This window comes from Dyadobacter sp. (assembly GCF_017744695.1).
GTDB lineage: Bacteria > Bacteroidota > Bacteroidia > Cytophagales > Spirosomataceae > Dyadobacter.
Genome location: NZ_JAGIAS010000004.1, coordinates 1 through 57,671, shown reverse-complemented (window position 1 = coordinate 57,671; position 57,671 = coordinate 1). Strand labels below are relative to the sequence as shown.

Annotated in this window: 51 protein-coding genes and 1 tRNA gene (1 of these 52 running past the window's edge); 10 read left to right on the top strand and 42 right to left on the bottom strand. The window is 47.3% G+C overall.

Features of this window, described 5'->3' with window-relative positions; genetic code table 11:
• From J7619_RS16290 to J7619_RS16260, 7 genes are all read right to left on the bottom strand, one after another.
• A protein-coding gene (locus J7619_RS16290; protein WP_291200530.1) for a TonB-dependent receptor crosses the window boundary here: on the bottom strand, window positions 1–2,163 show its 5' portion. Its footprint begins 183 nt before the window's first position; only the first 2,163 of its 2,346 coding nucleotides appear in the window; the start codon lies at window positions 2,161–2,163; its stop codon lies beyond the left edge, outside the window.
• Window positions 2,164–2,207: 44 nt separating this feature from the next.
• Window positions 2,208–2,585 carry a hypothetical protein gene (locus J7619_RS16285; protein ID WP_291200527.1) on the bottom strand — a complete coding sequence of 126 codons (378 nt, stop codon included), beginning with the start codon at window positions 2,583–2,585 and terminating at the stop codon, window positions 2,208–2,210.
• A 72-nt stretch (window positions 2,586–2,657) separates the two neighbouring features.
• Window positions 2,658–3,791, bottom strand: a complete 1,134-nt coding sequence (locus J7619_RS16280; RefSeq protein WP_291200524.1) for a cytochrome-c peroxidase — start codon at window positions 3,789–3,791, stop codon at window positions 2,658–2,660.
• A 20-nt stretch (window positions 3,792–3,811) separates the two neighbouring features.
• Entirely contained in the window at window positions 3,812–4,642 is an 831-nt protein-coding gene (locus tag J7619_RS16275; RefSeq protein ID WP_291200521.1) for an MbnP family protein, read from the bottom strand.
• A 121-nt stretch (window positions 4,643–4,763) separates the two neighbouring features.
• On the bottom strand, window positions 4,764–5,246 hold the full coding sequence (locus J7619_RS16270) for a hypothetical protein (RefSeq protein WP_291200518.1): 483 nt from the start codon (window positions 5,244–5,246) through the stop codon (window positions 4,764–4,766).
• A gap of 10 nt (window positions 5,247–5,256) precedes the next feature.
• Entirely contained in the window at window positions 5,257–5,922 is a 666-nt protein-coding gene (locus J7619_RS16265) for a hypothetical protein (RefSeq protein ID WP_291200515.1), read from the bottom strand.
• Window positions 5,919–6,401 (bottom strand): hypothetical protein, encoded by a 483-nt coding sequence (locus J7619_RS16260; protein ID WP_291200512.1) that lies wholly within the window; start codon window positions 6,399–6,401, stop codon window positions 5,919–5,921. Before J7619_RS16260 ends, J7619_RS16265 begins: the two co-directional genes overlap by 4 nt.
• A gap of 130 nt (window positions 6,402–6,531) precedes the next feature.
• Between J7619_RS16260 and J7619_RS16255 the strand changes: the two genes are divergently transcribed.
• The 3 genes from J7619_RS16255 to J7619_RS16245 all read left to right on the top strand — a co-directional run bounded on the left by J7619_RS16255 (window position 6,532) and on the right by J7619_RS16245 (window position 8,382).
• Window positions 6,532–7,155 carry a Uma2 family endonuclease gene (locus J7619_RS16255; protein ID WP_291200509.1) on the top strand — a complete coding sequence of 208 codons (624 nt, stop codon included), beginning with the start codon at window positions 6,532–6,534 and terminating at the stop codon, window positions 7,153–7,155.
• 120 nt (window positions 7,156–7,275) lie between these two features.
• The gene (locus J7619_RS16250) at window positions 7,276–7,956 is read left to right on the top strand and encodes a MotA/TolQ/ExbB proton channel family protein (RefSeq protein WP_019944977.1); all 681 of its coding nucleotides are present in this window, start codon (window positions 7,276–7,278) and stop codon (window positions 7,954–7,956) included.
• A gap of 33 nt (window positions 7,957–7,989) precedes the next feature.
• Window positions 7,990–8,382 (top strand): biopolymer transporter ExbD, encoded by a 393-nt coding sequence (locus J7619_RS16245; protein WP_106595503.1) that lies wholly within the window; start codon window positions 7,990–7,992, stop codon window positions 8,380–8,382.
• Window positions 8,383–8,460: 78 nt separating this feature from the next.
• Here the strand turns inward: J7619_RS16245 and J7619_RS16240 are convergent, their stop codons facing one another.
• The 9 genes from J7619_RS16240 to J7619_RS16200 all read right to left on the bottom strand — a co-directional run bounded on the left by J7619_RS16240 (window position 8,461) and on the right by J7619_RS16200 (window position 19,828).
• Window positions 8,461–9,489, bottom strand: a complete 1,029-nt coding sequence (locus J7619_RS16240) for a Gfo/Idh/MocA family protein (protein WP_291200502.1) — start codon at window positions 9,487–9,489, stop codon at window positions 8,461–8,463.
• Window positions 9,490–9,526: 37 nt separating this feature from the next.
• Window positions 9,527–11,350 carry a TonB family protein gene (locus tag J7619_RS16235; protein WP_291200499.1) on the bottom strand — a complete coding sequence of 608 codons (1,824 nt, stop codon included), beginning with the start codon at window positions 11,348–11,350 and terminating at the stop codon, window positions 9,527–9,529.
• 20 nt (window positions 11,351–11,370) lie between these two features.
• Window positions 11,371–12,936, bottom strand: coding sequence for a M56 family metallopeptidase (locus J7619_RS16230; RefSeq protein WP_291200496.1), 1,566 nt, complete (start codon window positions 12,934–12,936; stop codon window positions 11,371–11,373).
• Between the two features lie 14 nt (window positions 12,937–12,950).
• Complete coding sequence (locus J7619_RS16225; protein ID WP_015812834.1) at window positions 12,951–13,325, bottom strand: BlaI/MecI/CopY family transcriptional regulator; 375 nt, start codon at window positions 13,323–13,325, stop codon at window positions 12,951–12,953.
• A 137-nt stretch (window positions 13,326–13,462) separates the two neighbouring features.
• Window positions 13,463–14,083, bottom strand: coding sequence for a Uma2 family endonuclease (locus tag J7619_RS16220; RefSeq protein WP_291200492.1), 621 nt, complete (start codon window positions 14,081–14,083; stop codon window positions 13,463–13,465).
• A gap of 155 nt (window positions 14,084–14,238) precedes the next feature.
• Window positions 14,239–15,678 carry a pyruvate kinase gene (gene pyk, locus J7619_RS16215; RefSeq protein WP_291200489.1) on the bottom strand — a complete coding sequence of 480 codons (1,440 nt, stop codon included), beginning with the start codon at window positions 15,676–15,678 and terminating at the stop codon, window positions 14,239–14,241.
• Window positions 15,679–15,705: 27 nt separating this feature from the next.
• Window positions 15,706–18,201: a primosomal protein N' gene (priA, locus tag J7619_RS16210; protein WP_291200486.1), complete on the bottom strand. Its 2,496-nt coding sequence runs from the start codon at window positions 18,199–18,201 to the stop codon at window positions 15,706–15,708.
• Between the two features lie 42 nt (window positions 18,202–18,243).
• Window positions 18,244–18,798: an aminotransferase class IV gene (locus J7619_RS16205; protein WP_291200483.1), complete on the bottom strand. Its 555-nt coding sequence runs from the start codon at window positions 18,796–18,798 to the stop codon at window positions 18,244–18,246.
• 25 nt (window positions 18,799–18,823) lie between these two features.
• On the bottom strand, window positions 18,824–19,828 hold the full coding sequence (locus J7619_RS16200) for an aminodeoxychorismate synthase component I (protein ID WP_291200480.1): 1,005 nt from the start codon (window positions 19,826–19,828) through the stop codon (window positions 18,824–18,826).
• Between the two features lie 125 nt (window positions 19,829–19,953).
• Here J7619_RS16200 and J7619_RS16195 point away from each other — a divergent pair, with 125 nt between their 5' ends.
• Complete coding sequence (locus J7619_RS16195) at window positions 19,954–20,961, top strand: YpdA family putative bacillithiol disulfide reductase (protein ID WP_291200475.1); 1,008 nt, start codon at window positions 19,954–19,956, stop codon at window positions 20,959–20,961.
• A gap of 47 nt (window positions 20,962–21,008) precedes the next feature.
• On the opposite strand, the gene J7619_RS16190 is transcribed toward J7619_RS16195, so the two are convergent.
• Window positions 21,009–22,082, bottom strand: coding sequence for a YCF48-related protein (locus tag J7619_RS16190; RefSeq protein ID WP_291200472.1), 1,074 nt, complete (start codon window positions 22,080–22,082; stop codon window positions 21,009–21,011).
• A gap of 133 nt (window positions 22,083–22,215) precedes the next feature.
• On the opposite strand from J7619_RS16190, the gene J7619_RS16185 reads away from it, so the two are divergent.
• Window positions 22,216–22,518: a YtxH domain-containing protein gene (locus J7619_RS16185; RefSeq protein WP_291200469.1), complete on the top strand. Its 303-nt coding sequence runs from the start codon at window positions 22,216–22,218 to the stop codon at window positions 22,516–22,518.
• A gap of 69 nt (window positions 22,519–22,587) precedes the next feature.
• On the opposite strand, the gene J7619_RS16180 is transcribed toward J7619_RS16185, so the two are convergent.
• The 13 genes from J7619_RS16180 to tgt form a co-directional block, all read right to left on the bottom strand.
• On the bottom strand, window positions 22,588–23,127 hold the full coding sequence (locus tag J7619_RS16180; RefSeq protein ID WP_291200466.1) for a DUF4136 domain-containing protein: 540 nt from the start codon (window positions 23,125–23,127) through the stop codon (window positions 22,588–22,590).
• 22 nt (window positions 23,128–23,149) lie between these two features.
• Entirely contained in the window at window positions 23,150–25,174 is a 2,025-nt protein-coding gene (gene dnaG / locus J7619_RS16175; protein ID WP_291200463.1) for a DNA primase, read from the bottom strand.
• Between the two features lie 13 nt (window positions 25,175–25,187).
• Window positions 25,188–25,937, bottom strand: a complete 750-nt coding sequence (locus tag J7619_RS16170) for a TerC family protein (RefSeq protein ID WP_291200460.1) — start codon at window positions 25,935–25,937, stop codon at window positions 25,188–25,190.
• A 329-nt stretch (window positions 25,938–26,266) separates the two neighbouring features.
• Window positions 26,267–27,235, bottom strand: a complete 969-nt coding sequence (locus tag J7619_RS16165; RefSeq protein WP_291200457.1) for a hypothetical protein — start codon at window positions 27,233–27,235, stop codon at window positions 26,267–26,269.
• Window positions 27,228–28,625, bottom strand: a complete 1,398-nt coding sequence (locus J7619_RS16160) for an O-antigen ligase (RefSeq protein ID WP_291200454.1) — start codon at window positions 28,623–28,625, stop codon at window positions 27,228–27,230. Before J7619_RS16160 ends, J7619_RS16165 begins: the two co-directional genes overlap by 8 nt.
• Entirely contained in the window at window positions 28,613–29,974 is a 1,362-nt protein-coding gene (locus J7619_RS16155) for a hypothetical protein (RefSeq protein WP_291200451.1), read from the bottom strand. Before J7619_RS16155 ends, J7619_RS16160 begins: the two co-directional genes overlap by 13 nt.
• Window positions 29,938–30,675 (bottom strand): cytidylyltransferase domain-containing protein, encoded by a 738-nt coding sequence (locus J7619_RS16150; RefSeq protein ID WP_291200448.1) that lies wholly within the window; start codon window positions 30,673–30,675, stop codon window positions 29,938–29,940. The genes J7619_RS16155 and J7619_RS16150 overlap by 37 nt, the downstream gene beginning before the upstream one ends.
• Window positions 30,675–31,820, bottom strand: coding sequence for a UDP-N-acetylglucosamine 2-epimerase (neuC, locus tag J7619_RS16145; protein ID WP_291200445.1), 1,146 nt, complete (start codon window positions 31,818–31,820; stop codon window positions 30,675–30,677). The genes J7619_RS16150 and neuC overlap by 1 nt, the downstream gene beginning before the upstream one ends.
• Window positions 31,813–32,826 carry an N-acetylneuraminate synthase family protein gene (locus tag J7619_RS16140; RefSeq protein WP_291200442.1) on the bottom strand — a complete coding sequence of 338 codons (1,014 nt, stop codon included), beginning with the start codon at window positions 32,824–32,826 and terminating at the stop codon, window positions 31,813–31,815. The genes neuC and J7619_RS16140 overlap by 8 nt, the downstream gene beginning before the upstream one ends.
• Before the next feature lie 29 nt (window positions 32,827–32,855).
• The gene (locus J7619_RS16135) at window positions 32,856–35,141 is read right to left on the bottom strand and encodes a GNVR domain-containing protein (protein WP_291200440.1); all 2,286 of its coding nucleotides are present in this window, start codon (window positions 35,139–35,141) and stop codon (window positions 32,856–32,858) included.
• Window positions 35,142–35,261: 120 nt separating this feature from the next.
• Complete coding sequence (gene glf / locus J7619_RS16130; RefSeq protein WP_291200437.1) at window positions 35,262–36,368, bottom strand: UDP-galactopyranose mutase; 1,107 nt, start codon at window positions 36,366–36,368, stop codon at window positions 35,262–35,264.
• A 109-nt stretch (window positions 36,369–36,477) separates the two neighbouring features.
• The gene (locus J7619_RS16125; RefSeq protein WP_291200434.1) at window positions 36,478–37,935 is read right to left on the bottom strand and encodes an OmpA family protein; all 1,458 of its coding nucleotides are present in this window, start codon (window positions 37,933–37,935) and stop codon (window positions 36,478–36,480) included.
• A 227-nt stretch (window positions 37,936–38,162) separates the two neighbouring features.
• Window positions 38,163–39,296: a tRNA guanosine(34) transglycosylase Tgt gene (gene tgt / locus J7619_RS16120; protein WP_291200430.1), complete on the bottom strand. Its 1,134-nt coding sequence runs from the start codon at window positions 39,294–39,296 to the stop codon at window positions 38,163–38,165.
• A gap of 60 nt (window positions 39,297–39,356) precedes the next feature.
• Between tgt and J7619_RS16115 the strand changes: the two genes are divergently transcribed.
• The 5 genes from J7619_RS16115 (at window position 39,357) to J7619_RS16095 (ending at window position 42,171) form a co-directional block, all read left to right on the top strand.
• Complete coding sequence (locus tag J7619_RS16115) at window positions 39,357–40,538, top strand: glycosyltransferase (RefSeq protein WP_291200428.1); 1,182 nt, start codon at window positions 39,357–39,359, stop codon at window positions 40,536–40,538.
• Entirely contained in the window at window positions 40,529–41,149 is a 621-nt protein-coding gene (gene rsmG / locus J7619_RS16110) for a 16S rRNA (guanine(527)-N(7))-methyltransferase RsmG (protein WP_291200424.1), read from the top strand. Before J7619_RS16115 ends, rsmG begins: the two co-directional genes overlap by 10 nt.
• 27 nt (window positions 41,150–41,176) lie before the next feature.
• On the top strand, window positions 41,177–41,458 hold the full coding sequence (locus J7619_RS16105) for a hypothetical protein (protein ID WP_223410766.1): 282 nt from the start codon (window positions 41,177–41,179) through the stop codon (window positions 41,456–41,458).
• Window positions 41,459–41,543: 85 nt separating this feature from the next.
• A tRNA-Asn gene (locus J7619_RS16100) sits at window positions 41,544–41,617 on the top strand.
• A gap of 92 nt (window positions 41,618–41,709) precedes the next feature.
• On the top strand, window positions 41,710–42,171 hold the full coding sequence (locus J7619_RS16095; protein ID WP_291200418.1) for a hypothetical protein: 462 nt from the start codon (window positions 41,710–41,712) through the stop codon (window positions 42,169–42,171).
• 482 nt (window positions 42,172–42,653) lie between these two features.
• On the opposite strand, the gene J7619_RS16090 is transcribed toward J7619_RS16095, so the two are convergent.
• The 12 genes from J7619_RS16090 to J7619_RS16035 all read right to left on the bottom strand — a co-directional run bounded on the left by J7619_RS16090 (window position 42,654) and on the right by J7619_RS16035 (window position 56,844).
• Entirely contained in the window at window positions 42,654–43,028 is a 375-nt protein-coding gene (locus tag J7619_RS16090; RefSeq protein WP_291200415.1) for a hypothetical protein, read from the bottom strand.
• 201 nt (window positions 43,029–43,229) lie between these two features.
• Window positions 43,230–43,520 (bottom strand): hypothetical protein, encoded by a 291-nt coding sequence (locus J7619_RS16085; RefSeq protein WP_291200412.1) that lies wholly within the window; start codon window positions 43,518–43,520, stop codon window positions 43,230–43,232.
• A gap of 230 nt (window positions 43,521–43,750) precedes the next feature.
• Entirely contained in the window at window positions 43,751–44,575 is an 825-nt protein-coding gene (locus J7619_RS16080; protein WP_291200409.1) for a hypothetical protein, read from the bottom strand.
• Window positions 44,576–44,608: 33 nt separating this feature from the next.
• Entirely contained in the window at window positions 44,609–45,166 is a 558-nt protein-coding gene (locus J7619_RS16075) for a hypothetical protein (protein ID WP_291200406.1), read from the bottom strand.
• Between the two features lie 38 nt (window positions 45,167–45,204).
• Complete coding sequence (locus J7619_RS16070) at window positions 45,205–45,984, bottom strand: hypothetical protein (RefSeq protein WP_291200403.1); 780 nt, start codon at window positions 45,982–45,984, stop codon at window positions 45,205–45,207.
• A 2-nt stretch (window positions 45,985–45,986) separates the two neighbouring features.
• Window positions 45,987–46,583, bottom strand: coding sequence for a DUF5034 domain-containing protein (locus J7619_RS16065; protein WP_291200400.1), 597 nt, complete (start codon window positions 46,581–46,583; stop codon window positions 45,987–45,989).
• Window positions 46,584–46,589: 6 nt separating this feature from the next.
• Window positions 46,590–47,018 carry a hypothetical protein gene (locus J7619_RS16060; RefSeq protein WP_291200397.1) on the bottom strand — a complete coding sequence of 143 codons (429 nt, stop codon included), beginning with the start codon at window positions 47,016–47,018 and terminating at the stop codon, window positions 46,590–46,592.
• Window positions 47,019–47,576: 558 nt separating this feature from the next.
• Complete coding sequence (locus J7619_RS16055; protein ID WP_291200394.1) at window positions 47,577–48,251, bottom strand: hypothetical protein; 675 nt, start codon at window positions 48,249–48,251, stop codon at window positions 47,577–47,579.
• A gap of 42 nt (window positions 48,252–48,293) precedes the next feature.
• Window positions 48,294–49,022, bottom strand: coding sequence for a hypothetical protein (locus J7619_RS16050; RefSeq protein WP_291200392.1), 729 nt, complete (start codon window positions 49,020–49,022; stop codon window positions 48,294–48,296).
• A gap of 97 nt (window positions 49,023–49,119) precedes the next feature.
• Window positions 49,120–49,770, bottom strand: a complete 651-nt coding sequence (locus J7619_RS16045; RefSeq protein WP_291200388.1) for a hypothetical protein — start codon at window positions 49,768–49,770, stop codon at window positions 49,120–49,122.
• A gap of 331 nt (window positions 49,771–50,101) precedes the next feature.
• A complete protein-coding gene (locus tag J7619_RS16040; RefSeq protein ID WP_291200385.1) occupies window positions 50,102–50,722 on the bottom strand; it encodes a hypothetical protein in 621 nt (206 codons plus the stop codon).
• A gap of 38 nt (window positions 50,723–50,760) precedes the next feature.
• Window positions 50,761–56,844 (bottom strand): FG-GAP-like repeat-containing protein, encoded by a 6,084-nt coding sequence (locus tag J7619_RS16035; protein WP_291200382.1) that lies wholly within the window; start codon window positions 56,842–56,844, stop codon window positions 50,761–50,763.
• Window positions 56,845–57,671: the final 827 nt, after the last annotated feature.

Sequence of the window (57,671 nt, the reverse complement as noted above, 5' to 3'; positions counted from 1 at the left end):
ATTCAGGATGTCATAACCTTCGTATCGGACGGAATTGATCTGGTTCTGATAGTAGGAGGCTACATGTTGCCATTCCACCGACGACCGGAAGTTCCTGAACCATTTGGGGTAGTAGCTGAACTCGGTATTCCATAGCCAGCGCGGCGAAGAAGGCATATCCTTGCCATTTACATTCTTGACAGCGTCGGATTCACGGTTGCTCAGAATGAATTCCTCGTAGCGGTGAATGGCCGTGGTACCGCCAAAACGGAAGAAAAATTCCTTCGTCGGCTTGTAAGTCACGCCAAATTCCGCGCCGCGATGCAAAGTCTTGCCAGCCGATTGGTAGTCGTAAGAATTGTCCGGAAGCCGTACATTCAGGAGCTCGTTACGGCCATTCATTTGGTAGAATGCCAGGTCGATGTAAATCTTGTTGTCAAGCACGGACGCCCAACCACCGATTTCCGCATTGTTAAACTCAGCCGGTTTCAGGTTGTAGTAAAACAGATCGCCGTTTTCCGCGGGTACGGTACGTTTGCGGAACACCGAAGTCAGCCCCGGGGGAGAAAAACCTCTCGAATAGTTGGCATAAATCCCTTTTCCTTTACCTAGATCATAAGTCGCACCTATTTTCGGGGTAACCTTGCTGTATGATTTGCTGCCCGAAGTATTGTCGAGGAAATTGGTGTAGGTAAAAGACATCCGGTCGTAGCGCAATCCTGCCGACACGCGAAGTTTGGGCAAGAGCTCGAAATCATATTGGGTATAAGCTGCTGTATTCTTGATATCCGCGTCATAATCCGCGTTTTTAATGTCCGGGCGTTCTTTTAGGATCGTATACTTCTCCACCGACTTCCCGTCGGGACGCAACTGAGCTGCCAGGTCGATTTGGTAAGACCAGTAATTGGATGGCGAGAAATCGAAAACAGTGCCTGTGATCAATTTGGAATTAAGAAAACTGAAACGCTGGCTATGCTGGGCGAGTATGCCAAGACTTTTGAAATCGCTCGAATTGATCTCGCCCTTTGCGGTCGTTTGCCCGGAGATCCAGCGAATGCCGTAGTTCGGGTTTTGACCGTGCTCATTTTTCCTCGCAAAGGCTGTTACGAACGTCTGTGAGCCATTTTTCCAATCTTTTTCGAAGGTAAGCCGACTACGAAGTGAGCTCACTTTGCGGTAGGTAAAATCGGTTGTACTCACATATTGGCGTGAGTAAAATGCAAGGCTATCCACGCTGCCGCTGGTTTGCGAATCGTATTTGCTATAAGCCAGGGTGTAAATCAGGCGCGTCGATGGCGTGAAATGATATTCCAGCCGCGCATTAACCGCGTTTTTGTCGTAGTCGGAGCTTTTCATCCAGGCGTCGCGCTGGTTGGCGACGAACCCACCCACGTAAACGCCGAATTTGCCCATCATGCCGCCCGCGCCGTACTGAATGCGTTTGTAGCCCCACTGGTCGGCCTGCACGCCGATCTTGGCGGTTGGCAATATGGTAGGCCGCTGCGTGATAAAGTTGATTGCGCCGCCGACCGCTTCCGGGCCATAAATAGAGGAAACGGGACCCTTCACGACTTCCACCGAGCTGATCGCAAACTGGTTGAATTCCAGAATGGAGTTGTGGTTGAAAACCCCCATCGGGCGGATAGGCACGCCGTCTTCCATATAAAGAAAATAGGCATTGGTGGTGAACGGCTGGCGGATCGCCATCGAATGTTGCTCGTTGCCGAGATTCACCATCATCACGCCCGGCACCTTGTTCACGATTTCGTACATGGCCGTCGGTTTAGCCTCGTCGATCATGCGTGGAGTCAGTTTGGAAATAGCGATGGGACTCTCGGTACGCAAGGTAGCCTCGCGGTTGCCTGTCACGACTACCGATTGCAGATTTTCCGTGGCTGCGTCCAGTCCGATCTTGATGCTTTTGCCGTCTTCGATCCGGATCTCCCTGGCAGAAAAACCGATGCTGGAAATGCGGAGTACCGGGTTGGAAATTGTGCTGCTGAATGCAAAATGGCCGTTATTATCGGTTGTAGTGCCGAGATTAGCCGAAACGATCTGCACGGTCGCACCGGGAATGGGCTCTTTGGTCTGGGTATCAAATACATTGCCTTCGATGCCCTGCGCGAAAGCGGCGTGCGCGCATACATACAGGAATAGCGCCTGTAAAAATATTTTCAGGTTCATTATAATGCTTTAAGAGATTAAAATTCAGTTAGGTATCATGAATTTTATCTCCTGGGCGGGCGCAGCAATGTGGCGATTGGGGCTGAGTAGAAAAGTAACTGGTGGAAGAAACGAACCGGTTCACGGAATTCCGTGGCCTCCGGTTCAAAACGATAAAAGTAGGGTTGTGGTGTAAATAGCTGGATAACAGGCGTATTGTGAACTTTTTCCGAAGTCTCCTTGTCTTGCTTGTCTTTCTGTTGTTTGAGCTTTTTGGCCAGGTAACATTTGCCATCGCAATGGAGCTCAGGTCGTTTCCGGTTTTCGCAAAGCACTTTGGCAATGTATTCCCGGTTCAGTTTAAAATACGCGATCGTTCCCCACGGGCTGAGCGTGGGTAGCATAATAGCTGCGAGCAATATGTAGGCAATAACGGAGCGCATATTTTTTACTTCGGCTATCGGCTTTCAAACCTTCTTTTGGACAAAAAAGCCGACGGCCGATAGCCGAAGTCTCTAAAATGATGTCCCTATACCGGGATCGGAAAATCGTTTGTCTTTGATAAAATCGTCGTCATTCAATGTTTTCAGAAATGCAATGATCGATTGCTTTTCTGCGCTTGTCAGGCTGATCCCGCGCTTCTGTCCGGCTACATTGAGCAATGGGTCCAATGTGGGTGAAACGTAAATACTGTCCTTGCTGCCTGGCTTGTCGTTCGCATAATGGTCGAGCACCTGTTCCAGCGTGGTGAAACGCCCGTCGTGCATGTAAGGCGCGGTCAGGCCCACGTTGCGCAGGCTCGGTACCTTGAATTTCAGACGGTCCTCGGCATTCAGCGTAATGTTGTACCTGCCCTGGTCGTTGATCCGGTTGGGTACCAGGCCGTTATTTCTGAACTTCTGGTCTGTAAAGAGCTCACCCGCGTGGCATGAAGCACATTTTTGTTTGAAAATGGATAAGCCATCCTTCTCCTGCGCCGTCAGCGCGGATGCGTCACCTCGCAGGAAATAGTCATAACGGGACGTCGCCGAAACCATCGTCATCATAAACTGCGAAAGCGCTTGCATCATCCGGTCGGCCGTAATGCTATCGCTACCGAAGGCCGCTTTGAACATTTTGGGATAGTCCACTTGCTTGGTGGCTCCTGCTACCGGCGTTTTTTTTAACTTTTCAATTACATTACCGACCCGTTCGTCCATTTCTACCTTGTTCTGAATGGGTACGGGTGGCACCATATCCATATCATGCACGCCGCCATCCCAAAAGAAAGAGGTGTTCCAGGCCATGTTCTGTACAGATGGCGCGTTTCGAGTGCCAATCTTATCATCTACACCGTGGCTGAGGTCGTGGCCATGGTGGGTAAATGCAGCCTGCTGCTGGTGACAGGTACCGCAGCCGATATTGTCGGTTCGCGAGAGAATACCATCGTAAAAGAGAAATTTCCCGAGTTCGACGCCCTCGACCGTTAACGGATTTTTGGATAAATCGTAGACCGGATCAGGGAAATAGGAAGGTTTTGTCCATTGCAATGGCGTAGGCGTATTGTCCGACGGCTTAGGCCCCGGGGTGTCCGTGCTGCTCTTTTTACAAGAAACAGCCCACGCCAGCAATGCCACCCCAAAAAGCAATATGCCCGTAACCTTCCTCATTTCGCTTGCAACTGTGCTATTTAGTTGATCTTAATTTCTTTTACATGAAACATACCGGCGTAGTTGTCGGCGACGTACTTCGAAGAGTCGGTAAACATCAGAGATGAGCTCTTTTTGATGCTTAACTGGGTAGTGCCGTTGAAAACTTTCTGGACATCCGCCTGAATGAGCACGTTGGACACGATGCTTGTGGTAACGATCGCCTTCTGGCTGGGAAAAGTGAGTTTGACGGTCCGGAGGTTGTTGATCGTTCTTGCCGTTCTGCCTCCAAAAAAGCCAATGTGGTAATAGTACTTGCCATTCGGGGTGGTGGATGAATCCGAAGAGCCTTCCAGTTTCAGGAAAATATAGCCGGGATTCCAGTTCCAGTACATTTCCTCTTCATTGGTTGGTCCCGCATAGATGTCCAGAATGCCCTTTCGCCCGGGAGAATCCGGCTCCATCACGCTACGCACGCTATCGACGCCCACCGTGAATTCGATGCCGGTATAATCACCCGTCAGTACATTCCGGATCGTTAGTTTTTGCGATTCCTTATTTGCCTCGCGGATCAGGAAGTAGCTCGAATCCTGCGGTACGGTGAACACGCCGCCATCCAGTCTGATGAGTTTGATATTCGAGATGTAGTAGTTGAGCTTGCTAACCGTAAAATCCTCGCCCACCGCATTCATATATCGTGTGCTATCGAGTTGCAAATCTTTATCACCCACGATATTATCGAATTGCAACTGGATAGTGCCGGTTTCAATTGGATCGGTATCGTCTTTTTCGTCCGGGAAAGAGCACGAAACCATCAGCAACCCCGAGGCCAGCGCCCACGCAGACAGCCATGAAAATGTTCTTTTCATCATGTAATTTTTGTAAAATGAAGTTTGCACACAGCCCATAGGCCGCGCTTTGAGCCGGCAAAATGGCGAACAGAACCTGTTCCAGCTAATGATAGAACTGTAAACGGGGTGATTTTATGCTAAATCAAACGAGTGGCGGATGAAAAATATCGTCCACCGCCATGCGGGGTGTGAAGCAAGCGGCAAGGGAGAAAATCGTCCGCGGCAGCAGTTCCACCAAAACCGGTTGTTGCGCGAAGGAAAAATCCGTACGCTGGTCCATCACCTGGTCGAGCAGGCGTGACATGTAAGTTTTTTCGGCCTGGCGCTTTTCCTGTTCATCCAATGCAGCAATGCGTTTGGCGAGGTAGCATTTTCCGTCACAGTGCATTTGCGGCCGGTTTCTGTTTTCGCAAAGGTTTGCGACGATGTATTCGCGGCGGATCTCAAAATCCAGGTACAACAAAGGAATCACCCACACTTTGACCAGCATAAGGCCAAGCAGGCTGAGGGATATCCATTGTTTTGCAGAATTTCTCACGATATCAGAAACGAACAAACCGGGGAAATGGTGTTTGCGGGCAAAGGTAATGATGAATGAGCAGAAACGGTTGAAATATTGAAACATCCTGCCCCCGCTAGCGGATTTTATAATGAATTTGTAACGATAAGCCCCCGGAGTAGAGAAATCGGTTATTGAACCCTGCTGGCGTGTAGCCAAATCCCGGGAAGTACTGAACATAGGTGTCAGCCTTTGTCCGTCGCCCCATGACATTCCGGAACGTTAAACGCAGGAGCCAGTTATTCGCCAGCTTGAAATCAAACCCGAAATAGGCTTCGACGCCTAATGCGACATTATTCGTTTCCTTGAACCTGCCTTCATAGTCGCCAAATGTAGGGCCCTTAAAGCGGAATTTGCCGTCATAGCCGGCAATGGCAATCACCGGCCCGTAGCCGCCATAGATGATTCTTCGTGTGCTGCGCAAACGCCTTACCTCATACGCTGCGCGTACATATGTGCCCCTGAACGCCTGCGAAGGGTCAGAATCGACGTACTGGTGCGTCGATCCGGTAGCAAAACCCGCTCCCAGGTACAATTTCCGACCAGGCTTCTTCAAGTCCAGAAGGTAATACGGCTCGATGATCGCGCTGTTTCGAATGTAGTAGCCTTTGGAAAAAATGACGGAAGGCAGACTGTTTATCACATCAAGGCCAATGTAGGATGCTCTTCGTGCAAGCGTATCCTGCGCCTGTGTAATGAAGGATACCCCTATGAGCATCATTAATGATAATATTCTGGTCATAGCTCGACGTTGATTACGATTCCTGCACCCGGATCGTGACCTAGCCAGGGTTGTTCGCCTGGGAGGACGTAGGTGCCGTAATGGATATTGGTCTTGCTGAAAGTCGAGTAATAATGGCTTCCGCTTGTCGGTTCAAGCGCGTCGTTGATGAATCCGCAACCGCCTTTGTAGCGAAAAAGCCGTTGATAGTAAATGGAAAGCGTATCGGTCTGTCCGGTAAAACGGAAAACATAGGTAGTGGTATCGGAAGTGAGTGAGAGAGGGAGTGAAATTTGGTAGTTGGAACCGTTTAATGCGTCTTTCAACTGCCGTGTAATAGCCTCCTGGCTCACAGCATGCAATGCATAAACAGAATCCAGTTTCAACGAATCGCCGCGGAACCGGATCGTTGCCGAAAGCTCCGCTTGCGGACCGCAATCCGCACAGCTTTGTACGATCATTCCGGTCAACATCAGGATAACTGGTAAAAGATTCTTCATAGATGGGCCGGGAAGGTTTTGGATAAACGCGTAGACACATTTTCTTCAAACATCGTTGCCACAGGGTAATCGCTGTTTTTTAGCGTATTGAATCTGAATCAATAAAGGTGTATTTGATAAAAAACACACTATGGCAGCAGCACAAGCATTAGCAATTTCACAACCGACCATGTACTCAGAAGAGGAATATCTCCGGCTTGAAAACGACGCATTCGAAAAGAGCGAGTATTTCGAGGGACAGATTATCGCCATGGCCGGGGCCACGCCGAACCATAACCGGGTGAAGGAAAATATAGTTGGAGAACTCTATCCGATTCTAAAAAAGAACAAATCTTGCAAAAGCTGTTCGAGCGATCAGCGAATCCATATACCATCGAATTCGCTCTATACTTATCCAGACATCATAATCGTCTGCAGGCCCCAAAAATATGCCGAGCATGATCGTAACACAATTGTCAACCCGTCGGTGATTGTTGAAATACTATCGCCCTCTACCATGGATTACGATCGCGGCTTGAGATTCAGATTGTGCCGCGATATCGAAAGTTTGCAGGAGTATGTCACGCTCGGTTCACTGAGTGTGCAAGCCGAGGTCTGGCGACGCAATGCCGATAATCAATGGATACTGGCCGACGACGCTTTCTCCCTTACCGAATCTATAACCATTCAAACGATAGGCGCCACGCTGCAAGTGGCCGACCTTTACGACGGTACCGAGAATGTAAGCAGCCTGTTACCCCCGCTCAAAGAGTAATTTTCCTATATTTGCCCTTTAAACAATAAGGGGCATTTTGCTCCGTTTAAGATCAAAATTGTTTTTGAATAGAATCGACCTCTGTTTCATTCGCTTAACCATTCACTTTTTATTTCTGATATGATGCTTCTGCAAGCACTTACTGACTCTACTGCGGCTGCACCCGTCGCTGAGCAGGGCCTTTCTGTAATCGATTTGCTCGCCAAAGGGGGGTGGGTAATGTTGCCACTGGGATTGTTGTTCCTGGCGACGCTGTTCCTCATTATTGAACGTTTCCTGGGTATCGGTGCCAATGGTAAGATCGAGCCGCAATTCGTCGATAATGTGAAGGATTTTATTCAGCAAGGAAACCTGAAATCGGCTGAGTCGCTTTGCAGAAACCAGCGTAATGCTGCCGGCCGTATCCTGGAAAGAGCGATCGGTCGCATCGGTTATCCGATCAAAGACATTGAAACAACCATTGAGAATGCCAGCCAGATCGAAATCCAGCGTATGGAAGGAAATCTGCCTTACCTGGGGGTAATCGCAGGTATCGCGCCGATGCTCGGGTTCGTGGGTACGATTTCCGGTATCATCCGCATTTTCTACGATATTTCGATTTCGAATGACTTCAATATCAGTACCATCGCGGGTGGTATGTATGAGAAAATGATCACTTCCGGTTCCGGTCTGATCATCGGTCTGATTGCCTACGCGGGTTATCACTTGCTGAACATGAAAATCGACCGCTTTGCATTGCGCCTGCAAATGGCCGCGTCCGACTTTCTGGACGTACTTTCAAAGCCTGTTGCAGCAAAATAGATATTCAAGGGACAACCCATAACATTTTCCAATATGAAAATACGTCGGAAGAGCCGGTTTGCGCCGGAAGTGTTCACGCACTCGCTCAACGATATCATGTTCTTTCTGCTGCTATTCTTTTTGATCATCTCGACGATGTCCAATCCGAATGTGATCAAACTGATGCTGCCGAAGGCATCGGCTACGCAGCAGATGTACAAAAAACAGATTACGCTGTCGGTAGATGAGCATAAGGCCTATTTTATCGATAAAGAGCCTGTTCCTTTTGATAATCTGGAAACGCAATTGCAAAGTATTTTTGCAGGTGTGGAAGAACGTACCGTAGTGCTGCGGGTAGATAAGAACCTCGCTGTACAGGACCTCGTGGATGTGCTCGAAATCGGTGCTAAGAACGATATCAAAATGGTAATGGCTACGGCTAAATAAATTTAGAGAGAAAGGAAGAGGGAGGAAGGACAATGGAAAGGGTTTGAAGGTTTTGATCTTCAAACCCTTTTTCTGTTTCTATTGGTTTGCAGCGCTTTGATAAATCAGTTCCACGATGGATTGTAGGATAGCCCCTTGCTCTCCGTTGCAGATATTGGCGGGTTTGCCGTCGCAAAGATCCAGGAATGCAGTGGTGTTCTGCAATTGAGCGTCGGTATCAGCCAAATGCGGGAAGCGGATGTCGGCCAACTCGCCCGCGATTTCGGTGTGCACCGACAGCGGGAATAATTTGGCTCCGCCTTTTGTGCCGAAAACTTCCAGGTTGATCGTTTCCTCCTGTTCCATATTCAGGGCAAACGACGTGGATAAGGCAATGCTGACATTGCCCGGAAATGACAGATGTGCAAAACAGGCATCCTCAACTTCAAATGTAGCGGGGTTCCAGGCGCCTTTCAGTCCCTTTCCACCGGTCTTGCCAATGAAATCGTAGGTGTTCGCTACAATACGGGTGGGATGCTGGTAGCCTGTGAGGCCCAGAGCCAAATCGAGGATATGCACGCCGAGGTCGATCAGCGCACCGCCTCCCTGAATCGTTTTATTGGTAAAATTCCCCCATCCCGGAATCCCGCGGCGACGCAGGTAGTTGGCTTTGATATGGTAAATGTCGCCCAGGTTGCCGAGCGCATGATAACTTTTCAGCGTCGTATATTCCGGGGCATGGCGACGCTGGAAGTTGTAAGCCAGGGTTAAGCCCCTCTTTTGGGCCAGATCTGCCATTTCGCGTGCTTCGCTGGCATGCATAGCCGGTGGCTTTTCGCAAAATACATGGCAGCCGTTTTCAAGTGCCTGCATGGTAAATGGGTAATGCAGGTTGTTGGCAGTACAGTTAATCACAATGTCAGGCTTGCCTTCGCTCCGATACATTTCGTCGGGACTATCGTAGGCAAATGGCACACCATGTTTGTCGGCTAGTGCCTGGGCTTTGTGAATATCGCGGCTGCATATCGATACGGCTTTGACGCGATCGGATAATTTGGCCAATGCCGGAAGATGGTTCTGGTCGGCAATATGCCCGCCGCCGATGATAGCGGCTTTGAGGATTGACATAGAAAGAACAGGTTGCGTTTATTCTTTCAAATATCCGTTATTTTTCTTTGAGATACTTCCAGGAAGGCGTCGCGTATGCCCGGGATGTTACGCCGTAATTGGAATATCTTGCCTTATCGGTATTATTGTCGGCATTTCGATCGAATTTAGTTCTAGTGAGAAGCGTCCACGCTCCGCCATTGGCGATATCCGGCACTTTCCCGGATGCCGACAGGTCCAGCGTCCCATTCAGAAACGAGCCGATTTCATCCATCGTCGGAACTGGCGAGAATCCCTTGGAATTGAAATCCAGAAAGCCTTGTCGCTTGTCCTGATCGCCTTTGTCCAGTTTGAAATTGACTTCCAAAGTGTATTCCATTTCAACCGGTTTGCCGTTCTGTACCGCGGGATTCCATTTGGGCATTTCGTTTACTACACGAATAGCTTCCTTATCAATGCCATAGCCAATGTTTTTCAGGCTTTTGGCATTACGGATATCCCCATTTTTATCCACAGTGAAAGAGACGAGCGCGATCGCTTCCACATTTATTTTTCGCGCGGTTTCAGGATATTGAAGGTTCTGCATTAAATATTGCATCAGTGCTTCGTTACCGCCCGGGAACTCGGGCCGTTGCTCGATCACTTTCATGTCGTTGTTTTCGGAAGAGCGCTGAGCGCCAGTTGGAGCCGCAGTTTCGGCGCTTACCGGCTTCCCGACAACGACGGGTCCTGTGATTTGATTAACGGCCTTTTTCATGACTAGTAATAGCTCCGTCTGTGTACTCGCAACGGTCAATTCCAATGTTTGATAGGCGACGTGTGTGATCACCAATTTGGCATTTACCGGCACATTGTCCAGGTCAAACCAGCCATTTCTGTCGGTGGTCGTACCGCGGGTCGTTCCTGCGATAACGACGATCGCGTCTGCAACAGGCTCCTTGTTTTCGTCGGCGACATTGCCTCTCACACGGATGTTCTGCCCGGAGGAGGCATTCTCCATTCGGCTTACCACCTCCAACGGCGAACGTGACGCCGAGATGGCAAGCGAGCATACCACTATCGGCAGGACCAGCGCGTAGCGGGTCAGTAACCACCGTGAACTGCGTTTTTTGTAAATCATTTTGATCCGACTTTTTAGCAATGATGAATTGAAAAAGTGATTCGCTATTGCGATGTCCGGGCTACGCAAGGCATATGCGACCAGAAATGAGGCGTAATCGTTCCGGTTTGGCGCTGGTTGATCGGCCAGGTATTCGTGGACGGTCTCCATGGAGCGCTTGTAAAGCCAAACGACAGGGTTGACCCAGAAGCATATTTTCAACAGTTCGATGAAAAGGATGTCCGCAGTATGCCATTGCCGGATATGCTCATATTCGTGCCGGATGACCTCGTCGGGGTTGTGGCGATAATCGTGAGGGCTCAGAAACAACCAGCGAAAGAATGAAAACGAGCTTCCACCCCGATTACGGGCGTTTTCGGGCAGCATTACCAATGTATAGTCACCCATATCCATCCTTTCGCTCTCGCCTGCCATTTTGCGGAGCTTGAAAAGACCCGAGGCAAATTGCCATGCCAGGGCAAGCGTGCCGGCCGCATACAGTCCGCAAATCCAGGGTATTATGTTAAAGCCTGTTTCCGGTGTTGGGTTGGCGATCACGGCCACGGAGATCGTAGCTTTTTGATAGACCGCCTCGGGCACGTAGATAGTCCTGACCGGCTCGGCAAAATGGATAGCAGGCAATGCAAATGCAATCAGCAACGTGCCCAGCAGGTAAAAGCGGTTCCAGTGAAAGAAGGTATGCTTTCGAAACAAAAGCCAATAGCAGACATAAAACATCAGCCAGTATGCATTGACTTTTGCCAGATAGAGGAGCGTTTCCATGCAGGGCGCGTTACAGCGTGTTATTTGTCTTTTGTAATAATGGAAACCACACCGTTCGCACCTTTTGAACCATAAATTTTAGTAGCAGTTTCTCCTTTCAGGACGCTTATGCTCTTGATGGTGTTAGGGGCTATGTCGTCTGGTTTGAAGTTTTCTTCCATGGTTTCACCATTCAGAATGTAGAGCGGTTGATCTGCCGGGTTGGAAGTACCACGAATTGTAATCCTGCTGTCCGGGTCGTCTCCGGCCGTGAGGTCAGTCCTGTCTTCGAAAGTCTGAGCGAGCAGTGGTGCTTTCTCGTTGGTTTTTTGCGAGACTGGCTTGAACCCGACAATTGTTGTTTCATTGTCAATATTAGTGTCTTCGCCTACTTCTGCCAGCTGAAAATTAATGGGAACCGTAAATTTCACGCTGACGGCCTTCCCATCTTGTTTGCCTGGTGTCCATTTGGGGAATTTAGATATCACACGTACCGCTTCTTCGTCGCAGCCGTAGCCGATTCCCTTCAGAACTTTTACGTCTTTGATATCTCCTTCTGATGTCACGACGAAATTGACGAAGACCTTACCTTGTACATCAGCTTTGGAAGCCTTTGTGGGATACTTGATATTCCGCCCCAGAAACTTGAACATCTCTGCATTTCCACCCGGATATTCCGGTTGTACTTCCACCGCCTCCAAAACAGGGCCGGCTTCCATACGGTCACCTGACTTCACTGCTTCATTTTCCTTTGAAACCTGACTCTCGCAGCCGGCGACGAGCAATGCGCTGGTTCCGATCAGTGTTGCGGCAACCACATAGGTGCCGAGCATCCATTTGGATGTGCGATTCTTATAGATCATCTGAATACGGTTTTTTAATTGAGATGGTTTGAAAAAGTGGTTGGTCAGCGACGCGACAGGCGCATTGAGCGCATATGCGACGAGGAATTGGGCATAAAATTCACGGTTCGGGGCTTGCGCATCGGCCAGGTACTCGTGAATTTCTTGCAGTGACCGCTTGTACAGCAGCAGCACCGGGTTGAACCAGAAAATGGTCCTCATAATTTCAATCAAAAGAATATCGAGACTGTGCCGCTGATGCGTATGCACCATTTCGTGACGCAAAATGGCGTCGAAATGATTTTCATAGTCATTGCGGTTGATGACGATCCATTTCAGGAATGAAAAAGAACCCACCTGATTGGAGTCGATCAGGATCACCGTGCAATCTTCCAGTTCAATCCGCTCGCCGGCACGCAGGTATTGCACCAGTTGGGTAATGTTCTTCGTCAGTTGCGTAGCGGCTACGGCCAGTCCGGCGGCGTAGATCACCGTCAGGATTTGCATCCAGGTCCACGCTTCCGGTTCTTCCCGGGCCTGGCTGATCACCGTAAATGCCGAAGCATTCACCTGGTAGATCACGGGTAATTCGGGGGCGGAGGCGGGGTAAATGATCTCGGGTAACGCGAAAGCGATAAGCAGGGAACCCAACAGGTAACAGCGGTTCCATTGGAAAAATGTATGCTTGCGTAGCATCAACCAGTAACAGAGGTACAGCAGCACCCAGTAAAGGCTCACCTTGCCGATGTATATGAAATTTTCCATGGCTAACAGATGGTTTACTGGTCGTTTTTATGTTGGTTAATCAACTTCATGATCTCGTCGAGGTCTTTGGTATTGAGATCATTGTCCTTCACAAAAAAGGAAACCAGATTCGGTAGCGAATTATCGAAGTAATTGACCATCAGTTGCTTCATTTCGTGGCGTTTATATTCTTCTTCCGAAATGAGCGGATAATATTCGTGTGTTTTGCCGTAGGCGTTGTAACCCACCACCTCTTTCTTTTCGAGGATACGGATGATGGTCGACACAGTGTTGTAGGCCGGTTTGGGCTCCGGCATTTCGGCGAGGATGTCTTTGACAAATGCCTTTTTCAGCTGCCAGAGAATTCTCATGACCTCTTCCTCAGCCCTCGTCAGGTTACGGATTTCCATAATGTTTCTTTCTTTAAAATGGGTTATAAGTAATGGGTAATTCAAATGTATTACTATTTTGTTAGTTTCAAAACTATTTTATTAGTTATTGTAAGAAAATAAAAACCGTCACTGGGACATGTGACGGTTAACAGGTGTTACTGGAAGAATTTCGGCTCATTTTCGTCAACGTACCTTCCGATGTTATAGGACGCCCCTCCGAATATTTCAATTTCGACATCCCATGGAATCGTGTGCTGAGTGTGATCGTTTGCGGCAATGACGACTTTCTTGGGCTTCGTTAAGATCCATATGACTTTATCTGTCCCGAAATCCAATATCTTCTGCGTCTTTAACGCCATATAATTCTTTACGTCAAGCGCCTTTTCGAACTCAATGTTTAAGTCGACCTCAATCCAGATTTTTGGCGGCACCCGCGCGTATTGGTTTGTGATAGGAACGCTGCTTCGCTCAAAAATTAGAATATCGCCAGCTAGTGTGGTTCGATCGTTGAGGTAAACACCAGGCTCATTGGTCGCAATAAAATACTTGCGCCTATCAATCCCTTCAAATAGGGCACCAAGAATACATTCGATAACGATTGACTGTAAAGGACTACACCCCATGATATCTTCGATCGTCTTATCACCAGAAAGCACATCGCGGAAACCTTTATAGTAGTAGGGTTTTCCATCAATGATCTCACAGACCAGCGAAACCGGAATGTTTTCCGAGGAGTTTTCTGGGTAGGCTGTACCTGGTGTAGGTGAAGCTATCATAGTCTTATTGGTTAGCTCATAATCGAATATACAAAAATTAATCGCTGATATTCAATGCAATGTACAGGGTGACATGCTCGATGTGCAACCGGCAGAAAAAACGAAGGGCGACGGAATGTGATTCCGCCGCCCTTTTGGTATGATGCACGTAATGTTTACTCCACCACGCTCAACTTCACTGTGTTCGTCTTGCGCTGTCTCGAAACCGGCATGCTCAATGTGTTGATGAACACGTCGCCTTTCTGCAATTCACCTTTTTCGACGAGGAATGTTTTGATGTCCTCGATCAGATCGTCAGTCGAAACGCCCTGGTCGCGGTCGTAATAGAATACCTTGGTACCCCAGTACAATGCCAGCTGGTTCATCAGCATTCTGTTCGATGTGAAAATCAACAGATTCGCTTTCGGACGGTGGTGTGAAAGACGGAAAGAAGTGTAGCCGGAGCGGGTAATGCCGATGATCGCCGCAGCTTGCGTATCGCGTGCGAGACGGCAGGCGCTCATGACCACGTTGTCATTCAGTTTATAGGCGCCAGGGGTGTCGTTAACAGCCGCATGGTGTTTGAAATAAATGGTCTTGCTGGAAGCTTCCACTTTCAGGATTGTGTTGGTCATGCTTTCCACGGCCAGGATCGGATATTTACCCGAAGCCGTTTCAGCCGAAAGCATCACTGCATCAGCACCGTCGAGTACCGAGTTAGCCACGTCGTTCAGCTCGGCGCGGGTTGCGCGTGGGCTTTCGATCATAGATTCCAGCATTTGCGTAGCCACGATAACGGGCTTGCCGGCACGGTTACATTTCTCAACGATCATTTTCTGGATCATCGGAACCTCTTCGGCAGGAAGCTCAACCCCGAGGTCGCCGCGCGCCACCATGATAGCGTCGGTAGCTTCGATGATCTCATCGATATTGAGAATAGCCTCAGGCTTCTCGATTTTCGCCACAACGCGGGCCAGTTTGCCTTTGTTGGCGATATATTCCTTCACTTTCTGGATTTCCTCAGCCGTGCGGACGAACGACAAAGCGATCCATTCCACATTGTTTTCCAGGCCGAAGTCCAGGTCTTCGTAGTCTTTCGGGGTTACCGAGGGCATCGAAACCTTAGTGTTGGGCAGGTTAACACCTTTTTTAGATTTCAGGTAGCCTCCGTAGATAACCTCTGTAATTACATCAGTTCCTTCGATGCCTGTTACCAGTACTTCCAGTTTGCCATCATCCATCAACACACGGTCACCGATCTTCACATCATTGTACATCCCGTCGTAGGGCGTGCTCACTTTCTCGGCAGTACCCAGTACTTCTGTGTTGGAAAGAATGAGTTTTTTGCCGGGTTCGATCAGAACACCGTCTTTTTCAGCCACCAGACCGATGCGGATTTTGGGACCTTGCAAGTCTTGCAGAATAGCGAGGTTGAGGCCGTGCTCTTCGTTGATCTCGCGGATGTTGGTAAGTCTTTGCAGGTGGTCGGCGTGGGTGCCGTGGGAGAAGTTGAGACGGAACACGTTCACTCCTGCTTTGGCCAATGCATATAATGTTTCTTTCGATTCCGAGGCAGGGCCTACGGTTGCAACAATTCTGGTTTTTTTGGAAGACATAAAGTTAATGTGCAGTAAATGATGTTTTTATAAACAGTCCACGTCAATCACGACCTGGATGCTTTTTAGCGTCTTGTCAGTCAGAGTGTCAATTACTTTTTCCTGTATAAATGACTTTGCCGCCTTAAAATTAATCTTTTCTCGTTCAAGTTTGATGAGAATATCGAACAAAAACTGATTTCTTACTCTTTCGACCAGCGGGGGCTGTGGCCCCAGAACCCTGCTGGTGCCCAAATGAGCCGTCAGTTTTTCGGTCAGCACTTTCGCGGCCCGGGCGGCGGTACCCTCGTCGATATGCTTTACGGTAACTTTGATGAGCCGTGTAAATGGCGGGTAGCTGAACCGTTCGCGCTCCGCGATTTCGGTTTCGTACATACCCTGGTAATCATTATTGATGATCTTTTCGAGCAAAGGCTGTGATGGATTCGCGGTTTGGATCAGCACTTTCCCGGGCTTGTCCGCGCGCCTTCCCGCCCGTCCGCTCACCTGCGTAAGCATCTGGAACGCCCGTTCCGAAGCGCGAAACTCGGGAAAATGGATAATGCGATCGGCATCGAAAATGCCTACTACGCTCACATTGTCGAAATCGAGGCCCTTACTTACCATCTGCGTCCCTACCAATATATCAATGCCCCCTTCCTCAAAATCAGAAATGATTTGCTGGTAGGCGTTTTTGGCGCGGGTGGTATCGAGGTCCATACGTTGCACACGTGCCTCAGGGTACATCACATTGATTTCCTCCTCAATCTTTTCAGTCCCGTAACCCATCGTTTTCACTTTGGGTGAGCCGCAATGCGGGCAAGTCCGCGGCACCTCCTCCTTATGTCCGCAATAATGGCAGCGTAGTTCGCGGGCTTTCATATGGTAGGTGAGGCTCACGTCGCAGTTGGCGCATTCCGAAATCCAGTTGCATTCCTCGCATTGCAGGTAAGGCGAATACCCCCGACGGTTCTGGAAGAGGATCGTTTGCTCTTTATTTTTAAGGTTGTATTCCAAATGGCTGAGGAGCACGGAGGAAAACTCGTTCTTCATCTGCTTCTGCCGCTTTTCCTTTTTGGTGTCGATCAATTCAAAACGTGGCAATGCAGCATTCCCGAAACGCTGCTTCATTTCGACCAGTCCGTACCGGCCGCTTTGTGCGTGGAAATAGCTTTCCAGAGAAGGCGTTGCCGAACCAAGCAGCGTTTTTCCTTTATGCATGTACGACATAATCACCGCCACGTCGCGCGCATTGTAACGCGGTGCCGGGTCGTGCTGTTTGTAGGAGGTTTCGTGTTCCTCGTCGACGATAATTAAACCGAGGTTATCAAATGGCAGGAAAATAGCCGAGCGTACACCAACTACGAATTGAAATTTGCCATCCAGAATGCCTTTCCATACTTCGACTCGTTCATTATCGGAGAATTTGGAATGGTAAATACCCATCACATCACCAAAAACTTTGCGAAGCCGGATCACGATCTGGGTCGTTAGTGCGATTTCCGGCAGCAGGAACAATACCTGCGTGCCGCTTTCGAGCGCCTGTTTGATCAGCTCAATATAAACTTCGGTTTTGCCGCTGCCGGTGATCCCATGCAGTAGCACTACTTCCTTTTCAGCAAAGAGCTCGTGGATTTGTCGGGAAGCCTCCTTCTGGGTTTCGGTGAGTGTGATGGTGCCCATATTGCCCGTTGGAATATCATCAAAGCGGGAGACGAATATTTCGAACTGTTCGAAAATGCCTTTTTTAATGAGCGTATTCAGAGAGGCATCCGAAATGGTGTCATCCTGGCTGAATATCGATTTATCCAGACCTTTATAATTCAAATCCGGATTGTTGTAAACCGGGATGAAACTGAGGTATTTCAACAGGATTTCCTGCTGTTTGGGCGTTTTGTCGAGGTCGGCAGCGAGCCTGGAAAGCGCTTCATTGGTGGTGTAGGCAGCCGTAAGCCTGATTTTCTTCGCAACTTTCGGCTTGTAGCGTTCCTTAACCTCTTCATACAAAATTACCGCCCGTTTCCCGACCAGCGATTTGATAATTGAGGTTATATTAGATTTCTGCAAAAGCCTTTCTACTTCTTCGTAGGAAAGTGTCTGATGCTTTTTAATTTCTTCAACAACAAGAATCTCCTGATCCGTCAGCAACTCTTCATACTCAAATTCAGGATTTAACTGAATTCTCGACTGGCTGGTGATTTTTAACCCGGCAGGCAACGCTACATTCATCACTTCGCCGATATTGCAGAGGTAATATTCGGCTACCCAGGCGAATAGTTCCAATTGCTGCTGGGTAACGATCGGCTGCTCGTCGAGCAATTCCAGAATGTATTTTGCCTGGTATTTCACCGGCGGATTGGAATGCAGCTGCGCCACTACGGCCGTAATGACCCTTTTCTGCCCAAACTGCACGATTACCCTCGCCCCGACCTTGATCAGCGAGGCCATTTCCCGCGGGACCCGGTATGTAAACAGGTTCGGAATCGGTACCGGAAGGATCAGATCGGCAAATAGGGTGATTTCTTCCTCAAAAAGAGAGGTCATTGGTTCAATGCTTTAATTCGGGCGCAAGTTCGCAATTTGTGGTCAAGCAATCAACGAAACATCGAGTGTAGCGGCATGCGCCCAGTCGACCATCGCGTTGAATAGCCTTATCTGGCTGAATGCCCCGATGTCGCTTTCACGGATGTCGGCAGTTTCAATTATGCCTTGATCGAGCAGAAATGCGCGCTGGGTACCAGGTAAGAGCGGGCTCGCGGGCGTGAGCCAACGGTCGCCGTCGAGGAATGCGACATTGCAAAAGTTGGAATCAGTCACGAGTCCCTTCTTAATAATCAGGATTTCGTCCGCATCCCCGCGCTGCGCGTAAAGCGCATTGAGCGTATCCCGATTATCGTATTTATATCGGTAATCGATCTCATCATGATAAACCCGCCTTATTTTGCGGATGGCGCGACGGAAATAGGGTTCCCATTTGATATGATCGACGGTTTTATCGTAGGCAATGCGGCATTTGTGCATCGTACCGTCGACGAGGTCGGGTATATGAAGCAGTTCGGCTAAGTCCCATTTATCATCGTAACCCCATAATTCCCGGCGGGTTTTGTTCAGGCGCGCTTCGTGGTATGAGAGGTTTTTCAATTGCCGGTGTTCAACACAGATCGTTTCAAAGCACAGCATGCGGGGTGTGGCTAAATGGCAGATAAACTTTATCAATTACTTCCTGATATTCACTTTTGGCATTGCTCAATGCTGTAATTCCACCACCGCTTTTGAAAACCAGTTGATGATCCTGCTGCTCGATGAACCGGATCATCACGGCGCTTTCGAAGTTCTCCCCATCGAAATATCCCATTACACCCGTGTAATAACCCCGGTTATAATCTTCTGCCTCCTGAATGATTTCCAGCGTGCGGGGTTTCGGTGCGCCGGTAATGGAGCCGGCAGGTAATAGTTTTTTCAAAAGGTCGCCATATTGTCCATTGAAACCGGCTGGTAAAGTACCTGCAATTTCAGAACTAACCTGCAAAAGCGTTTTATCGGAAGCCTGAATGCGATCGATATAGCGGTAGCGCTCCACCCACACTTTTTCGGCCACCATACTGATGTCATTTCTAATCAAATCCACGATCGTGGCATGCTCGGCCGCCTCTTTATAGTCTGCAAGTATGACTTGCTCCGCATTCGGTATGGAGGCGTCGATGGTGCCTTTCATCGGGAACGAGGCAATGCGGTTACCTTGAATACGCACGAAAATTTCCGGGGAGAAGCAAACGAAGCGATTTTTGAACAATAGCCGGAAAGGCGCTTCACTGTGTCGGAATATTTGTTCGAGTGTCAGATTGGTTTCAACCGGCGTCGGTACAGAAAGATTGACCAGAAATGAATTCCCTGCATTCAAATGATGAAGTACGCAATCGAATTTGGGTTGGTAATCCTTGAAATCGAGCGGATGCTTGTCAAACTGAATATGCTCGGGAAGGTCGTCGCTGAATCCCGCAGCATCATTGGTAAAGCCATTCAGATGGAAGAGAATTTCCTTCGGATCGACGTCAGCGAGTTTCCAGGCAAGCGGTTTTTCGAATTGGTAGTCCACCAAAAAAAAGAACGGGGTTTTGGCTTTGCCCCATTCATTCAGTTTCTCCGTAAAGGCCCCGGCCGCGTTTTCCAAGCTAAAAAGTGGTATTATCAGACTTTTTGAACAGATAGCTAATTTACAAAGTTCAGAAACCAATAGCTAAATTAGAGGGTTAAAAGACTAAGGACGGTCAAGAGCAAAAGGCCGTCAGCCAAACAATGCACATTTACGACGCAATCATTATAGGCGGTGGCCCTTGTGGCCTCGCGATGGGTGTAGAGCTGGCCAAAAGCGGCCTCGATTACCTGATCCTCGAAAAGGGAAACCTGACCGAATCCATTCGCCGGTATCCACGACGGATGAAGTTTTTCTCGACTGCTGAAAATATCGAAATAGGCGGCATTCCATTTGCAATTTCGGACGTCAAGGCCAACCGCAACGAAGCTTTGCAATATTACCGGAAGGTGGCGGGATATTATCACCTGAATTTCAAGCTCTTCGTGGATGTGGACCGGACAGAAAAGCAGGCGGATGGTACTTTTCTGACGTATTCGAATGATGGTCAGGTGTTTCAATCCAAAAATGTGATCCTGGCCACGGGTTATTTCGACGTGCCGCGCATGTTGAATGTGCCGGGGGAGAACTTGCCGCACGTTTCACATTATTATGATGAGCCATTTAAATATTCCTATACGAACGTGGTGCTGGTAGGAGGTTCCAATTCGTCGGTGGAGGCCGCATTGGAATTGTATCGCCATGATGCGAAGGTGACCATCGTGCATAAGGAAGCGGATTTCCGAACCAAAGTGAAATACTGGCTGGTACCGGATGTGAAAAACCGGGTGAAGGAAGGGAAGATCCATACGCGGTTCAATTCGGTGACGCGGGCGATCGAGCCAGGGAGGCTTTTGATCGAAAATACCGAAACAGGAGAACAGGAATGGCTCCCGGCTGATTTCGTGTTCCTGCTGGTAGGTTACCTGCCCGACGAGCATTTACTCGCGCGCTGCGGGGTGACGCTTGACCCGGTTACGAAGGTACCAGAGTACAATTCGGAAACTTTTGAAACGAATGTGCCCGGTTTGTATTTATGTGGGACTGTTTTAGCGGGTGTATTTACTGAAAAAGTATTTATAGAAAACGGTCGTGAGCATGCGGCTGCTATCGCTGATCATTTGGCCGGGCGCGAAGTTCGGAAGGTGAATGAGTTGATTGATCGAATCTAAACTGCCACGAAGGCACGGCTGCGGCCGACCGTGAATGAACACGAAGCTCACTGATCGACCAATATCAGCTTCTTCTTTTTCTTTTTAGACGAAATCTTCTCGATTTTGCCAATCAAACCATTGGCCCCGACGCCGTAACCTACATTTCCGGCGAAACTTAGGGAATGGAACCCTTCGGTACCGAGTGAAATCCAGCTTTTGCCGCGGTCAAGGGAGACACTGTTGCCGGAAGGCCCGGAGGCTACTAATGCATAATTGTCGGAGCGGATCTGCGTATCGCCGTTCCAGGTGGCGTTGGTTTTGTGGTAAATGGCTACCGATTCTTTCAGGCCGGTGGGCTTGGTCATGCCGGATAATTTCCAGGTAATGCCACCGTCTTCGGTTAAAAGCACGTTTTGCGTTGAATCCGTGGTCTTTTTATAGTCTCCACCTACGGCTATTCCATCCTTTTTGGACCAGAATCTCAGTCCGAAAATTCCGCTCGTCGGTCCGGCGGGTAATGGGGTAGCGGCTACCTGCCAGGTTTGTCCATAGTCTTCCGACCTGAATACCCTTGCCATTTTACTGCCGCCGGTTCCAATGAAAACGGTTCCTTTTCCATTGGTAAGAATAGAGGTACCGCTTGCTGCGAAGCATGCCTCTCCGGGTTCGGCGGTCGGGCGTTTGTCGAGTGGAAGTTCCTGCCAGCTATCACCACCGTCTTCGGTTGTGAGAATGAAGAGTCGGCCCTGGGTCGGATCGCCAAGGCAAATACCCTTATTTTTGTCCCAAAAGTCGATTCCATCCAGAAAAACCCCATTTTGTGTAGTTTGGTACACAAGCTTCCAGCTCTCTCCGCCGTCCTCGGTTTTGTAGATTTTCGCTTTATCCTTTTCCGATTCGCCGGCACTCATTGCGATGGCGACTTGCTTATCGAATGCATGAATGTCGCGGAAGTCGAGCGAGTCGGCACCGGAAACTTTATACGTCGTCCACGTGTGCCCGCCATTGGTAGTCTTCAAAACAGTGCCCCGGGTGCCGCCAATCCAGCAGGTGGTAGGGGATACGGCATGTACTGCGCGCATATGGATCTTCGTTTTGATATCGATGACCTTCCATTGCGCCGAACTTTCTCCTGCCATAGCCAGGAAAAGGGATGAAAGCAGGAGTGAGAAAATGCCGTTTATGGAAAATCGGCGCGCTGACTTGCGAAGTGGCACAGTATTTTGTTATTTTCAGTTCTAATGTTTTATCAACACAAAATAGGGAATTCGTATGAACAAGAACCAAAAATTTTTGATTGGCTCGATCGGAGCACTGTTAACAGGCATCGCGATTGGCCTTTTGGTAGCTCCTAAAGACGGAAAAGAAACCCGCAAATTGATCAAAAATAAGGCAAATGACCTCGGTGGAAACGCGAAGGATAAATATGAGAAAAGCCTTGAAGAACTATCCCACCTGGCCGACAGGCTCAAAGAAGGGTTCCTGAAAAACGTAAGCAGCGCAAAAGAAAAAGCAAATGGCGTGGCCGACAATGTGAGCGAAAAAGTTCGCGGCGTAGTCAACAACAATGCTTAGTAACTCCGATATTCACGACATTGAAAGGGTTGTTTCCGATAACGAAGCAACCCTTTTTGTTATTCGGACTTAGGGTATTTTGGTCACTATTTCGCTGATTACCTGATTGATACCTTCGATAAAATTCTTCGTCTTCTCAGCGATAATGCCGCTTGCCCCGCCCTGCCAGACCATCCGGTTATTTGCAGCATCCACCAGGTCGATCACGATCGTGCCCTCGCGGTATTTCCCGGTTACTACTTCTTCGCTTTTCCAGGAGTAGCGTCGCTGACCCATGTAGCGGGGCAGGCCGTCGGTACGGAAGTCTGTTTGCCGGGTTTGCAATTGTTCCTGCACATTCAATGCGATATTAATTTTCAGAGTCGGGTCGCGTGCCTCGTCCAGCCCTCGAGCTTGCAGATTTTTGGCAATGGCTTCCTTGATAATGCCTACGTTTTTTTCAAAGTTTTTGGAAACAGTATCACCTTTGGCTTCAATGTCATAAAAACCGTAAGTAGGGTAGTCCGAGAGCTTGAAGGAATCTTCTTTTTTGACTTTCAGTAATTTATAGGACGGATTGCACGCGGTAATCAGCAAGACAAGGCACAAAAGGGCCAGTGCATTTTTCATGACAGCGAATATTTAGGTTAAATTATCCGATTACGCTTCCCAATTCCTTGGCGGCTGCCATGCTGATGCCCTTATAAAAGCGGTACTCATTCATAATGGCATCTTGTTCTTCGCTTGTTTGCGCCTCCGCCATATTTTGAATACATGTCTTCATCTTTTCTTCGACAAAGGCCTTTTTTAGCCGCAGAATGTTGTTGAATGCCGTTTTATCGAGAACGTCGGTCTCAAACGGTACATAAATTTCATATTTTTCTTTCCAAAGTTCGCTAAGGTGGTGCTTCTGCGTCACCCAATCAATGGCGAGGCTTCTGATCTCAACTTCATGATGTTGCAAGAAATAATCGGTAGTTAGAACTTGGCTCCTATTAAAATGCTCCCTGAAAAGTGTAAGTAGATGGCTATAAATTGGATCCTTGAAGTTGACGTCCTTGATCTGGTCCAATACATATCCGCAGACCGTAATGCCTGGTTCTAGTTCCTGGGTACCGTGGACAACTAGCAACTTTACAAACGCTTCCTCCTGGTAATGCAGTTTGGTCCGTTGAAATGTTTCGGGTGCAACTTCTTCGGGAACAAAAGGATTTACATCGGGCTCGCCCGCAAATGGTCCGAAACCGTCACTAAACAGCGCGTCCAAATCCGCGGGACTTTCAGGTCCGGGGCTTTGCGGGTTGCCGAATCCCGAAGCCGGGTTGGATTGCCGCGGTGGCCGCTCGTTCGATTTGGCAGTTTGCTGCTTCCGCATCAGCTTGTTGCCTTCGGTGATCAGCATTTGCTCGTCCACCCGCATCATTTCCGATGTGCGGTGGAAAAACACCTGCCTTTTGATCGCGTCGGGGATTTTGACGATGCTGTTGACAACTTCCTGGATCACCGCCGCCAACCGGAAGGGATCGTTTCCGGCGTCCTGCAACAGGATTTCCGTCTTGAAGGTGATAAAATCCTTCGAAGCCTTCTTCAAATGCGCTTTGAATGCTTCGGCACCTACCCTGCGGACATAGCTGTCGGGGTCTTCGTTGTCGGGGAAAAGGACGACATTCACATTCAGACCTTCCTCCAAAACAAGGTCGAGTCCACGCAATGCTGCTTTGATACCCGCCATATCGCCATCATACAGAATGGTGATATTCGGCGTGAAACGGCCGATCAACCTGATTTGTTCGACCGTGAGCGACGTTCCGGAAGAGGCTACGACGTTTTCGATCCCCGCCTGGTGCAGTGAGATGACATCTGTGTATCCTTCGACCAGGTAACAATGTTCCAGGCTGCGGATTGCATTCTTGGCCTGGTAAATGCCGTACAGGACCTCGCTTTTATGGTAAACTTCGGTTTCGGGCGAGTTGAGGTATTTTGGCTGATTTTTGTCAGACTTCAATATCCGCGCCCCGAACGCGATCGTCTTACCTGCAACATTATGGATCGGGAAAATGACCCGGCCGCGGAAACGGTCGTAACCTGCGGTATGGCTGCCCTCCTTATGAATGAGTAGCCCTGCTTTTTCAAGAATTTCGGCCGAGTAACCCTTTTCTAATGCTTCTTTGGAGAATGAATCCCAGTTGTCGAGGCTGTAACCCAGCTCGAATTTCTTGCGGATTTCATTCGTAAAACCACGCTCCCTGAAATAGCTCAGACCGATTGCCTGGCCTTCTTCGCTGTGATGGAGCTGGTGCTGGTAATAGTTTTTGGCGTAATTGAGGATGATGTACAAACTCTCCCGCACATTCTGCCGGACAGTTTCCTCATCGGTCAGTTCCTCTTCCTCAATTTCAATATTGTATTTGCCCGCCAGGTACCGTAACGCTTCACCATAACCGATGCCGTCGATATCCATCACGAACTTGATGGAATCGCCTGCGGCGCCGCAGCCGAAGCATTTGTAAATCTGCCTTACCGGATTGACATTGAAGGATGGAGTCTTTTCGTTGTGAAACGGGCAGCAGGCGCCGTAATTAGCCCCTTTTTTCTTTAAGGACACAAAATCCCCTACCACTTCCACAATATCTGCGGCTTGCTTGATCCTCTCTACCGTTTCGGGGTTAATGCGCATAATTTTCTAATGTTCAGTTCACGCGGTCGCGCAGCTTCACCGGATTTTTCTTCTTGTCGAGCTGCATATTGAGCAATTCTACGAAGAACGAGAATGCCATCGCGAAATAAGCGTAGCCTTTCGGGATTTCGTAGTGGAATGCTTCTGCGACTAGCAGCGTGCCAATCATCAACAAAAATGACAGCGCTAAAATTTTGATGGAAGGGTGATTATTTACAAAATCCCCGATTTTAGCCGCGAAAGCGATCATAATGAATGTGGACGCGATGACCGCAACGATCATAATCGGTACTTCCTTTACGAGGCCAACGGCCGTCAGCACGGAGTCGAACGAGAAGATAATGTTCAGTAAGGCAATCTGTACCAACGCGCTGCCGAATGACATCGATTTTTTGTCTGAAATATCACCCGATGGCAGGTCTTCCGGCTCGCCTTCGAGCTTGTGGTGAATTTCTTTGGTAGTACTATAAAGCAGAAAGAGCCCGCCGCCGAGCAGGATCAGGTCACGCCCGCTGAAACCATGGCCGAACAGGTTCAATACATCTTCTTTGAGACCGATAACCCATGAGATGGCAAACAAAAGTGCAATCCTTAGCACCAGCGCGATGAGCAAACCATTGTTTTGCGCTTTTTTTCTTTGATTAACAGGCAGTTTGCCGGAAACGATTGTGATGAAGATTACGTTGTCTATTCCAAGGACGACTTCCAGCAATGTCAATGTAAGCAAACTGATGAGCGCGTCGGTGGTAAAAAGTGATTCCATGAATGAGTTGGTGAGTGTTAATTGTACGAAAGTAATCAGGCAGAGTAGTTTGAGCAATAATTACGCCAATTTTCCGTAAATTTGAGGTATATGGTATTCCGGCAGAAAATTTTTATGGAAATGTCCATTATTTTCTGATTAGAATTTAGAAATTCGCATCCTAAAGTTTTTTTCTGATTACTTTAGTTTGTTATTTTGCGGTACTGAAATTCAATTTGAAATTTATCCGAGCGATATATAGATATTAAAAATATAGTGTGTGTATAGTGTGAAACAGGGCATGGAAATTTTTCTATGCCTTTGTTTTTTATAGACTGTTTATCAGTTAATTAGGGTTGCTTCCGCTCGATCTCCCGATACAATTCAACCAGCCTGGCTACTACATCGGGCATTTCGTATGGCACGGCAATCAGTCGCCGCGCTTCTTCCAGTTTTGCCGTTAAATCGGTTTTCGAAAAGTCCTGAAAAACACTGCAAAATGGCGGCCTCTGAACTGCCGCAGATGCTAATACGGGTATTCCGAGTTCACGCGCTTCATGAATCGACAGCGAGATACCGTCGGTCGTTGTATTTCGGATGAATGCGTCGGAAAGCAATAAAATACTTTTGAAATCATGTAAGTAGTTGATAAAAAAGATGTTGCCTGGAATGTGTGTTGCATGTTGCTGAATGTACGATTGATAATTGCTTGATGGGTCCGATATCAGAAGTTGATATGCCGGATAATCGGCGAAGCGGTTGACCATTTCTGAAATGCCGTAGATCTCCCGGCCGTTTTTATCGAATGTCAGATTCCAGGCATTCGTGCAGAATGTCGCCCGATAATGCTTGCGGCGGCACATTATAAAGGCTTGTAAGGGCGCCGGCAGCGGTAGTATTTCCGGGTCAGTGATATAGGTTGAAATTTGGCATGCGCGCGGGTTGCAGCGCAGTGCCTGTAACAGGCTCGTGCGCTCCTGCACGATGGGCACATGCGCGAGGCGTGCGGACAATGCAACCGCCCGGTTTCCCGGCGAGCGATATCTGCCCCAGCATCCGTGATAAGTAATGATCAGTCTTTTGCCCGTGAGCCGACAGAGCACGGCTGTTACTACTTGTGCAACCGGGTTTGAGAAATGGATGTGGATGGTATTATGTGTAGCTATTTTGAACAGAATTTTGAGTATTGAAACCTTCCCGTAATCGCAAAAGTCGAAATCAAGATCCATTTGCCGCATACGTCTCGTAAGCCGTTGCACGTGCATACTCACGCCTCCGACCGGTGGCGGCATTTTTCCGATAATCAGGAGTTTAGCCACGATCGGTAATGGATTTGTTTCCGGCGATTTTGGAATAATAATAAATGCAGATGAGGAGTACAGGTGCTATACAATTGATTGTGAGGCTCCTGGCTGGTATAATCACAAAGACATAACCAACCGAATGCACAAATAGTAAGTAGCAGCCCAGTGTAATGGGTAGTATCCGGTATGAACGCCGCGGCGCCGTGGCCTTCAATAGCTGACAGCCTAATGCCGCAAAGAGCCCGTACAGATACAATATCCCGACTAACCCTTGTTCAGCCAGGATCGTGAAGAACATGGAATGAGCTTCGCGGTAGCCCGGACCGAGCAGCTCGAAACTCCCTGTACCGTGCCCGAAAAGTGGGCTGTCGAGAAACAGCTGATAAGCCAGTCTCCGGATCTCCACCCTTCCGCTCACTTCCTGGATTTTTTGTAAAACCGGCCCGACAGTCTGAAAATCCGCAAAACGCAGCTGCCATGAATATGCCAGATCCGGATTAATGAGATACATGAGGCGATCAAAACCTGCGACGAGCAGTATACCTAGCGCCATAAGCCAAAGCAAATGCTTCCATTTGCTGACGATCCGTATGGAAACAAGCAGGTAAGGCAGCACAATAAGGACTGCTCCGCGAGAAAAGGACAATATAACTACGAGCGCAAAAAGGAGTATGAACAGCGGAAGTAAAAGCCAGGAGTAACCTGTGCGCATCGCATAATGTATTGTAAAGGGCCAAAGGAGTATGAAATAGGCCATGGTTACATTGGTATCCGAGATATTTCGGGTCACCAGCAGGTTGCTGGCACCTCTATATTGGGCGCCGAAAAACACGAGGCCAAATGTGCCGAGCGCCAATAGGATGAAGGTGAGACAAAGTGACCGTTCCAGAAGCTCCGGAAATGAGGGATGCCGGCACAGCATGTTGAGATACAGGAAATACGAGGGAATGGTGACAAGGAGCAATACAAAAGCACCCGTGATGATGCCTGAGATGTTTGGCGAAATGGCGATGAACAGGAAGTTGAATACCACCCATGATGCGATCAGGCCCTTTTCAATGCCTGTAAGGTTCGTTTTATAGCGGATTAGTGTGGAGAACATGTAGAGATCGGCCAACAGGAAAGGAAGTAGTCGCCATAAGGAATTGGCTCCCGCAGGAAAGTCGTATTTCTGAAACAGGTGTAAAAACTGGCTCAGAACAGGTATACTGAGCACATAGAAAAGTTTGTGTTCCGACGGGAAGAACAGTGAGAGTGCGCAATAGATATAGAAGCCGAAAACGAACACCGTTTGAAGGGTACTTTCACCAAAAATGAGCAACGAATCAAACAATAGGATAGCGGCCCAGGCCATTCCGACGGATAGCATGGCCATGCTGCTCGCTGCGACGATCAGCCTAACCATTCCCGGATACATTGGGTAGCCAAAGAGACGGAATCGGGTGTGGCGTGATGAATGACGGGTTCTACAACACTCCCGAGATTGTCAGGAGCATCGCCGTCTGCTAATATTTTATCCAGTTTCTCAAACAATTCGCGACGACTGTAGACAAGCGGCTCTTTCAGGCAAGCAGGAAGCAGCTGTTGGTGAGAATAGTCATAAAACCGCTTCATGGATTGCGCATAATGCACACTTGAATGGGCGTCGTAGGCGATGCTGATACAAGGTTTGTTACAGGCAAAGGCATCCAGCAACATGGTGGAGGCGACTTGCACGCAAACCGCGCACCGTGCTAGTTGCGAATGCAGCGTTTCAAGGAAATCGACGGGCGGCAGCTGATTGGGATGCCGACCAAACGGGTGGAAAAAGTGAACGTTTTTAATCCCGATAAAACGGTCGTACCGCCTCGGATCGTCGCCGGGATGGCATCTTACCAGAATCACAACACCGGAGCGATTTTGTGCATATTTGAGCAGGTCGCAGATCAAATAATTCTGGCAGGCATGGTGCTTGATGGCGCCCGTCGCAAAAAGGATGATCGGGGTTCTAGGAGAAATTTCCGGGATACCTGTTAAATGATGATTTCGACTCGGTTGTTTCTGGAAATAGACATCAAATCGGGGAATACCCGCGATGTGCACCAGCGCATGATCTCCCAATGCTGTGTAGAACCGGTCATATTCGAGGGCTATCAGGTTGTTCCAAACCAGTACCATGTCAGATTTCGCGTTGATGACCCCTTTTGAAGTCAGATTGTCCCAACTGATGACGATCGATATGCAGGGAATTCCATGAACCCTAAGTGAATTGGCCATAGCATTTTCGCGCAGATCAAGTGGAGAAGTTGATATCACTGCCTGGAAACTATGCTCGACAACCGAAGCGTGCAGGTCCGGCAGCGTTGTGCTGCGAATAAGCCAGTTTCTGATGAAGATTAACAGCGAGCCGCTCAGCAATATGAGTGAAGGGCTCTTTCGGGAAATGCAGAAAAGCCAATGGGCGACCTGGCTCCGTTCCAGGAGTTTGATACGAATAGTGTCCAGGTTAAAATAGTGCCCAAAAAGCAACATCTGGATGGTGCGAAGCCATTTTAAAGGCTTTGAAACTGTTGGAACAGACGTAGGCAACAGGGCCATATTCAATCGAAAATGTTCATTAAGTCGTTTGATGTCCTCGGCGGTCAGTAAGTCCGACATGACAGAAACCCTGTAATGTCCACTGAGCTCGGCCATCAGGCCGGAATGAATTACGTTAATAATCGCAAACGGATTGGTAATCAATACGAGAATATGTTTTTGGTCTGCTCTTTCCATTGTTGAACAAGGTTTTCGGCCTGCATCCAGTCGGCCGGTGTGTCGATATTGATCCCAAATGCGTGTTCATTCAGCCACGCTGTCGTTTTTCCACCGGTAATCAGTCCCTCGCGGATTAGTGATGTGTGCGCAATGTAAATCTCGCCGTCGCGATGATAGGCTGCGGGAAGGTCCTGCCGTCGGGTAAACATAGGACGTCCCTCAGCATGGATGGCTCTTTCAAGCCCGTTTTCCCCGAAAGCATATGCCCAGAAGGGGTTGAAGGTATCGGGGATTTTTCGCAAGGTGACCAGGCTGTCGGCGTTTTGCTGAACAATGCGACGGATAGTGTCGTCGATCATCCCTGGTACGCGGAACGGGCAAGTAGGTTGGAGCAATACGAGGTATTCGAAGCATCCGTAGTGCTCTTCGGCATAGTTCAGCGCATGAACCACTACATCGATCATCGGGGTGTGGTCCGTGGCCAGATACGCGGGCCGCAAAATCGGTGCGGTTATCGCGGCAAAACAATTGGCAAAGAATGCAGTTTCCGGACAATCCGTGGAAACGAGGATCATATCCAGCAGCTCAGACTGTTCCGCTGCTTCAAAAGTGTATTGGATCAGCGGCATTCCGTCAAGCAATTTCATATTCTTACCGGGAACCTCTTTGGACCCCATTCTCGCCGGAATGAGGCCCAGGATTTTTGGAAATCGAGTCATTAGTTGGAGAGAATGTGTTTTTTGAGAATAAACGGAATTGTTGCGAGCTGTCCGGCGATCTGCTGCCCGGCGTTGCCTTTTCCATACAGCGTTACAGGCGCGAAAGGCGCATGTATGAGCTGGCGTCGCACGGCAGAAATAATAGCTTCGGCGTCCGGTGTGCAATCCGTTACGTTCGGGCCCCGCTCGCGGCCGTTTTGCCTGCTTCCGATATTCACAGCAGGTACACCTAATGCACTGCATTCGCGTATCCCGACGCTGGAATTACCGACAAAGCATGCGCATTTTCGGAGCAACTGGATGAAGTGAGTGGAGTCCATATTTTTGAAGAAATGAAAGGGAATGTCGGGATGTTGTTCACGAAATGCGCGAATCCCCTGGGCGGTACCCGCGGTTCCGGGGTCGGCATTGGGCCAAAACCAGATGGTGGGCATGTTCAGGGCTGCTATGGCATGCAGGGTATTGCTGATCTGCCATTGGGAATGCGCAGCTTCGGTAGTTACGGGATGTTGCAATACCATCAAATAGGGAATATTCAAATCAGGTCTGGATCCAACACCTCCATAAGTTTCGTACGGGTTGAAATTGCAATCCTCATGCTGGTACACTAGGTCGATGGACGGGCAGCCGGTGTGGTAAACCTTGTGTGGTAAAAGCCCCATGCGAATGAGGCGGCCCCGTGCATTTTCGGTCGCGGTAAAATGTAAATCGGCCAGCTGAGAAATGCTGTTCCTGATCCGGTCGTCGATGTTGCCGGTAACTTCGCCACCCTGGATGTGAGCGAGTGGGATGTTCATATTTACCGCCGCGATTGCCGTCGCGATAGTTTCGAACCGATCAGCGACGGTTACCACCACATCCGGGCGGTGATTGGCAAAGAAAGTAGCAAGTTCGATGACAGCCAACCCGGTTGTTTTGGCCGAAGCGGTGCTGCTTTCTACATCCAGCAGGTTTGGGATAATGGCTGAAATCGGTAGGTTCTCCGCTTCCAGGTGGGGGAGAATGTTTCCAAATCGATCGGCAAGCGCACTGCCGGTTACGACAATTTGTAAAGTGAGTCCGGGATGGGCATGGATGGCTGTCAGCACGGTTTTAACCCGGCTGTAACTGGCCCTGGCTGTGATTACGACGCAGATTTTACGCATGGTGCAGATGATTTTCGGTGAGGAACTCCCACTTGGCGATATCCCGGGTAAGGGTTTTACCCAAAACTTCCTGATACCTTGCCGCCGCTACGCCAAAACCGGCCGGTTTTTTGGTTTCGAGATCCGAGCATTGGATCTGTTCACCTTTTCGCAGATCGCGGTTGACGGCCAGTGACTTACCGAACATGCTTTTCAGCCTTGAAAAAGCAGCATTCGCGTCCTTGTTCACAGGGAAATTGAGAGCTGTTTCGATTTTACGTATGCCGGCAATCAGCGTGGTCGCTTGTCGTAAAGTCAGCGACGACAACGCGTCGGGGTTGGACATCCGCTTGTCGAATGTGACATGGAATTCGAGCAGGCGTGCACCGAGCGCGGCCGCGGCCAGGCAAGCGAAAATGTCACCCGAATGATCGGAGAAACCTACTGCGACCTGGTAACGCTGACTCATTTCAAACATGACATTCAGCCCCCACTGATGCGGCTTTGCGGGGTAAGCCGTTGTGCATTGAAGAATGGAAACCGGCGTACCCCGAGATTGCAGAAATCCCATGGCCTGATCCAGTTCGACCCATGAACTCAACCCCGACGACAGTATCACCGGCTTGCCCGTGGCTGCTATCTTGTCGAGCATGGGCAGGTTATCTACCTCGCCCGAACCGATTTTAAAACCGAATACCCCGATCTCATTGAGCAATTCCACCGCGGCCAGCGAGAATGGACTTGCGAGAAAATCCAGTCCCGCCTTTTCGCAGTGTTTTTTAAGTCCAGCCCATTCCTCGAGGCTAAATTCCATGCTTTTCCAATAGTCGAAGCGGGAGCCGTTCTGGTAGGGGATTTTGACGCGAAAATCTTCATAAATACTGCTTTCCGCGTCGGCGATATGAACCTGGAATTTGGCCGCGTTGGCACCTGCGTGAGCGAGCGCATCAATGTACGCATGCGCGAGGCCGATGCTGCCTTCATGGGCCTGGCCAATTTCCCCGATAACATAAATGTGTTGTTTCATAGGTGTGTTTTTACTGGTTGAAATGGATATTAATAATAATTGTATTGGTACCGGTGGAGGTAGCGGGTGCCGTTGAGAACCACGTGTAAATCAGGCAGGAGTGCCTGTGTGCGGGCATTCTGTATTTCGCTGAGCTGATGATTGAACGTGAAATGTTGCCGTACGATGTACAATGTCATGTCGGCGTACGGGCCGAGTAGGCGCGCATCGGTTACCAGGCCAACGGGCGGGCTATCGAGCAGCACATAGTCGTATTCCACTTTGAACGTCGAAATGAGGCTGGCAACTTTTGGAGAAAGCATTATTTCGCCAGCGTCGGGGTATGAGGCCCCGGCCGCGAGAAAGTCAAAGGGCTGCACGGCATTACTTTGTTGAATGAGTGGTTCATTTCCCAATACGATGCACTCCGTGATACCCTCGGTCCGTAGGTTCAGGAGTGCGGCCAGAGATGGTTTTCTGAGATCGAAATCGATGAGCAGAACCTTCTTGCACGCGAGCGCGAGCGACTGTGCGAGGTGCATGGCGACGAACGATTTCCCTTCATTGGCCATGGCCGAAGTGAGTAAAATTACCGTATGCTGCCTCGCGCCTGTGACAAATTGGATATTTGTGCGTAATGAACGGAATTGCTCCATAATGAGGCTACGGTTATTTGTCGTTTTGAACAAAGCCGAACGGTTCTGCTGGCTGATTTCTCCGAGTATCGTCACATCGCATTGGCGCAGAATGTCCTCCTTCGACGTGACTTTTCCGTGGAATGTTTGCCGGATGTAGAGCGCGCTGACCGGCGCCAGAATGCCGGCAAGTAATGCGACCAGCATCGTAAGCTGCCGGTTAGGATAGGAAGGTAACGGGCTGGCTTTGGGCGGATCGATAACCCTTGCATTGGCGATGTTGGCCGAACGGGAAATCGCCGTTTCCATTCGTTTTTTGAGTAAAAACAAATACAGCTCCTGTTGAATACCCTGCTCACGGGTTTGAGATAAAAATGCGCGCTGGTGCCCGGGCAGTTGAGAAATTTCAGCTTCGAAGTCTTTGCTATACGCTTGGATAGCGCCAATGCTTAGCGATAGTTCCTGTTTCTGTTGTTGAATTGCTTCAAAAATTTGGTTGCTCAAAGCCTCGATCTGTTCGTCGAGCGCCCGCACGTCCGGATGGTGCCGCCTAAGCGAGGCGAGCGCTTCCACGCGTGCGAGCTGTATTTCATTGTATTTTCTGACCAGAGTGGTGAAATTATCGTCTTGCGGATATAATGCAGAGGGAATGGCAGTACCAGGCTTTTCATGCAAATGCGCTTCCAACAATCGCACGATTTTCAGCCGAACAGCCAGTACTTTCTCCTCTGCAGCATTGGCGGCCGACCGTTGAAGTGCCTGGCGACTGTTCTCGGCCATATCGATCATCCTATACTGCCTCCGGAAACGTTCGATACTGGTTTCAACCCGGGCCAGTTCGGTCGAAATACGTGTAAGATTGGTGTTGATGAATGCAATGGTGTTATCCGCTATTTTGTTTTTCTCTTCAATACTTGCTTTTTGATACCTGAGGATTAGTTGTTTCAAAATAGCTTCGCCTTTCCGGGGTAAAACATCCTGAATGGACAGGTTCACCAAACTGGCTGTTTTGTTTGGCGCCTGAATGCTCAAAAAATGGGCATAATGGTCGAGTACCGCTTCGGTTGACGATATTTTAAAGGAATATTGGTAATCGGAAGCGGGTTTGAAACAGGTAGTATCGACGATCGCCAGGCCGTGCGGCAATGCCAATTGGTGGCCGAACCGGCCGTTGTAAATGCTGTCCGGTGTTTGGAGCATAAATGAATCTCCGGGCGTCGTTGAGATGCGATAGGTTACCGGTTGAGCAGGAAGATGTTGGAGAAACCGGATTTTGTAAGGTGTTTTCTCGTAAAGTTCGGTGGTTTTGAGATGGCCCGAAGCAAAGTATTGTGTAGTTAAATGCAGATCACCGACTACCTGGCCCAGCAATATGCGGCTTTTGAGTATCTCGATTTCGTTTTCCACGCTGCTGGTAGCGTCGGGCAGGCCGAGTTCTTCGAGTAATGCAGTTTCATGAAAATCGCTTCCCCTCGAATCATCCTGGACCATTAACGATGCGGTAACCGTATAATGCGGTGTTTTGTAGCGCAGAAAGGCCCACCCGAACGCAAGAGACAGCAATGGCGAAATGAGGAACCAGTACCAACGAAACTGAATGGCTTTCCACAGTGGGTTTTCGACCCAGTCCTGGAAAGGTGCGAAATCTGCTATCTGAATTTTAGGTGCCGGCATCTGCATACACGTGTCAGGTGATAGCATTTAGACGCTGGCTTGTAATTTTGGTAACGCGACTTCTACAAAAGTTTTTTCAGAATTTTTTCCGGAAAAACAAAAAACCTGTCTCAACGGCTTGAAACAGGTTTTTTGGCGAAAAATATTTTAAGAATCGAAATGCACTTTTACTTTTTTAAGTGCTGATGCTACTACTTGGTGCATGTCGTAGTAACGATATTCGGCGAGCCTTCCGCCAAAAATGACGTTGGGTTCCTCGGCTGCGAGGGCTTTGTATTGATTGAATACTGCCGTGTTTTTATCGTCGTTTACCGGGTAGTATGGCTCGGCACCTTTCACCCACTCCTGCGGGTACTCGTGCGTGATCACGGTTTTGGGCTGCGTGCCGAATTCAAAGTGCTTATGTTCGATAATGCGGGTGAAAGGCGTTTCTCCATCCGTGTAGTTGACCACCGCGTTACCCTGATAATTATCCTGATCCAGCAGCTGATTTTCAAAGCGCAGGCTACGGTATTCGAGCTGGCCGAAGCGGAAATCAAAGTACTCGTCGATAGGGCCGGTGTAAACGATGGTTTCCGCCAGGGCCGTCAAAGTTTCTCTTTCTTTGAAGAAATCCACCGCTAGACGAACGTCTACGTCTTTCAGCAATCCCTCGGTAAGTTTGTTGTAGCCACCGATAGGAATGCCCTGATAGCGGTCGTTAAAGTAGTTGTTGTCGAATGTAAACCGTACGGGAAGCCGTTTGATAATGAATGCCGGCAGTTCGGTGGCTTTTCTACCCCATTGCTTCTCAGTATACGCCTTGATCAGTTTCTCGTAAATGTCTGTACCTACCAGCGAGATCGCCTGCTCTTCGAGGTTTTGCGGGTCCTTAATGCCTGCCTCTTCCACCTGCTGACGAATCTTTTCCTTCGCTTCCTCCGGCGTCCGCACCTTCCATAGCTGGTAGAAAGTGTTCATATTAAATGGAAGGTTGTAGAGTTCACCATTGAAATTGGCTACGGGAGAGTTGGTGTACCGGTTGAATTCCACAAAAGAGTTCACATAGTCCCAGATGTCCTTGTCGTTGGTATGAAATATATGGGCACCGTATTTATGGACATTAATGCCTTCGACATTCTCGCAATACACATTGCCGCCAATATGGTCGCGGCGATCGATTACCAGACATTTCTTTCCGCGTTTGGTTGCCTCATGGGCGAATACCGATCCCCACAAACCTGCTCCTACTACCAGATAATCATACTGTTTCATTAATTCCCTGTTGCGTGTTATGATGTGGCTAATTGATTTGGCTGTGAATATATTAAAAAGAGAAAGGCTCCCGACGGGAGCCTTTCTCTTTAAGTCGTTTCTTCAACTATTAGGGAAGAAGTTTCAATTCTACGCGACGGTTTTTCTGCAAACCTGTGCGGGTTGCGCTGTCGGCGATAGGTTTGAATGATCCGAAGTAGTCTACGATCACTTTGCTTGGGTCTGTCAGACCAGCTTCGTTGATCAGATAGTTTTTCACTGCATCTACGCGGCGTTTTGAAAGCGCGATGTTGTAACGGTCAGATGCACGACGGTCGGTGTGACCAGCCAGTTGCAAGCGGCAACCGTTTTTGTTCATCAATGCTGCTACGTTTTTCAGCAATTCCTGGAATTCAGGTTTCAATACGTTTTTGTCGGTATCGAATGTTACGTTAGCAAAGATCTCGGAGCAAGCTGCGCCTGTTGCCAATGCATTTTTCACGTAAGAGTCGAAGTCGAGTACGCGACCAGCACCGTCAACAATGCTTCCTGCTGGTGAGTTAGGCTCTTTATCGAAGAAGTCAGATACACCGTCACCGTCGGTATCAAGCAACAAACGTGGATCGATATCTTTTGGACGGTTTGCTTTTGCAACTGAGTCCATTTCTTCGAGTGTAAGGATTTTCGGAGGCTTAACCAGCACACGTGGGTCTGTGTAACGCAGGTGGTAGTAACCGCCTTCTTCTGGTTTGTAATCCCATTTGCCATCCACTTTTTGAACTTTCAAAGGCTTTTTGCCCAATTTGTAAGTTACCTGAATTGCACCGTATCCGTAGCTGTCAAGCTCAGAGTTTCCTTTGTGGGAAGTTTTAACCTTGTCCTTGATCTCTACTTTGTCCTGAGTTCTGTCATAGTCTCCGCCGTAAGTAGCGTCGAGGTAATCGGAGTTGGTGTGGGTCAAACGGAAGTCAACACCGATGTCGATTCTAGGTGTTACTTCGTAGTTGATGTTCAAACCGGTTGGAACGATCCAGTCGTTCATTTTACCTGTTTTGCGAAGTTCCACACCGCCTGTCAGGTCATATGCGGTAGCATCGTAAAATACCTGACCGATACCTGCATACGCATCGATTTTCCAACGCTTCATTTTGTTGGGCCCCATAAGAAGTCCTTTCAAATTCACGGTTCCTGAAAGCGATACGTCGAAGTAGTTGCCTTCGAAATAACGGTTATAGCTACGACGCTTCATACCTCTCAGGTTACCCAAAGACGCGTCCAGACGAGCGCCGAACAGGTACGAAAGTTGTTTGTTCAAAGTGAGGCCTCCTTGAAAAGTTCCGGATTCCTTGTGGCTGTCAGAGTTTGTTTTGGTAACAGGCCAGAAGTCATATTCTCTTAAATCACCAAAAAACAGCGTCGGGCCAAAGTGTGCGGAAATTGACCAGGTGTTCAATTTGTAAGGGCCATCGTACGTCGCTTTTGGATTGTAATCCGGAGAATTCGGTTGCACCAGCGGCTGTGCGAATGAAGGCAGCGCCATCATTGCTCCCAAGGCAAACGAACCAATCAACTGGGATACTTTTTTCATACTATTCAAGTTAGCGTTATTAAGATTAACTAGGATTGATCTATATCCAATTTTATGAGTAAAGTTATATATTTATTTCACGGCTAATCGCAACATTAACCAAATGCCTAGTGCGCACAAAAATAGGTTATCAATATCACTTAATCAACCGCAAGTTGATACAAATGGAAAAGTTTCCTGATATTTAATTCAAATTTTACCCGAAAGAAACCTCCTTTTTTGAACTTTCAAAGCCGTTGATTCAATTTTTTTTCCATTTCCCGCTTCCAGGAAGCGAAAGTTCCGTCGATAATTTTCTCTCTCGCGCTGTTAACCAGCCACAAATAGAAGGTCAGGTTGTGAATGCTCGCAATTTGCGCTCCAAGCATTTCGCCTGATTTTACAAGATGCCTCAGATACGCCTTACTGTAAAATGTACTAACGTGCCCTCCAAGGCCGGCGTCTATCGGTGACAAGTCATCCTTCCACTTTTCGTTACGGATGTTGATAATACCTTCCGTTGTAAAAATCATGCCATTGCGTGCATTTCGGGTCGGCATAACGCAATCAAACATGTCTACGCCCAGTGAAATGCATTCCAGGATGTTTGCGGGCGTCCCCACGCCCATCAGATAACGCGGTTTATCCTTTGGCAGAATATCACAAACTACTTCCGTCAGTTCGTACATAATCTCGGCCGGTTCACCTACCGAAAGACCGCCGATCGCATTCCCCTCGCGCCCGGCAGACGCAATAAACTCGGCGGATTGTTTCCGCAGGTCTTTGTAAACACTTCCCTGCACGATAGGAAACAACGTCTGGCCGTGGCCATAGCGCGGCTCGGTGCTGTCGAACCGGTTGCAGCAGCGCGTGAGCCACCGGTGGGTCATCTCCATCGACTTGCGTGCGTACGTGAACTCGCACGGGTAAGGCGTGCACTCGTCGAATGCCATAATGATGTCGGCGCCGATGGTGCGCTGGATGTCCATCACGTTTTCAGGCGTGAAGGTGTGTACGCCACCGTCAATGTGTGACTTAAATACCACACCTTCTTCATTTATTTTACGGCCGGTTCCGGCCAGCGAATATACCTGATAACCGCCGCTATCGGTCAGGATCGGTCGGTCCCAGCCGTTGAATGCGTGCAATCCTCCGGCTTTCTCGAGAATGTCGAGACCGGGGCGGAGATATAGGTGATAGGTGTTTCCTAATATAATTTGTGCCTTGACATCTTCTTTCAGTTCACGCTGATGAACCGCTTTCACAGTCCCCGCGGTACCCACGGGCATGAAGATGGGCGTCTGGATTACCCCATGATCCGTCTCGATCACTCCGGCCCTCGCTTTCGAATGGGGATCCTCAACTTGTAATGTAAACTTCATTAAAAGGTTTTAAATTGCTGGTGTGCAAAAATAGAAGGAACGTCTCGAACATTCCTGTCAATGACAGTATATTTGCATGAATATGGTAAAATTTTACATCTCTCTTCTGTTGTGGCCGATTCTTTACTCTATGCGCTAGGAGCGTTCGTAGCTGTTCAGTTATTCTATTATCTCTTCTTTTTTACACGGCTGGCATTTTACGGAAAGGGCGCTAATTATGGCAGTGCCATGCCCGGAGTAACCGTATTGGTGTGTGCCTGGAATGAAAAAGAGAACCTGACGGAGCTCATTCCGCTACTGGATGCGCAGGAATATCCCGAATACGAGGTGATCCTGCTCGACGACCGGTCCGACGACGGGAGTGAAGAGTATATCCGCGAGAATATCAACGGCTGGAAGAATATCCGGTACATCCGGATTAACGACCAGTTTAATCATGTCACGCCCAAAAAATATGCATTGACTGTGGGTATGAAGCAGGCCAAATATCCCATCGCACTCATGACAGACGCGGATTGCCGGCCGGCCTCGAATCACTGGATAACTGCTATGACCTCACGGGTAACTGAGAACAAGGATATCGTGTTGGGCTTTTCGCCGTATTTTAAACAAAAGGGCCTGCTCAACTGGTTTATCCGTTGCGAAACCTTCTATGCAGCGGTTCAATACCTGTCTTTCACACTGGCCGGAATGACTTATATGGGTGTAGGCCGTAACATATTATATAAGCGGTCTGTATTTTTTGCGAACAAAGGCTTTTATACGCACAAGCACGTATTCGGGGGCGATGACGATATCTTCCTGAACGAGGTAGCGACAAGCTCAAACACCACCATTTCTATCGAAGAAGATTCCTTCGTTTACTCACTTCCCAAGACCAACTGGAAAGACTGGTTTCGGCAAAAACGCCGGCACATTTCGGTAAGCCGGTACTACAAGCCGCGTAACAAAGTATTGCTCGGGATGCTTTCGGCGGCGCACATTGCCACCTGGTTGCTGGGGTTGGTTACTTTGGCGTGGGGCTTGATCATGAAAGATATGCTATTACTGCAATTCCTCGGCGCTATTTTTGGCGTAAGATGGGCTATTCAGTGGTTCCTGCTTATCATTATTAATATGAAGCTGGATAAAACCGTGGAATGGTTCAGCTTTTTATTAATGGACTTTGCGCTTTTTGTTTATTACCTCGTTTTCGGGTTTTTGACCATGACGAGCAGAAAACCCCGTAAATCATGGAATTGATTGATAAGTACTTTCCGGACCTGACCGCTGACCAGCGCGATCAGTTCGGACAAATGGGTGAGTTATACGAATACTGGAACGCCCGTGTGAATGTGATTTCCCGTCAGGACATCGATACCTTATATGAACGCCACGTGCTGCATTCGCTCGGCATCGCCAAAGTGCAGCAATTCCGCCCCGGAACGAGCATTCTTGACGTTGGTACCGGCGGCGGCTTTCCAGGAGTTCCGTTGGCGATTATGTTTCCCGACGCACAGTTTCACCTTGTCGACAGCATTGGTAAAAAAATCCGCGTGGTGCAGGAAGTGGTGGCTGCATTGAAGCTCGATAATGTACGCGCCGAGCAGGTGCGTGCGGAAAAGCTCGACGATAGTTATGAATTTGTTGTAAGCCGTGCTGTGACGCGCATGGCGCCGTTTGTGGGCTGGGTGAAGAAAAACATCGGTCGCAACTCCTTCCATGACCGCAGGAACGGAATTTTATATCTCAAAGGTGGCGATCTGGCCGAAGAGCTCTCCGAGATCAAAGAAAAGCCGCAGATTTACGCGCTTTCCGACTTTTTCGGGGAAGAATTCTTTGAAACTAAGAAAGTCGTATACGTACCTTTGTAAGCATTCATTTTAATAACCTATTCAAATATGAACGAGCGATTCAGCGCCAGCGGGCTCATGAACCCATTCTTTCCCGATGAAATCACCTTCGGGGAAAAGGGGGTAACCTTCAAAGTCAGGAAACTTTTCAGAAGCAACGATAATTTCGTGTTTTACTCGGACATCTCGGGCGTTGAGATCGATAGCGGCATGTTTTTTTCGACGATCCGGATTATCCCACGCATGCGTCCCGAAATAATTATTAATAATTTTACGAAGGGAGATGCCAAGAAAGTCAAGGAGTTAATCCTCGCGAAAGTGCAAGCGTAATATTTTTTTGAAGCCGACACTTGCGCCGTATAACTTGAATTACTAGATTTGCACCATAATTCGAGTACAACAACCGGATAATGATTCCCGAATAGCTCAGCCGGTTAGAGCATCTGACTGTTAATCAGAGGGTCGCTGGTTCGAGCCCAGCTTCGGGAGCTTGAAAATCAAGCACTTAGCAAGAAATTGTTAAGTGCTTTTTTCTTTTGTTGCAATAAAAGTTGCAATACTTGGCTAGCCTTGGAATCAGCATGAAACGCCTCGCCACGTTGATAGTTATCACGGCCAATTTAATTTTCTGCGTCTACCTTGTCCTGAAAGGCACGATAGGAGTGGGAGACGTCATGTTTTTTGTCTCTTCGGCACTTGGATTGTACTGGATCAGAAGTGGATTCCTCAGTCGCGATCTCAAATTCGACGAGGAATTTTTTCATTATGATAACGACATCAAAATTCCTCTTTCCTCTATTACGGCGATTAAGCTCGGTCTGAGCTCCAACCTTCAACATGATCGTTATTGGAGAATCCAATATAAGGTAAGTGGCAGTGATGAAAAATCTATCACAGTTTTGCCGTCAGTGACCAACAACAATTTTATGAAATTTCTCAGGGCGGTGGAAGCTAGAAATCCGTCAGTGGAGACAGATATGTTTGAATTCGAGCTGTTATGGGGCTTTATACCTAAAATAACGTGGCGGGTGAGGGGCGAATGAGAAGCAAATATTTGAGCTTCCTGAACTAATAGGGTTTAAACCACCCAAAACTGTTGTTAAATTTCGGTTTATGTAGATTTTGATGTCTTATTTTCTTTAAATGAGGATTTTACGAGATTTGAATTGTCGCCATTAATACTCTCGCTTCTAAAAAGTAAAAATGATAACCATCCAGCATATTTTGGCACCATCAGCATCCACGGGGCCAAAGTTTATACTACCTTGAATACTGTTGTTGTAAAAGTTGTGGATACCTGGAAGATCAGTAAGTTAAGTGTGAAATGAAGGTGCATTTCCTTGTAACCTCATGTAGCGACACGATTCAGGGGACATGACCTAATAACTAAGCCAATGAATCGTTTTGATGATCCGTTTAGGAGATGCACGATATGTTTGGATTTCGAAGGTCTAGTGTCGTTTTTGGAGTTGCAGACTCAGAATAACCAAAATACATGCTATCAGCGAAATTGATAGCTACTATTTTATGCTGTCCCCTTATCCATATATACTTGAATTGCTTTTGCTTTGATGTAGTCATTGTCTTGATCGTTGATCTGCTCACTTTCATCGAACGGGTCAAACGAGCAATAATAACCAGTTTCATTGTCAAACAGCTTACAGAACGTTATGTTATAGAAGTAATGGCTTGAATCCCAGTAAAATTGGTATTCGGTGACTCCACCGAATCTAAGCAGAACCTTTGGGAGGTCAATGGAGTGTGTTAACGTGATATGTACGTCGATGGTTAAGCCTTCGCCCGAATAGTTGATTTGAAATGTCGTGATCAATGAGCTAATCAAATTCATTCTATCCGTAAGGAACAAAATTGCCTTGTCATTTTCTGCTAACAGCTCCATCTGCAATCGGCGAGTTAAGTAGGGATGCAATAGCAAAGGTACCGTTTCTGCACTGTTTCTTTGCGCCTCAAATTACACGACTGAGTTACTTCCGGCCAATAACGATTATTTTTGTACTTTTTTGTCGTTCGAGCTTACGGTTCGACTTATGCCGTCGTAGGAGATATTGTGTACTACATCAATTCTTCAGATTGTACGATACTACCAGGGGAAACAAGTCCGCGTTTCTCCATGACACCGCATCGGCCGATCATTTCCCAAAGACCTTTTTTTTAAATCGACCTGGACTTGAAGTTCACCGATCTTGGAATACAATTCCTTCTCCTTTGTGTTTTTCGCTTCATTAAGAGTGGCAGGTGCTTCTTTACTGAACACTAATTCAGCCTTTTCCAAAAACTTTCGTTTCCAGGCCGCTATCTGTGTTGGATGAATCTCGTACTTGGAGGCCAATTCCTGCATGGTTTGAACCTCTTTAATCGCTTCAATAGCCACTTTGGCTCGCTTCGGCGACCCGGTTGGAGCTTGGGCTGAATTTTCTGCGTTCCTTTTTCACAGTCAAACGCAGGATCAGTCTAGTCGAATGGATAGTGAGCAGTTGGAACAGACCTTAACTGGCGTAAGGCCTCCTGAAACTTGCAAATACTGGTAAATGATAAATCAATCCGCTGATGTATTGGCTCGCCGTTGCGAACGGCTTTCTTATGTTGGTATTTGGCGAAACGCTACGGGGCATAGTTTATCAAAGTCGAGTAGTAACCATTAAGAAATGCCACATTCATGATGCTCATGTCCGTAGCATCCACGCCCCCGTCCAGGCTTACATCGGTTAAAAGGTATTGATCGAAAAAGCCATCGAGGAAGTCGTTGCTAGCGATGGAGCCGTCAGTGGCATCAACGGCCAGATCGTTGTTTAAGTCGCCAGCCCACATATACCACTTTCCATTAATGCTACCCATTTGGGAAGGATCACCCGGAAGTTGGCTGGCCTTGTTGAGGGCGGTTGTAAAATCGTACACCGATGTGCCGGCATTGAAACCCGCGATTGAATTGCTCAGGATGGCTAAATGATTCCGATGAAAAATGGCTATCCGTATTGGCGAGCTTTGTCCGACGAATTCAGGAAGCGTACCGTCTGTGTCGACGATGCTACCATTGGGTTTTAGCAACAGGCTTTTCGACTGGAGTTTTACAGCCGGGTTGGCAGCGTCTCGAATTTCAATCTTTACCCAATCTACGAGTGCGCCAGCTACTCCTGCCGGGTTGCCAATGTTGTTGTAAACGACATTTCCGCCGTATGGATCCGTAACAGGCAGTAAGCCCGAATTCGCGCTGAAATAGGTTTGTAAATCGGTGGCCATGTTTACCTGCCCTGGGCGGTACGCGCCTCTGAGGAGGACTTTGGCGTCGAGCTGAACGAGGGTGCCATTAAACTCCCGTTTGATCCGGTTACCGGCATTGTCGTAGGTAAACTTGATCTGCGCATTAATGATGCCCGGCGAGGTGACAATAGCGCAGAGAACCAGTATTCTGGTCAGGTGTGTGCTCATGAGTGAGATATTTAAGGTGGATAGTGTGATATCTTAAAAGCAATCCTTCTCCCCGTTTGCAATCGATTTGTCCAGCGTGCCGTCTTGGCTGGCCTGAACGGGGAAGTAGCATCCGGTTTTTGTCCGGAATACCTCAGATCCGCTTCCGCACAGGATAGCGCACGCACGCCCCTCGACGATGTGCTTGTTCGCCTGCATATCATCCACGCGCATCTTATACCTGAACGCGCCCTTATACCGCGAGCCGTCGGGCCTTAATCCATCCCAGCCGTACTCTTGCACGGCCATTTTGGAATTGAAATAGGGTTTTTGATACAACATCGTATCCCCCTCGGCACTGTATACGGCAAAACCCCAAATGTCCGTAACGACATCATTTACAACCGGAAAGAAATAGTCATTCACACCGTCTTTATTGGGTGTAAATACGTTGGGCACGTAAATCCGCTTCTTTTCATAGGAAAACTCAACGGCCTGGGTGCCGCAGCAGGATTCGTATTCATGGGCAGCTACTTTGGGTGCGTCCTGCGAGGAGCACGTTGCAGCGCCTGAAATGAGAAGCAGTATGAATAGTGTAAATGTGTTTTTCATTGGGTTGATGTTTAAGCGTTCGACGGGTCAATTTTTATCTACTTGAATACTACCATGATGCCTAGCCCTACGCTGACATCATTCATGAAATGGCTGGATCGATATTCCTTAGTGGTCGCATTGCCGGAAATGGCGCTTGTAGTCTTTTCTACATAAATGATATCTGGCCTGTAAAGCCATGAGCCGACATCTAGATCAATCGCGATTCTTCGGCTCACTCTATAAGCAAATGTAAAAGATGGACTTATAGTAAAGCAGTCTATGACGGGACGCTCTCTGCGCCAATTAATGGTGACTAGTTCATTCGTTCCTTTCTGTTTAAGTTGGGCGGTACCCCAATCCGTATCGAACGAGACAACATCAGCCATTACACGTCCGACAAAAACGAATCGATTTCGCTCCACTTTGTAAGCGGGGCCAATACCCCCTCGCGCTTGGGGATCCGTCGAGCCACTCATATCGTTATACATCGCACCGGAAGAAACACTGGCATAGTATTCGCTAGCGTATTCCAGATTAACGGCATTTACAAATTTACTGTGCCGGCTTTCGGAGCCTTGGGCTGGTAATAAAACAATCGAGCATTCCAGGCCAAAGTTTTTATAGAAAAAACCGACGTCAATAACCTGACCGAACAGTTTTTGAAATTTATTTCCAATAAGGTTATCAGATATATATTGTGGTGAAGGCGAGCGCATTGGAAACATCGCTCCAATCGATGGACGATAGAAGAATTGAATCGGTTTATACTCAGATTGTGCAAAAGCAAAATTCCACGCGCAAAGCAGAGAAAGTGGAGCCAATAGTAATTTATTCATATTTATTCCAGATCAATAGGTTTTGTACTGGCGGAAATTTGAGTGCCATTCGAAAGAACCATATCAATTTTGAAACTATATTTTTCAGCTCGATCCGGCGGCGTAAGGAGGTATAGTTCCAAAAATTTTGTATCTGTTCTAGTGAAGTAAATATCAGGCTTGGCGATAACACTGTCGATAGCTATGTAGGTGTCTGATCGTAATAGTTTAAAAAGACCAGAGACGTCACTTCCCGCCGGGTATTGGTCATTAAAATTAGCGACCGTCGTAATTTTCAATGCTGTAATGGTGTCTCTCGGAGTTATCGTAGTGTCCGGCCCACAGAAGCAATCGAAAGCACAGACCTGGTTAAGTAGGGAAAATTTGTTATGATTTCTCATGGCTAGTTGACGAAGTCCTATTTGAAGTTTAATTCCATAGGCCTTTCTCGGAATTGGGCTTTCTGAAATGATAGGGTTTGCTTTGGAATTATCAACGTTAAATGCAGCAACATACTCGAATTTATATTGATATATGGTCGGTTCCGGGCAGTTGCAGCATGCGACAATTAATTGTATACAAAATGCAACCAAAAAAATGAAAGTGACTTTCTTTTTCATTGATTATCAATTTGCTAGCACTAAAATCACCACCAAATTCACGCCCAGGCCAATTCCCCAATTAGACCAAACCTTTCGTTGCTTTATTCTCTTCGCCTTTTTTGTGTATGCTTTGTAATACGTAGCCTGCTTAAATAATTCCTCACTGGGATAGCCGAGGTTTTCAATTTTAGGATTAGTAGCAGAGCAAATGATGGCTGGAATAAGGCCAATTACCGGCGAAAGGAGACTGGTCAATAGCGTGCCTGTCACCGCACCCTTATACCGTTTATAGTGCCGCGCTGCGTCTATCTGACCTTTAATGTTCAGATCTTCGGGTTTGTCAATTGTGTAGAGTTGGACTTTTTGTACGATCGCCATCGAATCGGTTGGTGTTTGGGCAGTGCCTAAAATAGGTATGAAAAGAATTAACGTGAAGAATAATGAATTTTTCATGATGAATGATAGTATGTTAATGTTTGTAATAAGAGTAAAATGATTTTATTAAATAATGTTGATGTAAATTTTGATAGCGAGTGCTAAATAATAGTATGTACTTTTAAATCCAAAACCGATTATCAAATGGTATTATGAATGTATGAATGGCTGTGTTTTGTGTATTTTGATGAAGGCAAATATGTTTTGATCTATTTGCTGTTTGATACTCCCTTCACAAGACCAATAGGGATAGAATGCCCATTTTTATAATAGATTTTGAACCGATAGGTAGGGATTGTATCTATCTGCTTCGGTCCACCAATTATGATTGCCAAATCGCCTGACCCTGTTGTTCCGATTCTACCATCTCCCGGGAAGTAATATGGCGAAAAAGTATTTGGCTGGTCATAGAAATACCCAGGGCGGTCGTAATAGAAGTCAAACCCCCGTTTGATTACTGGAAAATATTCGCGGATGAAGTGATTTTTAGTAGGCGATCTCCATCGGAGACCGCGTAGATGCCTGTGGGGTCTAATTTTACTTTTCTTTTTTTACCCTTGTATGTTCTGTCTACTTCTATAATTCCCTTTTTGGTAACCTGATAAATATGTCGGTGCTGATATCCGGTTTGTTCATTTTGAAATGTGCATAATCTTTATAAATCCCTGAAACAGGTTTAGCGGCGACGTAGATCGGTATGTTGAGTTTTTCTAAACTATCCAGATGAGTTAGGTCTTCCTTCCGGACAAATGAGGTGTTTGACATCGGTTTTGCGTTTTCCGCATTAACCAGCGTCGATATCTCACAGAACAGTTCGCTTATTCGCCCAAAGGGATCGCCATTGCTTAATTGATAAATTGTGTCGATTGAGCAAATTTGGGCATATTGACCTTCGCGATTTTCAGAGTATAATCTCATGGATAATATCAGCTTTCCCGGACTAGAACCACAGTTCAAGAAGAAATTTTCCAGGATAAGGACGTCATTATTTTGATCGGTAGATCGGTTCGAGAAGAAGTTGCCAATACTATCGGCAAGCGCTCCCTTAAACCTTACGTTCGCCAAGCCAGAATAGCCTTTAACGGGCATGTATCCCAACAAATCGGGGTTTGTTCTCCGATCAATAGAAATCATGTGATTTCGTGTTCGCTTGCTGTTGCATGTAAAATCAAAACTCAGATATTGGTCTTGTCCAAGGGAGTAATGCCCATAGGCTACCGCCAGTAGTATCAGGTATAGACTATGTTTCATTTTTGATACGATATTTGATGTTTCATTTCGTGTTTTAGAAGCTTATTCATAAACAATTGTAAAATTGGCTTTCTTTAGATCATCTAGTGTCAACTCATAATGCTTCAACACTTTGTTTTTTATCGGTAATGAATCGCAATCATAGAATCCTGTACCCGTATTAAACTTTCCTGAATCAATCACATACATTTCAGCGGTTCTGCCCCGTACGAGTTCTTGCTCCCAACAATATCTTGGTAAATCCAAAATAACTTCTTCACTAGGATTGGCGTTGGAATAAATAATCATAGAGCAGAGTCCACTGCCATTACTTCCTTTTAGTGAATAAATTATGGTGCCACTTGAACTGTTTTTAAAAATAATGTTATGGTGGCAGTTCGGGCCCTCGCGATGGCAGGTACTTGCCGTTAATATTGCAGGGAGTAATAAAGAGCACAGCTTGGGTTTCGTGAAATTTACGGATAGTGGTGTTTTGTATATGAAGAGGTCATGTTTGATGATTTGTAAGGATTTTCCGTTAGATATCCTGTTTTCCCAGCAAGTTCTAAATCCACCCCAGTCCAATTTTGAATTAGGTGGTAAAACCTCTCCGTCTAAACCACAACGTGTTAGATTTTGGTATGTTAGATTGTAAAATTGTAATGCAAAAATTACGGAATCCGATGATGCATTTTCAAGCACAACGCGGTGATGACAATCGGGACCTTCCGGATGGCAGGTGCTCGCGATAAGCACAATTAGGGTTATCAATAAAAATGATTTGGGTTTCATGGTGTCTTTTTAGTTATTTATTGTCGCTCAATGCAATAGTTAGCCAGCCCAGAGGGGGTTTGTCATTCCCGGCAGGATGTAAATACGACAAATGGGCTTAGTCACAGAAAGAATGCAGCTTTCCGAGCGCCAGATTTCTGATGACCTCGACCGAACATCTTTTTTTTATATATTCATCCGGATCATAGATTAATTTATCTTGCAAAGAATATATTTTTACTTCTTTATTTTCTATGAGCCAAATTGCCTCTCTGAAATATTTGACTTTGAACAGCAGTGAATATTTTCTATTTTTGATGGCATCATATATTTTTTTTATCTCATAATTATGATAACCTACTTTTTCCTCCATCGAATCGTCATAATTGCATGGCTGGCAGTCAGAGTAATAAATGGTATTAAAGCAATCTAGGGTTGCATAAAATTTTCTTTTTTTTGAGAATATTGCCAATTCAAATGGGAAGTTCTCATTGGGTTGCAAATAGTCTATTATTCTCTTTGTAGAGTCATACTTTTTGGCTTCTGATGTAATACAAAAGGAGACAACGGGGACAATATCTGACTTTTTCAATAACGAATATGCTTCTAATCGGCTCATCCAATCGTCATGCGTAAATGATCTGATAAGCTCTTTTCTTATTTTTCGTTTTGCACTTGACCTTAATTTGTTCTGATACTCAATAAAATTTTGTGCAACTGACTTCTCAATTGGAATTAAGAGCAAAATAACTAGAATAAGTGATTTCATAGCTGGTAATCATTTAAAATCTTATAATAAATATCAGTGTTTCGAAGGCCTTTCTTGCTCGCCAAGAGCCAAGCGACCCGGTGGCTGGATCCATATATCTTATTTTAAAGTAACTTTTTGGTATGTGATTTTTGTAAGTTTTTTGCCAAAGCTCAATTTTTGTAAGTACAATGGCATGATTGCTGTTTTGAGCCATTGTCGCAGGATTTCCACTTTGTAGCTTGCTTGAAAACAACTGGCTACATTGTTGTTTGATTTTCAGTAATTATATGCTTGCTATCTTCGCCGCGAACTTTAACATTTTAGGCGGAACGTAGCGGCGACCGAGTGGCTAGTCACAGAAAGAATGTAACTTCCCAAGCGCCAGATTTCTGACGCTCTCGACGGAACATCTTTTTTTTATATATTCATCGGGATCATAGACTAGTTTGTCTCGCGTGGAATATATTTTTACTTCTTTATTTTCTATGAACCAAATTGCCTCTCTAAAATGCTGAACTTTGAATAGCAGTGAATATTTTCTTTTTTTGATAGTGTCATATATTTTTTTTATTTCATAATTGTAATAATCTTTTTTTTCCTCCACCGAATCGTCGTAGTTACATGGTTCACAACTTGAATAGTTTACATTATCATAGCAGTCTAGTGTTGCATAAAATTTATTCTTTTTAAGAAGTATTGAAGATTCGATAGGAAACGCTTCATTGAGTTCTAAATAATCCGATATTTTCTTTGTCGAGTCATATGAGGCTGCTCCCGGAGCAATAGAAAAAGAGAGAATCGGTATTCTCTTCAAACTTGTGAGAAGACTATATATTTCGAACTTTGTCATGGTCTCGTCGTGTGCAAGTGATCTTATCAGTTCTTTTCTTGATTTTCTCTTTGCCATCGCCAATAATTGCTTTTGGTGATTTATAATACTTTGCGCAACAGTTTCTGAAACTGTCAGCACAAGCAACAATTTTAAAATGATCGATTTTATTTTAGTTATCATCTGAAATTTATTATGAATGTCGGAGAGCTTATTGAACGGTACAATTTCCAATCACGGAAACGACCCGTCGCTGGATTCATATATTTAATTTTGAAATACGTTTTTGGCAGATGATTCTTGTAGATTTTTTGCCAGTGTTCGACAGTTACCGGGACAATAGCATGATTACTGTTCTGCGCAATAATGGCTGGGTTACCACGTTGCAATTCTCGTCCAACGATTAACGGACTTATTTGTTCATAGCCAGCGACATTGTTGTCTCCATATAGTGCTTTAAGCGCTGCCATGGTATTTGTTCCGGCATTGGGATCGTAGAAGTCCCCTACGGCTGCCAATATGTCTTCGTAGCTTCTGCCTTGTATCATTTGCTCCAAGTATTCAGTTGCACAAATTAGGCAGTCATAATTTTGCCTTTGCATTAATCCGTTTTCTGGCGCACCCTCTAAGTTGTATTCTCCAATTTTGGTACGAGTTGCCGCTTCGATGTTAAAAGTATATCCCCCTGTGAGATTCCAGTCAAAGCCACCTTTTTGACTCCATCCAATTCCTGCGGATCCATTGAAGTTGTTGTAAGTTCCACCATAACTTAATCCAGCATTCCAACCATCATTGGCTCCGTAGCCGACACCTATGCTGAGTCCGGCATATCGATAACCATATCCCGCGAACCAGCCGGACGAACCGTATCCTCCATAAATACCGTAGACAGAACCTTGTACCGACCAGTAGCCTTTTTCACTTTTAAAATTGTATCCGGCAGTTGCGGAGGCACTGAGAACACCAGGTATGCCAACGCCGATTTCCAGACCAAGGCTAAATCCGTTTTTTCCAAAACCTATTTGAGGGATGATAAAAATAACCTCCCCACTCGGATCAGTATACTTCAAAGGATTATTCATCACATAGCTATACCGGTTATACGCCTGCGTCGAATAAGGATTCTGCACAAAATTGTCAGGACTCAGCACCCTTCCCACGACCGGATCATACATCCGCCCATTCATATTGATCAAATTGAAATTGGTCAAATGCTCATGGCCGGTAAAGCCGCGGTACAAGTAGCTGGTGGGCGCGGGAACGTTGGTGTAATCCCAGTTAGCAGGATGGCGAAGACGGCCCCAGGCGTCGAAGTTTTGATCGAGGATGACGGCGCCGTTAGGGGCGGTTAATGTGAGCAGCGAGCCAAGGTGGTCGGTGTAGGTGTAGTAATACTGGTCCGTGCCGTTCTCGCGGATCACGATCGCCGAGAGTCCCGCGGGAGTATGGATGTAATGCAGGTGCTTGTCGGGCACACCCGGTGTAATATCCTTCTCGTAGCTTCCGAAATAGTAATGGGTGTTGATCAGCGCGCCGTTCTTTTTCATGACACCTTTAATGCGCTGGTAACCGGCATCGTAGGTGTAGGTGAGCTCGTAAGGCTGGCCAGAGCCGTTTTCGGTAATCTTTTCGGGCTGGTTGAAGGCCGTGTAGGTAATGTCCTGCGTGAGCATGGGTAGCGCGGTAGTAGGCGCAATGATGCCCGCGAGTGCGTTGAGTTTGACGGGGTGATAGCTAAACTGTTGCCCGGCATCGGTTTTCGAGGCGATGTTGCCCGAAAGTTCATAGGTGGTGGTTTGTGCAGGTTTGCCTGTCACCGTGGCTGAGAGCAGGCGGCTGAGATTGTCGTAGGTGAAGCTCTCCTCCTTGTTTTTAATGTAATCCTTCCGCTTGGTCAGGTTGCCTTTGGGGTAATCCCAGGTGAGTTCCAGGTTCTGTACGCCGGCAGTGCTAAACAGTTTCGGAATGCCGTAGTCGTAATTAATCGCCGATGATTTACCATTACCCAATGTATAGGCCGTGTTCTGGCCCAGGCCGTTCATGCCGGTGTTGGTGTAAAGGGTTACCGAGCTGTTGGTGTTTTTGATGGTGGTCGGGTAACTATTGGTATCGTAGGCATGATTGGTGCCAAATCCGGATGGGTATAGTATTGAGGCAATGTCCCCGTAATTATTGTAAGTATAGGTGGTAATGTAAGGACTGCCATCTATTGTTTCCTTGTTCGTTAACATTCGCCCGTAGGCGTCATAGGTATACTCTTCCAGGTTTCCGGCAAAACCGGTTACTTTTTCGATCTGGTTAATTCCGTTCCCCGAGGCCCTGTATTGATAGGTAGTGGCCGGTTCTCCGGCTTTCGTTCGGGTGAGGGTCCTTCCGGCGACGTCGTAAGTCAAGGTGTAGACGGCTCCGTTGGCATTCGTTTGGCTGACCAACTCCCCCAGCGCATTGTAATCATACAGGGTGGTGCCCGCATTGGCATCGGTCAGTTGGGTCTGACGGCCGTAGATATCGAATTGGCTACTGGCAATCGTAACGGCACCGTTTTTGATGTCTTTTATCCCTCCGTGGCTGAAATAGGTGTAAAACAATGTCCCGCCATCGTCTGCCGAATTGATTACCTTCCCGCTGGCGTCTGTCTTTTGCGAGGTTGTTCCTGTCGGGGTGGTCGTGGTGGTAGTAAGTTCGCCAGCTGCATAGGCGTAACTGATCGTTTTCGTACCCAACGCGCCGCTATTGATGTTGTAGGGCCTGTTGTATTGATCGAATTGGGTAGTGGTCGTAATAAAGGTTTCGCCGGCTTTATATGGTTGGGTGTTGGAAACGACATTGCCCCTCGCATCATAAGTTTGAACCTGTGTGACCGGCTGGTTGCCGAAACCCTCGGTTTCCCGTCTGATCTCGCGGCCCAGCAGGTCATACCATATTTTGACATTAGGCTTACCGGGATGTGAAACCAGGCTGTACCATACTGCGCCATTGGTCAGGTCCCATCCATAGCTTTGCGTAATGCTATACGCAACCGCCGCCGGGGGCAGCGTAACCGTAGGCCTGCCGAATACATCATATTGGTACGTTGTAACCAGCCCGTCGACGCCAGTCGAGGTCAATGTCTTTCCCCACCTGGCGTCATAAGTAGCGGTAGAAGTTTGACCGAGCTCGTTGATGCTGGACAGGGCATAGCGGCCTTTCGGATCGTATACTGACGAGGTATTTCGTGCCGGAGAGGCACCGGTGCCATTGGGAGTGACAGTAGTTTTTTTCAGGTTGCCCAAAGGGAAGTATTCGTATGTCGTGACCACGTTTTTGGGCGATCCATTAAAGTCGGTTTTAGAAGTAAGCTGGCCTATACCATTATATCCGAATCCCGTTGAAACAGTATGAACAGGTTGCCCCGACCGCGTATTCGAAATTGTGACAGACGTAGGCTTGTTGAGCACACCGGCCGGATAGGCGCCGTAAACCGTGTTGGTAACAACGGTTTCCACACCGTTATTAACAGTGCTTTGCGTAACGTTGCCGAAGTTATCATAGACATTTGCCGTGTTCGTAGTCCTGCCCTCCAATACCTTGTTTTCAAGGATATTGGTCGTTTGTAGCCAAAAGCGTTTTGCTGCTGGTGAGACAAATGTGTTGGTATTGGTGGTTTGGCTTAGCAAGGCATTTGTTGATGCAAGATGGACCGAAGTCCGGTAGGGGATGGCTGTGAAGTAAGTAGTGTTGAATTCATTTTCTGAAATGGTTTTGATCCCCGTCGCCAGATCGTTGGCCGTTATCTTGCCAAACCCCAGGAAACCCTTGCCTCCCCGGTGTAACTTGCTTGCTTCATAGGTATATTGGATAGTGTTAATGCCCCCAATCCCATTCTGCAATTTGAAATCGGAAACAGCGTAGAGTGGTGGCTGGATCGCGTTGAAAGGGTAAGCCGTGAGATTTCCCCGGATATGGAAGCCGTTTTCATCCGTGAGCTTCTTGTAAACCCACTCGGTAACATGGTTGTAGCCGTTTTTTACTTTTTCGATCAGATTTTCCCTACCTTCTTTTTTGAAGTAGAAGATATCCATTGGAATAAAAATGTTCTTGAAATTAATAATATCGGCCCGATGGTCACCATTGAAGTCGCCGATCATGGGAGGCGGTGCGCCCAGGTTAACTGTGAATGTGCTGTTTACACGATAAAAACTGGTCCCGGTACTCCATGAATAACCCCTTCCATAGTAGACATCGAAATTCGCAGGTGCCGCTGTTTGCCACCCATGATAAATGTCTGACTTTCCATCCCCATTAATATCGGCAATCCCTAGCTGATCGCCGGTGAAAGGATCGGTATCGGGGGTTGTGTTAAAGGCAAAGGGTGATTCGTAGAAATTAATCCCGGCAGAAATCAATATCTTCCAGGTGCCCAACGTCGTCGATTTTGCCAGGATATCCGTTTTGCCGTCGCCGTTGAAGTCCCCGAAATAGCTGAGATGATCTTTGGTTAAATAATTGGTTGAATAGTGAATGCGGCGGGCAGTCCATCCGTCAAAAGTAAAAACCTCGCAATTAGTCCCTTTGATCAGCATGATATCGCTTTTGCCATCTCCGTTGAAATCCACGACGTGGACTTTGTCGGCGGTGGGCCAGTCGCTTACCGCTAATGCGAATACACCCGAAATAACGATAGATCCAAAGTCAGGTTGGACTTTGCCGTTGTATAAGTGGCAATTGTAGTTGACCGCATTGCTTCCAAGCATCGTGAGGATATCCTGTATGCCATCGCCGTCATAGTCGCCGGGAAAAATGAAATGACCGCTGGGATGGATTTTGGAGTAGCCGGTGTAAGGGGAAATGTTCAGTTCATCGAATTGGATTGGAGGCTGTAAGTTGGTTTGAACGGCGCGATAGATGCGGAGACTAGTCAAAGTGCGATTTTGACCCGAACCGGCAATGTTGGTCATTAAAACATCATCGGCCCCGTCACCCGTAAAATCGTACGCCAAAAAGTCGAACGAATTGGGAATGCTTTGCTTCTTGACAACGCTATACGTAAGAGGTGCATCAGTTACATTGCCTACAAAAAAGTCATTGGGTTGTGCGATGTACGCAGGGTTCTTAATGTAAACAATCATCCGGTATACGGCGGGATTCTGAATAAGGCTGGCTTCCAGAAAATCGGTTAACCCATCCGCATTGAAATCTCCTGTAATGGTCGTTGAGGAGGGGTAGTCATATCCGTCTGTATCTACGGTACTGAAATCGGCAGGCGGGTCACCATATTTGAAAATAGTGGCATTGAGTTGCGTGCCGTCAGTTCCGGCTTCGATGACCTCTTTCAAATAGGAATTGATGTTATCGTGTCCGTAATTGAACTGGTAAGACCTGACGGTCGCGCCCTCGGCTTTTGTGGTAACCTTGTCCAGCAAATACTTGCTTTCAACGCGTGTGTCGTTTTCAAAGCCTGCATTCTCATCGATTGTGCGGATCTTATAGTCGAATTTAACCTGATTGTACGGTGCTAACCCTTGTGCGGCATTACCGGTGTAGTTAATCTCATCGATGAGTAATGCGAAACTGGCGTTGGTGTTGTATTTGAAAGTAATGTAATTGCCATCCGGGTATAGGACGCGTGAGAGCGCCCAGGTAAGCACGGTGGCAAACTGGCCGGTAAGCCTGGAATCCGGGGTATTTCCATATTCCATTTTTACCCCGTCTTTGGTAGTTACTTCAAACCACTGGGGGCCGTTCCCCTGTGCGCTTTTAGAAACAATGGTTGCAAAATTTTCACTTTCAGTCCCGTAGGTTGTGTTGGGTTCTCCATAATTGCCTGCTTTGGCTATCAGCCTGGCGCCATCGAGCACAAACCGGTCGCTGTTGGTCATGGTAACCGGGTTTGTCTCATTATCAAAATACATATTCCGGGTGCAACGGGTAATTTTTGATAATCCTCCGATATCCCAGCCTTGGCCCAGAATGCCGTTTCCCGCCATAGAATGGTAGTTGATCGAGACTGCCGGGGTAATACCATTTGTTCCGGGCGGTACGGCCAGTGCAATAGAGTAAGTTGCGCCCCCTGATGCCACACTACCACTGCCAGAAATGCTTCCTACTGGTAAACTTTGATTAATTGCCCGGCCATCGAAGGTAGCGTCAGCGTAAAGGGTTTGGTAAGTGACGTTCTGGGCAGCCGAATTGAAATTTGCAAAGACCGTCAGGGCGCTGAATAACCAATAAATGTGGTTGAACTTTGACGTTTTTTGTCCTTTTTGAGTGTAACAGTTTTTCATATGCCTAAGGGTTTACACTTAGATAGTGGTGAATGGAAGGATGGATTTATATTGAATGATCGTTAGATCGAAACGGACATAGCCTACCCGTCACTCCGTTTGGAGCGCTTAAAGCACTTAGCGTTTGAGGTAAAGTCTTAATCAACCGCATGATTGCGGTCTTTAACGATGATCCGGCCGGGGTGGCGTTTGGGCCGGATTAAGATAGTCGAACGAAAGTGAAGAAGCTGAGTAGATATGGTTGTAAGCGATAAGGCTACGTTGTGTTACAACCAAGGCAAACGTATGTATTTTATTTTGTGAAAATTGTAGAATACGACGGTGATTTATTTATCGGGCCTGTAATTGTCTTGTATTCAGCTAGTTGGTAATTTTCGACCTTTAAATAAACGGGGAGCATATTTAAAGTATTTATTGCTAAGTGTTTGATTAAGAGAGTATTTACTACTATTGAAAGCAGATATTATCACAGAATCAGCTGGGGGATGAATCTTAATATTCGCTCGTAGCTATAATATCCCTCCGAATCCTTTCCGGTTGTTGACCATGCAGATTGTGTCTGGCATCCTTATACTATATAAGTGGTTCACACATGTCTTGCCGTCATTTTCATCGCTCATACGGTAATGGATGGGGTATGAGAAAGCGTAGTCGAAAAACCTTTCAATTTTTTTCTTAGGATATTAATTTCTTTATCAGCTGGTTATGCGTGGTAGGGTAAAGATTTCAAAAAATATTTACTGTTGTTACTTGCATGTTAAAATTAAAGCTGCCACTTTTGCACTCCCAATCGGGAATAACGGTGCTGAAAACGATCAGCACAGCGA

Coding starts and splice junctions, on each gene's coding strand:
- J7619_RS16220 (WP_291200492.1), bottom strand. CDS start 14,083: ATGATAGCTTCACCTACACCAGGTACAGCCTACCCAGAAAACTCCTCG.
- J7619_RS16265 (WP_291200515.1), bottom strand. CDS start 5,922: ATGACCAGAATATTATCATTAATGATGCTCATAGGGGTATCCTTCATT.
- J7619_RS16125 (WP_291200434.1), bottom strand. CDS start 37,935: ATGAAAAAAGTATCCCAGTTGATTGGTTCGTTTGCCTTGGGAGCAATG.
- rsmG (WP_291200424.1), top strand. CDS start 40,529: ATGGAATTGATTGATAAGTACTTTCCGGACCTGACCGCTGACCAGCGC.
- pyk (WP_291200489.1), bottom strand. CDS start 15,678: ATGTCTTCCAAAAAAACCAGAATTGTTGCAACCGTAGGCCCTGCCTCG.
- J7619_RS16225 (WP_015812834.1), bottom strand. CDS start 13,325: ATGGAAATCCGTAACCTGACGAGGGCTGAGGAAGAGGTCATGAGAATT.
- J7619_RS16055 (WP_291200394.1), bottom strand. CDS start 48,251: ATGAAACATAGTCTATACCTGATACTACTGGCGGTAGCCTATGGGCAT.
- J7619_RS16060 (WP_291200397.1), bottom strand. CDS start 47,018: ATGAAAAATTCATTATTCTTCACGTTAATTCTTTTCATACCTATTTTA.
- J7619_RS16050 (WP_291200392.1), bottom strand. CDS start 49,022: ATGAAACCCAAATCATTTTTATTGATAACCCTAATTGTGCTTATCGCG.
- J7619_RS16140 (WP_291200442.1), bottom strand. CDS start 32,826: ATGAAACAACACATTTATGTTATCGGGGAAATTGGCCAGGCCCATGAA.
- J7619_RS16195 (WP_291200475.1), top strand. CDS start 19,954: ATGCACATTTACGACGCAATCATTATAGGCGGTGGCCCTTGTGGCCTC.
- J7619_RS16240 (WP_291200502.1), bottom strand. CDS start 9,489: ATGTCAATCCTCAAAGCCGCTATCATCGGCGGCGGGCATATTGCCGAC.
- J7619_RS16045 (WP_291200388.1), bottom strand. CDS start 49,770: ATGAAATCACTTATTCTAGTTATTTTGCTCTTAATTCCAATTGAGAAG.
- J7619_RS16135 (WP_291200440.1), bottom strand. CDS start 35,141: ATGCTATCACCTGACACGTGTATGCAGATGCCGGCACCTAAAATTCAG.
- neuC (WP_291200445.1), bottom strand. CDS start 31,820: ATGCGTAAAATCTGCGTCGTAATCACAGCCAGGGCCAGTTACAGCCGG.
- J7619_RS16095 (WP_291200418.1), top strand. CDS start 41,710: ATGAAACGCCTCGCCACGTTGATAGTTATCACGGCCAATTTAATTTTC.
- J7619_RS16245 (WP_106595503.1), top strand. CDS start 7,990: ATGAAAATACGTCGGAAGAGCCGGTTTGCGCCGGAAGTGTTCACGCAC.
- J7619_RS16070 (WP_291200403.1), bottom strand. CDS start 45,984: ATGAATAAATTACTATTGGCTCCACTTTCTCTGCTTTGCGCGTGGAAT.
- J7619_RS16255 (WP_291200509.1), top strand. CDS start 6,532: ATGGCAGCAGCACAAGCATTAGCAATTTCACAACCGACCATGTACTCA.
- J7619_RS16075 (WP_291200406.1), bottom strand. CDS start 45,166: ATGAAAAACACATTTACACTATTCATACTGCTTCTCATTTCAGGCGCT.
- J7619_RS16080 (WP_291200409.1), bottom strand. CDS start 44,575: ATGAGCACACACCTGACCAGAATACTGGTTCTCTGCGCTATTGTCACC.
- J7619_RS16160 (WP_291200454.1), bottom strand. CDS start 28,625: ATGGTTAGGCTGATCGTCGCAGCGAGCAGCATGGCCATGCTATCCGTC.
- glf (WP_291200437.1), bottom strand. CDS start 36,368: ATGAAACAGTATGATTATCTGGTAGTAGGAGCAGGTTTGTGGGGATCG.
- J7619_RS16115 (WP_291200428.1), top strand. CDS start 39,357: ATGACAGTATATTTGCATGAATATGGTAAAATTTTACATCTCTCTTCT.
- J7619_RS16155 (WP_291200451.1), bottom strand. CDS start 29,974: ATGGAAAGAGCAGACCAAAAACATATTCTCGTATTGATTACCAATCCG.
- J7619_RS16250 (WP_019944977.1), top strand. CDS start 7,276: ATGATGCTTCTGCAAGCACTTACTGACTCTACTGCGGCTGCACCCGTC.
- J7619_RS16190 (WP_291200472.1), bottom strand. CDS start 22,082: ATGGCAGGAGAAAGTTCGGCGCAATGGAAGGTCATCGATATCAAAACG.
- J7619_RS16235 (WP_291200499.1), bottom strand. CDS start 11,350: ATGGAAACGCTCCTCTATCTGGCAAAAGTCAATGCATACTGGCTGATG.
- J7619_RS16260 (WP_291200512.1), bottom strand. CDS start 6,401: ATGAAGAATCTTTTACCAGTTATCCTGATGTTGACCGGAATGATCGTA.
- J7619_RS16035 (WP_291200382.1), bottom strand. CDS start 56,844: ATGAAAAACTGTTACACTCAAAAAGGACAAAAAACGTCAAAGTTCAAC.
- J7619_RS16150 (WP_291200448.1), bottom strand. CDS start 30,675: ATGACTCGATTTCCAAAAATCCTGGGCCTCATTCCGGCGAGAATGGGG.
- tgt (WP_291200430.1), bottom strand. CDS start 39,296: ATGAAGTTTACATTACAAGTTGAGGATCCCCATTCGAAAGCGAGGGCC.
- J7619_RS16270 (WP_291200518.1), bottom strand. CDS start 5,246: ATGTTTCAATATTTCAACCGTTTCTGCTCATTCATCATTACCTTTGCC.
- J7619_RS16285 (WP_291200527.1), bottom strand. CDS start 2,585: ATGCGCTCCGTTATTGCCTACATATTGCTCGCAGCTATTATGCTACCC.
- dnaG (WP_291200463.1), bottom strand. CDS start 25,174: ATGCGCATTAACCCCGAAACGGTAGAGAGGATCAAGCAAGCCGCAGAT.
- J7619_RS16090 (WP_291200415.1), bottom strand. CDS start 43,028: ATGGAGCTGTTAGCAGAAAATGACAAGGCAATTTTGTTCCTTACGGAT.
- J7619_RS16170 (WP_291200460.1), bottom strand. CDS start 25,937: ATGGAATCACTTTTTACCACCGACGCGCTCATCAGTTTGCTTACATTG.
- priA (WP_291200486.1), bottom strand. CDS start 18,201: ATGACCTCTCTTTTTGAGGAAGAAATCACCCTATTTGCCGATCTGATC.
- J7619_RS16180 (WP_291200466.1), bottom strand. CDS start 23,127: ATGAAAAATGCACTGGCCCTTTTGTGCCTTGTCTTGCTGATTACCGCG.
- J7619_RS16280 (WP_291200524.1), bottom strand. CDS start 3,791: ATGAGGAAGGTTACGGGCATATTGCTTTTTGGGGTGGCATTGCTGGCG.
- J7619_RS16230 (WP_291200496.1), bottom strand. CDS start 12,936: ATGGAAAATTTCATATACATCGGCAAGGTGAGCCTTTACTGGGTGCTG.
- J7619_RS16185 (WP_291200469.1), top strand. CDS start 22,216: ATGAACAAGAACCAAAAATTTTTGATTGGCTCGATCGGAGCACTGTTA.
- J7619_RS16275 (WP_291200521.1), bottom strand. CDS start 4,642: ATGATGAAAAGAACATTTTCATGGCTGTCTGCGTGGGCGCTGGCCTCG.
- J7619_RS16105 (WP_223410766.1), top strand. CDS start 41,177: ATGAACGAGCGATTCAGCGCCAGCGGGCTCATGAACCCATTCTTTCCC.
- J7619_RS16065 (WP_291200400.1), bottom strand. CDS start 46,583: ATGAAAAAGAAAGTCACTTTCATTTTTTTGGTTGCATTTTGTATACAA.